The organism is Olleya sp. 1-3 (assembly GCF_002836085.1).
Taxonomy (GTDB): Bacteria; Bacteroidota; Bacteroidia; order Flavobacteriales; family Flavobacteriaceae; genus Olleya; species Olleya namhaensis.
Window position 1 is genome coordinate 115,343 of the sequence record NZ_PJBW01000001.1, and the last position, 57,671, is coordinate 173,013.

Below are 57,671 nucleotides of genomic sequence, written 5' to 3' on the forward strand. Positions count from 1 at the left end.
CCCGTTTAATTTATATGAAAGACTAATTTAATATAAATTCATTTTTAGTTCTTCACTTTAAAATTAATTGTGAAGAAGCGCTCTGTAACCCACTGTAATAAAGTAGTGTTACATTTTAAATATACATAATTTACGGATATTTACATGTAAATTGTCGTAAACAAATACAACTCCTTACAAATCATTATAAAAAAAATAATTATTAAACTGAATTTAAACAGGTTGCATAATAAAACGGGCAAATAGTAAAACCAAAACTATTATAACACAGAAAAAGCTGCAGTGTAAACCGCAACTCCTTCCCGTTTAATTTATATGTAAAGACTAATTTAATATAAATTCATTTTTATTTCTTCAGTTTAGAATCAAACATGAAGAAGATTACCTGGATAACTAACAGTAACACCATTGCTATAATTTGCATGTGTACTACTTGCTCTAAACTTTCATGAAAAAAGATAACTAAGCCCATTTGTAACATTCCGAAAACTCCAGAGATCACAACAGGAATATATCTATCTAAAGACAAGTAGTAATAAGCAAATATGTTTGAGATAGCAAACAAACCAGTTGCTAAAGCGTACTTCCATAAAAGTGGAGCCATTGCTAAATAACTATCTCCAAACAATAAGGTAATTGCGGTTTCTGGAAACAAAGCGCAACCTATAACTATTGCTGTGGCAATTGCTGCGATGTAACCAACGTATTTAAATAAAATAGGCGCTGTTGCTTTACCTTCTTTTTTAAGCTGAACCACGGTTGGCAATAATAACATGACAAACATCCAAGCTACAAAGTACACAATACGACCTATTAAGGCTAATGATGCATATAATCCCGCATCGTAAGCATCAAAGTAATGTTTTACTAATAAGATATCACTATTGTTAATTATAATCTGTGTCAGCTCATAAAACGCTGTAATTATAAAAAAGCTTTTAACCTGTTTAGATTGGCTAGCTTCAATAGCAATTGATTTTTTAAAGTTTAAGTTTTTAAATTTGAAAGGCACTAAACCAAATCCAAAAGAGATTAAAATTCCGATAGCAATCACAACCGATGACTGTACATCAAGTAAAAAAATCAAGGCTAACGTAATTACTAATCGGCTTAGCATTTCAGCTTGATAAGTAATTGATAATGATTTAAATTCCTTTTTACCCTGAAATACCCCTCTGTTAACACTCATTAAAAAATAAAGTGGCACTCCTATTCCAAAAATGGTAAACATGCTAGACGATGACGTATTAAAAACCGCTTGTAATTGTCCTGCAAACACAATAATTAAAGCCCCTAATCCTAATCCAACAAACGTTGCGTTTTTATAAATTTTAGAGACAAAATTAGTAAACGTCTCGTTTTCAAAAATTACAGAAAACTTAGCAGTCACTAACTGAAACGTCATGGCTACAAAAGACAATACTAATAAAAAGGTAATCAGTACAGCAGCATCTGCAAACTCAGCAGGCCCTAATACACGTCCTAAAATAAGATTGTACAAGTAGTTCCCTCCGTTTACTGCCAATACACTTAGCATAAACAATTGCTCTGGAGATATTTTTTTCGATTTTAAAAGAGATAAAACTTGCATCTGATTAGTGGTTTAGAGGATAATAATAATTAGGCTACTTGTGGGTATTGGAAAGCTTCATAAATTTCTTCGCTTCTATTACCTTCCACAAAAAACATCTGTTGGTTTACAACACCATTAACATACATTGCTTTTAATATTTGCATCGCACATGGTTCAATTGTTGTCACTTTATCAATGTTTAAAGTCACATTTTTAAAAGCATTTAAAATAAATCCAAAATGTATTTTAAAGTTATTTACTGTTTTAGTATTTAATGTTCCTTCTAAAGTAACTGTGTTGTCTTGTTGTGTAATTTTAAATGCCATAATAGTAGATTTTATAATAGTTATAGGTTTGATTTGGGATTTGTTTTGTACTTGGGTTATGCGATATTCATGGTTAATAATTCCTCATATATATCTTTACAACCGCTTCCAACAATAGAAAACGTTTTGTTTTCAGTTTTTGCTTTTTTATAAATAACCTTTAAAGCAGCAACACCTTTTGTATCAATTTCAGTAACTTTACTAATATCAATCGTTAAGTTTTTTATAGTCTTAAAAGTGGTATTAACATGCTTTTCAAAACGTCTTGCTGTCATTGCATTTATTTTACCATCTAATATAAATGTGTTATCGTTTCTAAATATTGTAAGTGCCATAAATGTAATTTTTAAATTGTTTTGCTTTATTTCTGATACAAAGATGCAACTCAAACCTCTCAGATTCAGTTGAATTTCGACGAGTGGACCATTGGTGTAGGTGAATGAATCAAAATGAATGCTTAACTTGCAACTGATTAAAACCCAGAACATGAAAATCAAATCAATACACCTACTTATTATACTTTTAACCTCTGTTTTTAGCTATGCACAAGACATGCAAGAAGGCTTTACTTATCTAGAAACTGGACAATACGCTAAAGCGGAAACGTTTTTTAGCACCATCTTAAAAGATCATGCCGACAATAAAACAGCAAGACTATGTTATGGTCGTGCTATTGGTTTAAACGGAAAACCAGAAGAAGCCAACACCCTTTTTACAAATCTATTAGCAGATTACCCAACAGATTTTGAGGTGAAATTAAATTATGGCGAATCATTATTATGGAATAGTAATTTTCCGAAAGCAAAAACCTATTTTAAAAGCCTAATAGACGAAGACCCGAAAAGTTTTCCGGCCTTATTAAGTTATGCTAACACACTTTCTAATTTAAAAGAATACGAAGACGCGTTAACCTATGTCGATAAAGCGTTAACCGTTTTACCAGGAAACCCAAATGCATTAACCTCTAAAAAGTACATGTATTTAGGTTACGCATACCAGAAGCAACAAGCGCGACAATATGATGAAGCCGAAGCTTTATTAAAGAAAAACCTAATCTTGTTTAATAATGACAAAGACACGTTATTAAACTTAGCCAACCTCTATTTAATTGCCAACAGATTAGACGATGCCAAAGCAACCTATGACATTTTAGCCAAAAATCCTGAAAACAAAATAACAGCATTAAACGGTTCTGCTTTAGTCGCTCACTTAAACGGAAAAGAAAAAGACGCCTTACAATTAAGTCAACAAGCATATGATAGTTTAGACGATACAACAGATGCAACCCTAACACAACAAACTACAGAGCGTTATGCACAAGCTTTAATTTGGAATAAAAAATTTAAAACTGCAGATACGCTTATCGCGAAAATAGTTGAGACTAAACCTAATGAAAATTGGGTACTAGCATTGCGTGCTACCCTTAATATTTATAAAAGTGATTTTAAAAAGAGTGTTAAAGATTACGACCAAATTTTGGTTAACGATAGCACATCATTTGATGGTAACCTTGGAAATGCTAATGCATTAAAAGCTTTAGGTAAATATGAAGCAGCTTACACCTCTGCCGAAAACACATTAAAATTTTACGACAACCAAAAGGATGCTTCTAACTTTATTAAAAACCTAAACACAACATTTACCCCTTTTTACGAAGGAAAAGCATCTTACACCTTTGATAATGGAGATAACGAAGCTTTTGCTTTTAATAATAATTTAGAGTTTCCGTTTTCAACAAAATTTAAACTTTTAGGAAGCTACAACTATAGAAGTACAAATAACCCAGTGACTAACAACGAAGCAACATCGCATGACGCAAGCTTTGGTCTTTCTTACCAATTACTACCAAACGTAACTTTCAAAGGTACAGCAGGAATCACTTCTGCTAAAGCAACAACTAACGACTATACACAGTTATTAACGGATGTCTCTTTTAATATTAAGCCTTTTAAATTACAAGATTTAACTATTGGTTATAAACGCGAATTACAGAGTTTTAATGCTGAATTATTAGATCGTGAAATTGTACAAAACAACTTTTATGCTAACTACAGTTTAAACACTAATTTTAACTTGGGTTGGTTTACGCAGTACTTTTACACAAGCCAAAGTGATAGTAATGCCAGAAACTTATTGTTTACCTCATTATACTACAATATCTTACCAAAACCATCGCTTAAGGCGGGTTTAAACTACCAATATATTACGTTTAAAAACCAAGTACCTACAGTCTATTTCTCTCCAGAAACGTTTAATGCGGTAGAGGTTTTTGCAAACCTGATTAAAGATGAAAACATCGCAAAACCTAAAGAATGGTTTTACGAGTTAACTGCAGCTACAGGATTACAATATATAGAAGATGACAGTAGTCAAAGTACTTACAGAATACAAGGTAAATTAGGTTATAAATTCTCAGAGCGTTGTATGGCAAACTTATTTGGTACACGAAGTAACATTGCGTCTGCAACTGCTGCTGGATTTACTTTTAATGAAATTGGTTTAAGATTTAAATGGTTACTATTTGAAAAGCCTGTATTTAGGGATTAAAATAAATAATATTTAAAATAAGACATAAAAAAAACACAAGCCTCACGCTTGTGTTTTTTAGTAAAGGATAGTGCTATTAATTTATCCTCTATTCGCTTTTACTGGACAACCTATTGCTTTTGTTAGAGTAACCGTTGGTTTTTTACCAGCTTCTAATGCTTTAATCGCATCTTCTACATATTTAACTTTTACATCCTCTGGCGATTTAGAATTATCATCAATTGCACCAATATATTGGACTTTACGATCTTTATCCAATACAAATACGTGCGGTGTTCTTACGGCTCCGTATTGTGGATAGATCTTCTGTCCTTCGTCTACTAAATAGACAAACGGAAATCCTTTTTCTTTAGCTCTTGCTTGCATTGCTGCATAACCTTCTTTTTCATTTTCAGGACTATTTGGGTTAATTGCTATTACAGCATAGCCTTGTGGTGCATAGGTGTTATGTAATGCTATTAAACGGTCTTCGTATAATTTTGCAAAAGGACACTCGTTACAAGTAAAGGTCACAATATATCCTTTAGCATTTTTAATACTTGCTAAAGACACCATTGTTCCATCTACATTTTTAAGACTAAAATCAGTTGCAACGTCTCCAATATTATACCCTCCAATTTCTTCTAAAGTTTTAGTTTGCTCTGGGCTACCTCCTTTTGGCGGTCCTTTTCTGTCACCTCCATGTGGAGGACCTTTACGATCTCCATCAGGATGCTTACCATCCGGTCCATGTTTATGATCACCTTGCTCTAAAGCGGTGTCATTTTTATGATTCTCTTTGTCCTTACAAGACACTAGTACAATTGCACATATAGCAATCATAGATAATACTGCAGTTATTCTTCTCATCTTAAATTAGTTATTAATTGTATTATTTATTTCAGTTTCTAAATCAGATTCACTTTCAAATGAGCGCTCAAAAAATCCGCGCTTTGTATTATTAAAAATAATAGTATACGGTATGGCACCCGACCAATTTGGATCTATTTTATTTATCCAAGTATTAGCATCGGCATCGTCTAAAATCACCACTTTGTTAGTGATATTTTTTTGCTTTAAAAATGGTTTTAGTTTGGTTTCAATATCCTTAGGAAAATCCATACTGACTAATAACACCTCAACATCAGGATGTTTATCCGCATAGGCTTGGATATATGGTAACTCTTTAACGCAAGGTGCGCACCACATGGCCCAGAAATTAACAATGTAGGTTTTGCTACTATCTGTATATAATAAAGGTTCTAACTGGTCAAAGTTGTAAACAGGAATATTTGTATTGTTTGCAACCACAACATCACTTTTAGTATTGTTACAGCTTACTAATAAACAGAACATAACTAACAACACTAGTGGTTGTTGTAATTTTAGTTTTAAAACGTGTCTTTTTTCCAAAATCAAGAAAGGGTTAAAAACATAAGACTTTCTAAATCCAAGAAGGTTTAATTTGGGGTAGTTTTAATTCTGTTAAATTTTCAAAAAGAAAAAATATTAAGTCGTCATCTTTCAAAATGACAAGTTGTGTCAAAATACAATTAAAAAAAGAGCTATTAAAATTACAACTCTAAATGCAATGCGTCTAATCCTATCGAATAGATATTACCTGTGCCATTTTGAGCCCTATTAGCCATCACTTTAAATTCTTTTATAGAATTTATTTTAGATGAATCTACTACAACTCTTTCGCTTGTAAAATAGAAAGTGTTGCGGTTAACATCTACAAATGGGCAAAAATCTAACTTATCAGAATTAATGTCTTTTCCCATGTTTTTTGATGGACTCCAACGACCAGATTTATCTTTTAAACTATAATATAAATCGCCACCACCAAAGCCATCTGCCCGTCCATAAGAACTAAAAATCAACAAATTTTCTTCTGGATTAACATAAGCATTAAACTCGTAATGTTTTGTATTTATGGTACTGTCTAAGACCGACGGTTTTTGATAAACTCCATTTACTTTTTTCGACACAAAAAGATCTTCTTTACCTATCCCTTCCGGTTTTGTTGCCGTAAAATAAAGATTCCCGTTGTTGCTTAGTGAAGGGTAAAATTCGTCTTCTGTTGTATTTATAGTATTGTTCAATGGTTTTGGCTCGCCCCATTTACCTTCAGTCTTATGACTATACCAAATATTATAATCTTTACGTGTATTATCGTTATTAATTGGTCTATTGGATGCAAAAAACAAGGTATTCCCTTGATTTGTATAAAAAGGTTCGATATCTTGATAAACTCCAGAAAAAGAAACTAATTCAGGTTTACTCCAAACCCCAGCAACTTTATTGAGTTGTACTAAACTTCTTCTTTGTTGTTTATAATCTCCCAAAGTATACATTAATTGATTCCCGTCGGGAGAAACAGCTAAATCACGTTGATACAATCCTGTTGAGATAATACCGTCTCCAAATAACGTCGGTCTATTTTTAGTTTCTGCTAAATTTAGAGTCGTTTCTTGATTAGCATCTACCTCTTTACATCCTAAACAAATTAAGCTAATAGTTAACGCTAACACTGGTATGTATTTTAATCTCACGTGGTTTTAAATATATAAAAGGTTACTTTTTGTTGCCTAAATATACAACTTCAGGATGTTTTACGTCACTATAAAAAGAAGAAGACTTACTTACTTTTTAAAGCCAACCGTTTTATAAACCCACTCCATTACAAAGCAAAACACAATAATACCTAAGGCGACTAGCACTCCAGTAACATTAGTTTCAAATTGTTGGACAATAAGCGTACAAAAAGCTAACAGACACAATACACTAGCTATTAAATGTATGCTTTTTTTAGACTCTAATTCTTGATACTTTTTAAATCCTATATAGTTAACTAGACAAAAAATCAATAAAAAACCCGCACTTCCAGCTGTAGAAATACTTTCTAGATTAAAGACATTAACCAATATAATGGATAAAATTGCAGTTACTAAATACCCAATAGGTTTGCCCCAAAAAATATGGCAAAAATAACGTGGTAACTCTTGATCTTCAGCAATGTCATAGTTTACGCGTCCACTTCCTAAAATGGTTGCATTAATAGCAGAAAAAGTAGAAATCAAAGCTGTAATGGTAATAATAGTAAATCCTATCTGCCCTAAAGTAGGCGCTGCTGCTTGTGCCAAAACATAATCTTTAGCACTTGCTATTTTTTCAAAAGGTAAAGACCCAACGGTAACTATTGCAATTAATATGTATAAAACCACTACAAAACCGACTGCTCCAAAATAGGCTTTTTCTGTGTTTTTCTCACGGTCTTTTAAGTCTGAAATAGAATTGGCTATTAGCTCAAAACCTTCATAGGCTACAAAAATCACCATTCCTCCTGAGAGTAATAAAAAAGGACTTTCCCAATTACTTGGCTGTAATTGATGTAAATTTTCTGGGTGTAAGGAAAATCCATAAAATCCAAGGCCTATAAAAGCAACTAATATTAACAACTTTACTATAACCGCGACAGACTCAATACGCCCAACCAAACTTACACTTAGGTAATTAATGGCTAAGGCTAATATAATTATAAAGGTTTGACAGATACGCACATCCATTGCCTTCTCTCCTGTAATGGAAAATAACTCGGCTGCATAAGACCCAAATGCCGATGCGTATAAAGCTAGCATCACGATATAACTTATCCAAAGCAGGTTATTAATTCCTCCTGCAAAAACTCCGTTTCCAAATTGTTGATGCACAAACCTAACCGTCCCCCCATTTTCAGGAAACTTCCTGGATAATTTAGCATAAGAATAGGCTGTTAATAATGCAATAATACCTGCAAATAAAAAGGCAACAGGTGTTCCTCCTTTTGCTAATGACACCGCTAATCCTAGAACAGCAAAGATACCACCACCAACCATGCCTCCAATCCCAATAGAAATAGCGTCTTTTAATGTTATTTGTTTACCCATTAGTATTACGTTTTAAGTATTAAAGGTACAACTATTAAAAAAAAGAAAAATTAAATCAAATTTCACAAAAACCGAATGCTTTTCGCACTACAAAATAACTTAAAATACATTTTGTAAAATACTAATAACATAATGTTTTATCTATACAATTACATATTTCATAAAAAAAAAGCCACAAAAGAGATGTTTTTTAACGGATTATTTCACATTTAAACTACACTTAATATTATATTTGTAATCAACCAATTACGTTTTCGCTAAAAACAATCAATCCAACACTACAAAGCCCTAACTTTTTAGTAACAAACAACTTAACCATGAAAGAGCTCTATAATCAGTTATTTCAAAAACACAAGACTGAAGATAAGACTTCATTAACCTACATGGACTCCTTGCAAAAAGATATTGCAATTGGCTCTTGGGAAGTAAACCTACAAACGGATACCGTTATTTGGAGTGCAATGACCAAAACCATACATGAGGTAGAACAAGACTATCAACCTAACATAAAAGAGGGCGTCAACTTTTTTTTAGAAGGGTATAATCGTGACTTAATTAGTCTATTATTTGCTAGGGCTGTTAATGACCAACAATCTTACGACAGAGAATTTCAATTAAAAACAGCAAAAAACAACATAAAGTGGGTCCGTATTGTTGCTTATCCTGTAATAGAAGATAATAAAACAAAGAAAGTAATTGGTGTATTACAAGATATTACTGAAAAGAACAATACGCTAAATGAGCTTAAACTAAAAGAAGAACTTATACGCACAACTTTTGAACATGCTCCAAATGGCATGGCTTTGGTAAGTTTATCGGGCGAAATAATAACCTCAAACAAAACCTTTTGTGACTACTTAGGCTATACTGCAGAAGAACTTACCGGGTTTAAAATAAATAAACTTTCTCATCCTGGAGACATAGATATTATCCCTGCCAATATTAAAAATTTAATAGATGGGGTTTCTGACAAGTTTGAATGTGAAAAGCGGTATATCAAAAAAGATGGTTCGTATATAAATTGCATTTTATCGATATCTATATTAAGAGACGAAAGCAATAAACCTGTACACTTTATTTCTCACTTAATAGATATAACAGAACGTAAAGTCGCCCATAAAGAAGTAGAAACATTACTAACTACTACTAAAAGTCAAAATGAAAAACTTTTAAATTTTGCACATATCGTCTCTCATAATTTAAGATCACATTCTGGTAATCTAGAAATGTTATTAGATATAATGAAAACTGATTTACCAGAATGTACAGAAAACGAGTTTTTCCCCTTAATAGAAGAGGCTGTAAATAATTTAAGCGAAACGATTAGTAATCTAAATGAGGTATCCATAATAAACTCCAAAGAAAGTAAAGATTTAAAAGCGGTAAACTTATTAAAAACAACACATACTGCTTTAGCTAATTTTAAAGCTAGTATAATAGCTACGGATGCTAAAATAAACATAAGTATAGACAGCAATATATATGTACTAGTTATACCAGCTTATTTAGATAGTATTTTATTTAATTTAATATCTAACAGTATTAAATACAAAAGACCTGATGCAACACCTGTAATTAATATTAGCGCCCAACAAACCACCGATTTTATAAAAATAACAGTATCGGATAATGGGCTTGGGATTGACTTGAATTTACACAAAAAGAAAATTTTTGGACTTTATAAAACATTCCACAAACATCAAGAAGCAAGAGGCTTAGGGCTTTATATTACAAAAAATCAAGTAGAAGCTATGAACGGAAAAATTAACGTAAGTAGCAAACCAAATGAAGGAACAACGTTTACAATACATTTAAAACATGAAGCACATTGACACCACCTGCTTAATTGATGACGATCGCATTTTTATATTTGCAGCCAAAAGAATATTAAAAGCAACAAATTTTTGCAACAATTTTACCATCTATAATAACGGTGCTGAAGCTATAATTGGATTAAAAGCCATTATAAAGTCTGGAAAAAATATACCAGATTTAATTTTACTTGATTTAAACATGCCTATTATGGACGGATGGCAATTTTTAGATGAATTTATTAAGGTTGAAAACTCTAAAAAAATAACTTTATACATTGTCAGCTCATCTATAGATCCAGCGGATACTCAAAAAGCAAAAGAATATGAGCAAATTACGGACTTTATAGTAAAACCAATAACTAAAGATGCTCTTACAGATATAGTTAACACTATAAATACTAAATAATTATCTTAACAAAAAAAAGGCAAAAGATTTCTCTTTTGCCCCTAGCAGAAACCAATCGTAAAATGCTATTATTAGTTCTTAGGTTTCCACATCTATCAATCAAAACTATAATGAAAGCGCTATTTAACCAATAGCTTTAAGGGATTATAGTGTGCATTTGTGCTTGATAATTTACAGATATACAACCCTGAACTAAATTGTTCTCCATTTATTGCAATCTGATTTTTACCTACTTGTGTTTTTACTGTTCTATTAAGTACTACTTTACCTAATTGGTCATATATAACCAACTGTACCGTTTCCGATTGATTAGACACAAACTGAATACTTGAAGTGTCCACCATTGGGTTTGGGTATGCTGCAAGCGTATTAATTGTTTGCGATTCAAAATCGTTTACCGATAAACTATTACCTCTTGAAAAACGAACATCTTGTAAATTCATTTCTTTAGTCGTAGTTACCCCATCAGTACTTACCATTGTAAACACAATAGTTACAATATCATTAGCCTCTAACTCAGTATTTAAAGTCGATGTAAACTCTGAAAACATGATTGCATAACTTTCTAAATCCTCCGTTAAAGCAATTGTTGTTTTATATTGCTCTTCCCAAACTGTAATACTTTCCTTTACTAAAGTAATTTCTAAATTACCAGTACCACTTGCTCTTAGCTTAAAACTATTATAATCTTCAGACACATCTACTGCTTTAAAACGCGGTGTTAATGCACGGTATGCAGCAACATAAGTGCTAGTTGTAGCATTTAGTGCTACGTTTCTTTCTATTGGAAAATCTTGATCATCAAAAGTCATTGTGTTTTCTGAGATTTGATAATTGTTTACTGTTGTACTAGCTTCAGAATCATCAACTCCCCAAGGTCCATCAGACATAAATAAATCATCAGGTGTATTAACACCATCACCTATTCTAAAACCAATATCAAACAAGTGTCCTGTTGGCACTGTTATGTTTGTAATATAGTTTTCGTTTAAATCTAGGTTAGACGTTGTGTAATTAAAATCGTTAGTTTCTGTTGTTCTAAAACCAGAATCAAAGTTTACCATTGTTGTTGCATTGGTATTTATAATTTGAAGATCTAAAGCCCCATTATTATAATGTCCTTTTCTAACAAAAACTGTAGGAGGTGCTGACAATTGGTAATCTAAAATTGGTTTCTCAGTATCTAATAAGTTTAGAACCTCTTGTGCTAAACTGTATAAATCGTCTATCGAATCTGACCAAATTTGAAAGTTATAAAATGTAACATCCGTTTCATATAAATCTAAATTCCAGTGCGACTCTACTGCAAAATTAGCATCACTATTTTCAACTTTAGCGGATAAGCTTAATACATACTCAAAACTACCATCTTCGTTTTTTATAATAGACTTGATAAAAGCGAGATCGTTAATATCCATCGTTGACACAGTAATTAATTCAGCTCCCAATAACCTGTCGCAAATATACTTAGTGTGTTCATAAACCCCATTTTCTGTTTTTAAGGCTAAAACCGAAGCGATAGAAGCCCCATTTTGCATGTAGTCTACTGAATATACTTCTGTTGCATTAGTAATATTTAATAGATCTGTAGGTGTTGATTCTACTGCAAAGTCTTCATTAATTGTATTTAATGGCACAAAATCTTGTAATTCAAAACTGTTGTTTGCTGTTCTGTAAGCACTACCTGTTTGACGACTAGTATCTTTAGTAACACGCTTTGCTGTTTTTTGATCAAACTTATAACTGGTTTTAGCACGGTTAAAATTTCTTTTGTTAATGGCTTCAGACAATCTTCCGTTACTTTCTAAACCACCATCGTTAGCTGTTGTTGGAGGTGCAATCACTTCGCAATTTCCAAATCCAGAACAAGAAGGGTCTTCGCAATCAATTAACCCATCACCATCATCATCAATTCCATTGTCACAAATTTCTTGTAATACAGGAGCAGATGGGCAACGTGCACCATCATTACTAGCGCTTGAAGGTCCAAAAGCAAATAAATTAGAATCCATTGTAGCGCTTGGTGTTACATCTTGAACACTTTGTATTACGTAAACCGTTCCCGTTTGATTTGCAGAAACATAAAAACGACCGTCTGCATCAAAATAAACGGCACCGTAAGTATAGTCTAATCCTGATAATATTGGCACTTCACCTAAAGCCTCAACAACACTAGTTGTTGGATTAATACGATATAAAATATTTGAATTTTTTTCTACTGCATATAAGTTACCATCAACTGCATTAAATGCCCAATCATGTACACTTATGTTTTGTGATAACGTTTCTGTAGATAAATATTGTGTGTAAGTAGGAGAGTTTGGATTTAAATCCACTTTATAATAACTAGTTCCTCCGGCTTTAAAATAGTAAATGCCATCTGGGCTGATATCTCCAACATATTTATTACCCGTAGGTAATTCTGGAATTGTAAATGATGTTGTTAAAAAATCATTCCCAATTCTAACTATTGTGCTTGAAGGCGAACTTAAATACCCCCAAATAAAACCATCTGCAAGATTATAAGCTGTTGCATTAATATTACCTGGTGTAATATCTCTTGCAGCAAGATATGAATTACCTGATGCTAAATCAATTGCATAAACATCGTTATACTGAAACAAATACGCACTAAAATCGCAATCAAAAGGCGTGTCTTGCGCCTGACTTGTTACACCTAAAAGTAGTACAGCAAGTACTAATATTTGTTTTTTAAAAGTGTGTAGTTTTGTTATCATGGGGTGTATGTTTCTTGTTTACAATACAAATTTACTTTTTAAACCTGCTTGAAATGTTGTTTTTCGATTGATGTGTTCTAAGTATAGACCAATGGTAATTAACTGTAGACAAGCGCTTTTAAGATTATAGCTTAACAAAAATATTAGTGAAGTAATTTTTACCTTCGGCGTCTTGTTTTGTTGAAATCCCAAAATCTGTAAAGTCCGGATTTTCTATATTTTCTCTATGCCCCTCACTATTTAACCAAGCATTTACTATAGACGCAGCAGAACTAAAACCATAGCCTACATTTTCTGAAACTGTTTTTGCATTAACAGCATCTTTTAAGTTTTGAGAACGCACATAAAAATAATCGTGACTTGGAGCACCTTGACCAACCATATACTGGTTATGGGAAATAGCTTCTTTTGAAGCTGCATTTAAAATATTTAAAGGTGTTAAACCTTCCGATATTCTGTAAGCATTAATTAACTCAGCAATTTGATAATCTAATTCTGAATATTCTACATTTTCAACGGTTGCATTATATTCTTCTGGAATATCTAAATCATCTCCTTGAACTGAACATGACATTAAAAATGTACTTAATAATACTGCTGTGATAATTGCTAATTTTTTCATCGTGATTGGTTTATTTGATGACAAAACTAATTTGAAAGGCAGCCAGAATTATTGTTTTTCGATTAGCACAATTTTAAGTGTCGACGAATGGATTAAACACTAAGTTAAACCGCTTTAGATGCATTTAATCGGATATTTATTATAGTTTAAACGCAAAAAAAGCACTTCCTCGATTAAAAAACCTCAGGAAATACTATTTTAAAAATATTTAAAATGATAAAAATCAGCGCATTAAAGCAAGTTTAAACGCTTCATCAGCTCTGGTCTGTTAGAACGACTTACAGGAATAACGTCCTTTTTAATTAACACACTGTTGTCCTCAATATCAATAATTTTTTTAATATTAATAATATAAGAACGGTGTACTTTTAAGAATAAACTATCAGGTAATTTTTCTTCAATTTTCTTTAAAGTAGAATGCACTGTATAATTTTTATCTTCAGTTTTAACTTGGATATAATCGCCTTTAGCTTCTACTAAATAAATACTTGGAATATCTATTTTAATTAAACGTCTGTCAATATTAACATACAAGTCATTACCAGAGGACGTTTCTACTTTTTCAGACTCTGACACCGTTTTAACAGGTGCATCTTGTATAGCTTCAGCCTTATCAATTGCTTTTTGAAAACGCTCTTGCGTAACTGGTTTTACCAAATAATCTACAATACAATCATATTCAAAAGCTTGTATAGCAAAATTAGGATCTGATGTTGTTAGTACAATTTTTGGTGGGTTTTTAAGTGTTTCGATAAAATCAAAGCCTGTAAAATCAGGCATATGTATATCTAAAAAAATCAAATCCACCTCATTTTGATTTAAGTATTTTATGGCTTGCATTGCATTAGGAAAATCTTCTAAAACATTAAGACTTGGCACATTGGAGCACAATTGAGAAATAATCATTCTAGCTGTTGCTTCGTCATCAATAACAATACAATTCATAGTTTGGATTTAAAGGTCTACCAGATATTTTGTAATCGTTGTTAAAATAGCTTCAAACTGTTCTTTCTCATCAGATTTACCATCTTCAAGACTTAACTCGTATGCTACAGCAACTTCATATCCTTTTTCGAGCCCTAAAATACTAATTTTATGCTTAAGTTTATGCACATTGTCCGCTGCTAATTTATAATTTTTAGCATTATAGTTATCAAAATAAATTTGTTTCTCTTCTGGAAACTCTCTTTTTATAATGTCTATTAATTTTTGTTTGAAGGCTTTATCGTCTCCAGATAAGCTGTCAATGTAGGATTGGTTAGGCTGTTCCATTTGGGGCTTTTTTTAAAGTGAAATAAAACGTGGTTCCAATACTGACCTGAGATTCAAGCCATATTTTACCACCGTATAATTCGACAATTTTTTTAACAATAGATAATCCAATTCCAGAAGAATCTGGATTATTCTCTAACTTCTCAAAGGTTTTAAAGATTTTATTAAAGTAGGTCTCTTCAATACCTTTTCCGTTATCTGCTATGTGAAATTGCCAAGAATCTTCTTGATCTTCAACACCAATTTTAATAACTCCTTGGTCTTTATCGTTGTATTTTATAGCGTTACCTATAAGGTTTTGAAACAGTTGTTGCAATCTGTATTTATCCCCTTTAATTATAGGTAATTTAGTTTTTGTAATGCTAATATGCTCTGGTATCTGTGTGCTTTTTAGTATTTCTTGAACTAGATTATCAGCATCCACATCATATACTTCTATCTGGTTTTTTCCAATAGTAGAGTATTCTAAAATACCACTAATTAAGGTGTCCATTTTTTCGACATTAGTCCTAATAAGATGTAGTGACTGTTTTCCGTTATCGTCAAAAATCTCACTATAATCTTGTGCCAACCAGGTGGTCAAGGTATCTATACTACGTAACGGTGATTTTAAATCATGAGATACCATGTGCGCATAGTCACTTAGCTCTTGGTTTTGATGCGCAAGCTCGTTTAACATGGACTGTTTTTGTTTATTCATCTTAACAATTTCTTTGGTTTGGTTATCAATAAAATCCACCAAATTAGAACCTGTTAACTCCACATCATCCGCTTGTTCGTCTTCTTTTAAATTATAAAATTTTAAAGTATCAATTACACTTTTAAGTTTATCAATAACTTCTTTTTGCTCTTCTGCTTCGTTTTGTAATTTTCTATTTGCCGCATACAACTCGTCAGAACTAATAGCCATAGCTCTCTGAATCATGCTAGATTGCTCATCAAAATTACGGTACGAGCTATCAATAGCATCAAAAAACTCAGTTAAATCACTGTTGTTTTTTAATTCGTCATTTAAGTATTTTCGAATTTGTCTTTTTAATAATGAATTCATTATTCGCTTATTAGCGTTATCGTCATTGTTTGATTATGTAATTGACAACTAGTCTCTCCATGAAAAGGGGCAATTTCTCCGTAAGAATAAAACCCTGTAGTTACGGCGTCATTACCTATAACCTCAATAACCTCTTCTATTTCTTCTTCAACACGTTGGTCTAATACTAACTTTCTACCAATACAACTTACTAATATTGCTAGTTCCGGTTTGTTTTTTCTGTACTGTAAAGCTTGTGTTGCAGCACGCTCTGATGCATTTGCAATATTATCTACATTAGTCATCATTAGCTGTACTTTAGAGTTTTCCTTAATATCTCCAGCTAAAATCACTGCATTTTCTTCTTCGTTTATATTTAAAATAGACCTAACTATAGATTGACTTTCGTCCGTAGAAGTCACATTTAAAGGGTACAATAGCGCTGCGCCAGGTAAATCTTTAGCCTTGTCTCCAAGATACTTTTTGTATAAATCTAGAGCGGGTTGCCCATCTAATTCAAATAAAATATTGTCTTTAGACTTGGTAACAATACGTTCTGGACCGAAAGGCGTCCATCCGCCATGGATTGAAAAAGAAATCTCTAAGCTATCACCATAAAAACCTATGGCTACCAACTCTCCTTCTTTAGGGTTTTCATTATAGGCTGCTAAAGTTTTTTCAAAACGTGCATCATCCCCACATAAACCTCCTGTAATTACTAAATTGTCCTCAGTAGCAGAGCTCATTCCTTTGGTAAGCTGACTTCCATTAATAAAACTACCCTCAGAGACTACAAAGACATATTTTAAACCCTCTTGAGGTAATTGCTTGATTAGATCGCTTCCAGTTTTGTAACTGTCTAAATCCGCATTTAAAACATTGCTGGTTTTAATTATAAATTTACTTTTTTCAAATTCAACAGCAGTAATAGTAATACTATCTTGATTTACGGTATTTGAAGAAATCTCTGCGCAAGAAGATGCAAAAACAATATGTCCATCAGGAAACAATTGTCTAATATCTTCATAAACTGCTTTATCCTCTAACATGTATCTATTACCAAAGACTAAAACCAACGGTTCTTTTAAGTCTTGTTTTTCGATAACATACTCCCAATCTTTATTTTTATGTTTTACTAACTGTACTGTTTTCATTGTTCTTTTTTTAATGTGAAATAAAAAGTGGTTCCGACGTTTGGCTCACTTTCTAGCCATATATCGCCTTCGTGTAGGGCGATGATTTTTTTAACGATAGATAATCCAATTCCTGAAGAATCCTTACTTTTCTTTAACGAGTGGAATATCTTAAATATTTTATCGTGATATTTCTTCTCAATACCAATTCCATTATCTTTAATTGAAAATTTATAATGACTTTTTAAATCCTCTACATCAATAATAATGCTACCACACTCTTTATCTATAAACTTAACGGAATTACTTATTAGGTTTTGAAACACCTGTTGTAGTTTGGTTTTATCTCCTTTTACAATTGGTAAGTCACTTTTTGTTTCAATTTTTATATGATCTGGTATGTACAACATGCTAACCAACTCATTAACCATGTTATTTAAATCTACATCTGACTTTATACTGTTATCAGCTCCAACACTAGAGTAATTTAAAACATCTGTTATTAGCTGTTCCATCTTTTCTAATGTAGACTCAATAAGTCCAAAATTCTGGAGACTTGCGTCGTCTAAAATCCCTTTATTATCCTCTTTTAACCAACTAACCAAAGCATTAATACTGCGTAAAGGCGATTTTAAATCATGAGATACTATGTGTGCATACTCTTGAAGCTCGTCATTACTTTTTTCTAATTTCGCTAATAAATTTTCTTTTTGAAGTTCTAAATTTTTAATTTCAGTAATATCCAAATGTATCCCGATAGATCCAATAACCTCTCCATCTATATTATAATTAGGAGCGCCACTTATTAATAAATATTTGACTTCTCCAGCTCTGTTTTTAACTTTAAGTTCATAAGAACTTGATTGACCTTTTAATCGTTTCTTGTTTTCTTCTAAAACAATATCAGACCCACCATCTATAGCAAATAGCTCTCTAGCATTTTTACCTTTAACTTCTTCCTGAGAATAACCAGACATTCTTTCAAAACTCTGATTAACCATTAATATTTCTTCATTTTTATTAACTTCCACCATACCCAGGTTCATGTTGGCGATAATATTATAATACTTTTGTTTTTGCGCCTCTAGACTTTTTCTATACGTTCGGTTTAAAGTTACATCTTTAAAAGTCCATAAATATCCTTTAGATTTTTCTCCTATTACAATTGGCGTATAGTTCCGTTCTAAAATTTTACCATCCAACATCTCCAACTCATCACCAAGCACTACTTTTTTATCCGCATCAATAGCACGCATGCGCTCTATAAAAGCCTCTGGATTTTTAAACAATACTTTATTTTGCTCTGATGCAGCTTTACAGTCTATTCCAACTAAATCTTTTGGACTTGCATTTATTCCGAAAAGCTCACAAAATTTATTATTGGTAAGTACAATATTTCTGTTTTCATCTTCTAAAACAATTCCGCTGTCAAGATTAACAACAAGAGATGCTAATCTGTTTTCGGACTCTATTAATTTTTCTTCAGATTTTTTTTGATCTGTAATATCTCTAACCACTCCCTGAGCTGCTACTGGTTTTTTAGCTTTATCAAAAATAACACTAGCATTGATGTGCACCCATTTAACCTCTTTAGATTTAGTGTAAACCCTTGCTTCATAATCTTTAAAAAAACCCTTATCAGCTAACTCCATGAAGGATTCCATAGCGTATTGGTAGTCTTTTTTGTAAATTAGGTTTTGAACGTTTATATCCTCTACACTAATATCATATCCAAATAATTTTGTGGCAGCTTCATTAAACTTAATTACATTACCCTTCAAATCCATAACCACGTATGCATCTATAATGTTTTCGAAAACACCTTCAAGCTGCGAGGACTTCTCGTCTACTAGCTGCTCTAATCTTTGGGAGGTAAAATAAAGTTCTCTTGATTTTTCTTCAAGAATTTTCTCTGCAGCTTTTCTCGCTGCCTTTTCCCTTTTTAAAGCACGTTCTAATATTTCTGATTGATTTTGACTCATTAATTTTTATGAATAACAAATCTAACTTCCGTTCCGTCTTCTTTAATTTTTTGTAAATCTATTGTTGCTGTCGAATTAAAATGAGCAAACGTCTTATTCATTAACCCTAAACCAAAATGATGCATGGCTCTGCTTGAGGTATAAATCATTATTAAAGAGTTTTCTGTTTTCTCAACAACTTCAAACGTTGGTAATTCTGCATCTGGATAAATTTTCCTAACCTCGACATGTATATGATTTTCTATAGAAGATATCATCTCGATAGGATCCTTATAAGTCGCCAAAAGTCCTGGGTAACTGTTCTCAATCACACTAAAAAAGTGCTCTGCATAAACTAATAATAAGTTATCTATGGAAATCCCAGTGTTTTCGCTTAAATGGGTTAATAATTGAAGCATTTCAGAAAAACTATATGTCCCAACTGCGGTATATATACCTTCAGACTCTAATGTAGAGCTAGTGATAATATTATCTACCATTTCTAGACCAAACTTCTCTTCTACTAATTCTAAAAATTCTGTAAAAACTATTCCTTTCATTATCTAAACTACTATTAATTCATTAACACTCCAATACGCTAACACCCTTTCAATCTTACTTACGTAATCTTCATATTTTAAAGGTTTGATAACATATCCTGCAACACCTGTTTTATAACATTCTAATAAATCTTTTTGATTATTAGATGTTGTTAAAATAATGGTAGGAATATATCTTAAGACATCATCCTTTTTTAAAATTTTCAAAAATTCTATACCATTAATTTTGGGCATGTTTAAATCTAATAAAATTATATCAGGTAAGTTGTCTTTTTGCTCTAATAATTCCAATGCATCTTCTCCATTATTGGCTTCAATAATTGTATGATCTAGCTTTAAAGTTGAAATTGTTCTATTTAACTTCATTACTTCTATCATGTCATCTTCAATAAGAAGAATTTTAAGTTTTTTAATCATTACGAGGGTATTTGTTATGAATTACCCGCAAGGTACTTTAATAGGAAAGTCGTTTATTTATAATTCGCTTAGAACGATTGTAGTGTCGGTGGATAGCGTTTAAGTGTCGACGAATGGAAAATGAGTTGTTTTAAACTGCTTTACAATATTGAATAGATTCTATTGTATTAACCTCTGCACTGTACTTAATACGCGCTAATTCTTGAAGAAAACTTAACTTATAACTATCTTCTTTTTTATTGTCTAAGTGCATTTCAAAACAAGAAATAAATTCTAATTGTTTTAAGCTAGTGTGTAAATTTTGAAAATGTTTAGTTTTTAAATCTGAGGTCTGATTAATGCCACTATTTTGATTTAGAGGAGCTGTATTTATAGAAAATACTTTTGAGAGGATAGTATTTAAAAATTGAGTCATGGTAATGAATTTAAGTAATTAATTATATCAAAATTACTTTTATAACCACCTCCATTTTTTAATTTTCTTTAGAACCAAATTATATGTCGTTAAACCGCATTTAAGTATCGATAAGCAAGCTTATTTCTTTAACTCTAACTGCATTTTTTTAGTCATACCTTTAACTACCATATCATAAGAATGGTCTATTAACTGTAAGATAAATTGAGGTTTCAATTCTGATTTATAGATATAAACAGTATTCCAATGTTTTTTATTAGAATGCCAACCAGGCACAATACTCTCATACTCTGCACGCAGTTGTAACGCATACTCTGGATCACACTTTAAGTTTATAGATGCTAATCCGTTATCCCATTTTTCTAAAGGGAATAATGCAAACATTTTATCCAATACTTTAAAGACTAAAGTATGTGCATCAAAAGGAAACGTCTCTGTTACTTTTGGTTTACTTAAACAGTAATTTCTAAGTTGTTCTATATCCATAGCACAACAATATAAGATTTATTTTTGCTGTGTCGCTTTAGATTTTCGCGAAGTTTTTTTAAACACCTTATGATTTGACTTATCATCTAGGTTAATTAAAGCAGGAATATCTAGACTTATTAAAGTCTCATTGATGTATTGTAGGAATTTATTCATAACTTGAGGTGTAATTTTCTGATAACTAATGTATTAAAAACAAGCCTTAGCCCAAATAAATATAATCAAAATAATCGATACTTCAGATTAAAAGTAAATAATATCGATATAATAACGTTATTTTAACTTTAATTTTTCTCCAGACTTAAGTTTAAGCGCTGTATAATCCAACTTCCAACCTATAGTTTCCACAATGTTCTCTACAAGTAATAAAGACTCTAACGCCTCTTTTCTTGCTACGCTATACAATCCACTTTCCGGCACCTTATCTCTAATATGTTGTTTTGCCTCCTCACTTAAATTAGTTAGATCTGTGGCTTCAAACTTATTAAAATAACCATCTTTTTTATCGTAGTAATTAATATTAGTCTCGATAGACAAGATTTCTGGTTGCGGAAAATGACTGATAGTTACTGTCTTTTTTTTATGATTTGAAGTTAATTCAATCTTATTAAAATCATAGCCAACATAAGCTTTCGCATTAATAACTACTAACGCTTTTTTCTTACTAGATACTAGTTTTAAAAAACGCTCTTTAACATCTTCATAGTGGTAGATTTCGGCAAAATCGCCTTCTACAGTAATAAACTTACAGACCTTTTTAATTTTGTCTAATAAGATTACAGATTGCGCTGATACCTTTTTTTTAGATTGTAAGTGGTTGTATAAAGTATAAATACCTAATCCAACAATACCGCCTATAATTAATGTAAAAAATGTTTCCATCTATTGTTCTATTTTATATAAAATGGGTTTACTTGGGGTTGCATCGTTTTCAATTGGTGCAATTTGAAGGTTTAAAACATACTTACCATCCTGAACTTTGTTTGGCACATAAATAAACTCCGTTATTGTAGCGTCTTTTCTAATCTTACCATTAAAATCCCAAAAGGCTTTGTGTGCTAATAATTTACCATCATCCTTTTCCTTGTCTACACTTGGTAAATCTATAAGTAAATGTTTAACGCCTATTTTTCTGATAAACAAGGCTGCTTCCTCTGTTAAATAAGGCCAGTTGGTATTGGAATACTGTCTAGATTTTTTCTCTTTAGTATTAGGCATTGTCCTAATAACTAAAGCCTGTGGTTTGCGTTGTTTTAATAAATATTGAAGCTGCGCCTTAGAAATAACCTGATCTTCACCTATTAATTCTGGTGCAACAGTAATGACTTCAGCTAAAAAGAAAAACTGTTTTAAACATTTGTTTACACTATAAAACTGCTCCGTAATATGACCAACACACTCTGTATGCGTCCCGTGTGCATGCGGATTAAATTGAATATTATTAAAGTTAATGGACGCACCTTTTTTAACACTTGCAGTCCAATCATTAACCACAACCGGCTCAATCTTTGGTTCGTCTAAATACCAAGCATTCGCATTGGTTTTTGACGCCCGAAGTGGCATTGATATATCTAAAGGTTGTGCTAAATTTACGGTGTACTTTTTGGTGTTTATGGTTATTGTAGAAATCATGTTAACTGTACTTGTTTCTGTGAGTTTTTAGGTTTTTTAAGTATGAGAATAGAAAATACAAATTAATACCAAAACGCGAAAATTAATTCAGCATAAATAAGTCCGAAGCAATCCCATCACTAAGAAACTTACCAGTTTTTGTTGTTTTTAAGTTGTTATCCTCAATATACAACATTTGTTTATTCACATACTGATTAGCTTGTTGCAACAAGTATTCCAAAAAGGGTTTTCCAAATTGTTTTTCGACCGCTGTTAATGAGACCCCCCAAATAGTGCGCAGTCCTGTCATCACAAATTCGTTATACTTATCATTTAAACTCAAAACCTCAACCTCTAATGGTAATTGCTCTTGGTTAATTTTAGTAATGTAAATCGTATTATTTTTTACATTCCAAGCACGTTCATTTCCATTAAAACTATGTGCCGAAGGTCCGATGCCTAAATAAGGCTTACCTAACCAATAGGCGCTATTATTTTTACTATAAAATCCTTTTTTTCCAAAATTAGACAACTCATAATGGTCAAAACCTGCCTGAGCTAGAGCTTCTATTAAAATATGAAACTGCTCATGCGCCAAGTCGTCATCCACATTATCAATTACTCCTTTTGCTATAAAACTAGCCAATGCTGTTTTAGGCTCCACCGTTAAGGCGTAACTAGAAATATGTGGCACTCCAAAGCTTAGTGCTGTTTGTATATTTTCTAACCACTCTGCATTGGTACTGTTTGGTATACCGTAAATTAAATCTAAACTTATGTTATCAAAATATTGGGTTGCTAGTTGTAAACAGAGTTTAGCCTCCTCTGCATTGTGAGCCCGATTCATTAAAATTAAATCTTTTTCAAAAAACGATTGAATACCAATACTTAAACGATTAATAGGGCTTTTTGCCAATGCCATTATAACGTCTTCATTTAAATCGTCAGGATTGGCTTCTAAAGTAATTTCCGAGTCATCGATAACTTTATAATTTAAATATACAGCATCAATAAGATATTGCAACTCAGCAGTAGATAGTACACTTGGAGTACCTCCTCCAAAATAGATAGTTTCTACTGTTGTATTTTTAAACTCGTCTTTACGCAGTTCTAATTCTTTGGCTAAAGCCGAAATTAACTGATCTTTCTTTTTCATTGACGTCGAAAAATGAAAATCACAGTAATGACAGGCCTGCTTGCAAAACGGTATGTGTATGTATATTCCTGACATTTAGTTTTTAATAAGTATTGGTGAGGGTCTTCTCGTTTTAAAGTAGATTTCTGCTTAAGCAGAAATAACAAACTACTTTTTTACACGCTTTTCATTCTGTTTAACAAAAGCACTCCAACCGGTATAACTTTTACCAATCTCTACACGTCCTTGATTATAAAAATGACACACAGCTGCTCCAAGTCCATCCATTGAATCTAGATTTTTTGGTAAGGTTTTAATCCCTAACATACTTTGCAACATTTTTGCAACTTGCTCCTTACTTGCATTTCCGCTTCCAGTAATAGCCATTTTAATCTTTTTAGGCGCATACTCTGTTATAGGCACTTCACGACTCAAACCAGCTGCCATAGCAACACCCTGAGCACGTCCTAACTTAAGCATACTTTGTACGTTTTTACCAAAGAAAGGCGCTTCGATAGCAATTTCATCTGGATGATGTGTTTCAATCAGCTCTATGGTACGTTCAAAAATAAGTTTCAGTTTTAGGTAATGATCATCGTATTTTTTTAAATCTAATTCGTTTAACTGAATCAGACTCATTTTTTTATTTACCACTTTAATCAAACCAAAACCCATGATGGTTGTTCCTGGATCAATCCCTAATATAATTTGTTCTTTGCTCATTTAATTACAAGTATAACAACCACTTAATGACACAGCCACACCAACGGTTACGGTTAACATATTACCATTAAAAGACCCAAACCCTTCTGTGATTGGATCAAAAGCATCTGCGAATCCTATAATATAAGATCCATCAACAAATGCGGATACTGTTCTACTGATCCCATAATGAAATTCCATTCCAGCCATTCCGTTTAAAAATGACGATTTATTATCGCCATAATCTCCTAAAGGTTTTATCATAGAATATCCGGGCCCAATATGAAAGACAACTCCAGTCTCCATTGGCAAAAACACAAAATCTGTGCTCGCGTCATACACAAACTGTAAATTAACACGCGTGTAATTGGTTTTAAATTCTGGCGTATTATCTGCATTTACAAAACGATGATATCCAAAATCTAATTTAGCTCCTAGTTTAGGTGTAAACATATTCTGAACGCCTAAATTTATAGTCGGAAAATTAATACTATTTGCTTCAAAAGGAGCAACTAACCCTTCTTGAGATGGACTGTTAATACCAACCGCAATAAGCGCTTTCCATTTACTAGTTTCTATTTGAGCAGTTACTGTACTTACAGTAAAAACAGTTATTAGGATAATACAATAGTGTTTGATTGTAGATAACATTGTGTAATATTTAGTTTAATTTGCAAGCGTCAACATTGGCGCAACTATTATGCACAGCAGCTTGCCTTACAAAACTAAACAATTCTTTTTTGTACTTATTAAATTAAGCATAGTTGTTGGTGCTTTTTATTTTATATATCACAAACTAACTAGAACTGACAGTCTAGATGTTAATGGTTTTTTTCAATTTTTAAAAGACAACAAAGTGTTTTCGATTAAAAATAGTGTGCTTTTAGTCTTTTTAAGTAGTTTAAACTGGTTTATTGAAATCATAAAATGGCGTTTTTTAGTGTCTAAATTAAAAGCGCTCACTTTTTTTGAAGCTCTAGAACAAAGTTTAGGATCACTAACTGCATCCCTATTTACACCAAACCGTATTGGAGAATATGGCGCCAAAGCCATCTATTACTCAAAACCCTATCGTAAACACATTTTACTAACCAATCTGATTGGTAATCTAATGCAAATGACAATTACCGTTGTTTTAGGAGGTATAGGTTTTGCCTTTTACTATAAGACTTATCCCATTAGTATCGATTTTTTAAAAATATCAAGAGGGATTTTAATCATCCTTAGTATTGCAATACTTTCCATTATCGGGATAAAAAAAACGAAGTACAAAATAAAAGGATTTTCTATTAAAAAAATCAAAGACTACCTAGCAACATTAGGTACTAATTACATTACAATAGGCTTATGTTTATCCTTTTTGCGCTATGCTGTATTCTCTTTTCAGTTTTATTATATTTTAATCCTTTTCGGAATAACACTAAGCTACCCAGAAAGCATGGTTATAATCACAAGTCTTTATTTGTTAGCTTCTATAATTCCGACCATTTCAATATTTGATGTTGTTATAAAAGGAAGCCTAGCCATTTATCTTTTTGGAGCTGCTAATGTTACCGAATTACCTGTTTTAAGTTGTATTCTTTTAATGTGGTTATTAAACTTTGCGCTGCCAAGTATATTTGGAAGCTATTATGTCTTAAATTTTAATCTCTCAAAACTCAATTCCTAATGGAAATTACGATTATTATCATTATTTTACTGTATCTATTTTTAATAGGTGTTTTTGTCATAGGCTTTGATAAAGTTAAAGAGTATAGACTTAGAGAACTCGCTCCAAAAACGACCTTTACGGTTGTTATTCCGTTTAGAAATGAAGCCGAAAATCTCCCTAAATTAATAGCTTCACTTTTAAACTTAAATTACCCAAAAGACTTATTTGAAGTCCTTTTAGTAAATGATGACTCCGAAGATCAATCGGTTGACATCATTCAAAAACACCTCTCTCAAAATAAAAGCAATCGTCTTTTTATTAAAACAATAGACAATCAAAGACTAACACAATCACCTAAAAAAGATGCGATAACAACTGCAGTTACACAAGCTAAACACGAGTGGATACTAACGACAGATGCAGATTGTACCGTACCTAATTATTGGTTAGACAGTTTTGATAATTATATTCAAGACCATAGTTTAAAAATGCTTGCTGGACCAGTCACTTACAACAGTAACAACAGATTATTTAACGCCTTTCAAACTTTAGATTTTTTAAGTCTAATTGGAGCAACAATAGGTGCTTTTGGAATCCGTAAACCCTTTTTATGTAATGGCGCTAATTTAGCTTACAAAAAAGATTTTTTTACAAGCCTAAATGGATTTGAAGGCAATAGTAATATTGCTAGTGGTGATGATATTTTTTTAATGGAAAAGGCCTTAAAAGAAGATAAAAATGCTGTTCATTTTCTAAAATCCGAGCAAGCCATTGTCAACACTGCACCACAAAAAAATATTAAAGATCTACTCTCTCAACGCATCCGATGGGCCAGTAAAACAAGACACTACAACAACACCTTTGCCAAAATTGTTGGTTTACTAGTTTTAATAGCCAATGCAAGCATTGTTATAAGTATTGTGTTAACAGCCTTAGGCTTATTTAAAACAAAAACTTTTGCTTATTTGTTTTTTATTAAAATTGCTATTGACTATTTACTACTTTATAAAACCAGTCAGTTTTTTAATAAACAAGAGACGCTAAAACATTATGTTTGGAGTTGTTTTATATATCCTTTTTTTAGCGTGTATGTTGCTTTTATAGCCTTATTTACAAACTACAAATGGAAAGGAAGATCCTTTAAAAAATAAGGACACTCTCCTAAAAAATCATACTTTAGTATCAAACTAACCTATGCGCTATTTAAACAAAACGTCTAACCCTGCCTTTTCAAATTATTTTTGGAAAGCACAGCCACGTGCTACAAAAAAAATGACCGTGACCGGTATTCTTATTAAAACACTGTATTGTTTATTAATAATTAGCAGCATTGTTTTAGCAAGTTGGAAACTACACACTAACGGTACAAGTATTAAATGGTTTACGTCAGGCGGAATGCTTGCTGCTGTTGTTATTAGTATTGTACTATCTGTTAGACAGCAATGGGCACATATATTAGTGCCATTATATGCTGTGGCTAAAGGTTTTTTTCTAGGCGGAATTACTGTATACGCACAAACACAATTTCCTGATTTACCTTATCAAGCTATTGGCGTGACACTAATTACCTTTTTTGTGGTGTTGTTTTTATATCAAACCAAACTAATTGCAGTAACCAATCGTGTAAAAAGTACTATTATAACAGTCTGTAGTAGCATTTTTGTAACCTATGTAATCTCATACATCTTAAGCTTTTTTGGAATACAATCTTTTATTTGGGGAACCTCATGGCTTGCTATTGGATTTAATGTCTTTGCTGCGTTATTTGCTGCCCTCTCCTTACTACTGGATTTTGATTATATAGAAAGACAAAAAAATAAAGCACCAAAATATAAAGAATGGCTAGCCACCTGGGGACTTTTAGTAACCATTGTATGGTTATATGTAGAAATATTAAGACTTATGAAAAAGTATGCGATCAGGTTTTAAACCCTACTCGTCAACCTTTAAAATTATAGGCAACTTAAACTGTGTTTTAACTTGCTGACCACGTTTTACCGCTGGAAATATTTTAGGCAAGGTGTTTAAACTTTCTGTTATTGAAGCTTCTAAATTGGGGATTTCATGGGTTGTTAAACTGTCAATTTCGATAGAATTTATTTGTAACTCTCCTTTTTCAGAAATCAAAAAAGACAACATAATTGTATCATTAACATCTTGATTAACAATAATGGTTTCATTTTGAAGACTTTCAGAAATATGCTTGGCTAACGTGGTTTCAAAACAATGTTTAATTTCTTGTTTTATCTGCAAACTTTCACAAGCCAAAAAACTAGGATAATTATCTACTTCGTTCCAATTAAAGGTCTTTAACTCTTCTTGATAAATAGCATCAGAGGTTGTTTTTTTTACGTCAAAATACTGGCAAGACACCACTACAAAAAAGAGTAAAAAAACAGCTATTTGTTTCATAATTAACTAATATAGCGGAAAAATACAACTTTTTTAGATGACTAAAACTTACTTACTAGTTTCTCTTAACTACAAATAGATTAGAATACGTTGTATCGTCTTTTGAGATTTTTAAAACGTAGATACCATCTTCAAGTTTGTCGACGTTTATTTCTTCGTTTAAATCTCCTTTTACAAAACGTTTTTTATACTCTTTTACAAGTACACCGTTTGTCATGTAAACAGCAAAACTATATTCACCTTGAATTACTTCTTTAAAAGACACGTTTAATTTACTTACTGCTGGATTTGGAAATAAGCTTATGTTTTCTTTAGATAATGATGATACTGCCTCATCACAACATACTATTTCCTGAACCACTTTGCTAGTCTTAGCACCTAAGGTAATGGTTTTAATTAACGTCCTACCATCTCTTAAAATTGTAAATCTTACCGCATCAAAAGGCTGGTATGCTTTAACAGCATTCATGGCATCACCACGTCTGTTAACAGCTTCACCATCCATAGCTAAAACCAAATCATATGGTTGTAATTTATTGTCAGCTGCTGCTGTACCTTCAATTACTTTTAAAATAATAACCCCTTTATCGGTCTTACTTTCTTTATCACAAGGACTTCCAAATTGCACTCCTAAAAAAGCTGTTTCGTAAACAATTTTATCAATTGTACACGTGTTTTTGCAATCTTGATTTATTTGCGCATTTGCTACAGTTGTAAAACATAATAACACAAAAACTAAAGGTAAAAATCTTTTCATACTAAACTATTTTTTTAAGAAATATGAAGATATAGTATTTTTCATACAATTATATAAATCAAATAAAAAAACTTTACTTTATAGATAAAATTCGTTGTTTTTCAGACCAAAAGCATGATTTACAAAACAAAGTTTGATTATTCGGATTTATTTTGAAAGTCTTGACTTTTTAATTCAGCAAGCTTTACGTTTAAAATTGGTATGTATTTACTACCAGGAAATCGTTTATTAAACGACTCTACCTCCTCTATTTTCGTGTCCATATTTTTATAAAACACCAACTTAGTATAAACCCTATAAAAATAAGCTGCTTCAGACCCAGGATTTTCTTTTAACGCTTTAGTAAATGCCTGAATAGCATCTGCATGTTTTTCTTGTAAATTATAAACAACACCCAGTTTTATATAAACCTCATCTAAAGGGTCTTCTTGCAATTTAATAGATTGTGATATATGCTTTTCAGCTAACAAATACTGAGTATTGCGCTGATAGTTTAATCCCAATTGATAGTGATTATAAGCGTCTTTAGGATCCTTTTCTAACGCCTTTTCTAAATAGGTAATAGCCTTGCTATAATTATAAACTTTACCATAAGCATACCCTAGTTTTTCGTTAACAAACTTTGTAGTTTCTCCTAATTCTAATAGTTTTAAAAACTGAGCTATCGCTTTGTGATAGTCCTCTTGCAGATAGTAACTTTGCCCACCAAGTGCGATTAGTTTTTTATTATTAGGATATGCTTTTAATCCTGTTTTAACATAATATTCAACTTTATCAAAGGACCTGTTTTTTAAATTATATTTAGCTAACTCATATATCGCTTTTTGGTTTGAGTCATCTAACTCAAAAACATTAAAAAAATAATCTTGAGCACTTATGTACTGCCCTAAAGCGTTAGACACTACACCTAAATAATATTGATAATTAGGATTATCAGCATCTGTAATAGCCAACTCTAATAGCAGCACTTCAGCCTCTTGCAACTTACCGGTTTGTATTAGTAATTTACACAGTTCAAATTTTAATAGCGCATTGCTCCGATTACTGTTTAATGCTTTATTATAATATGTTATTGCTTGATCATAATTTCCTAAAAACACATATGATTTTGCGATTTGTTGTGAATATGGTAACGCGTCTTCAAGCTGGTTATAATAACTAATAGCCTTAGCATAACTACCATAATTATACAAGCTATCTGCCACAGCCAAAACATTGGTTTGAGCCTTAGCATTAAAAAAAAATAACAGTAAACCTATAACAATAAGCAGTCGCTTCATTTAATTAATTTTAAAAATAATTGGCAAAGCATAAGTAACGTTTACCGTTTTACCTTCGTGCATAGCTGGAGTAATTTTCGGCAAACTATTAATTACACGTATAGCTTCTGTTTCTAAATCAGGATGAGGCGCACGCGCTTCAACATCATAAACCAAACCATCCTTATCAATTCTAAACATGACATTAATACGTTTTACGCCTTTTACTAAGCTTAAATCTTTCCCTAATTTTGTATTAAAATTAGTTGCAATATGTCGTGTCACTTGGTCTGAAAAGCATTTTTTCTGTTCAGATTTACCTGTTATTGACTGGCAAGCCTCAAACATAGGAGACTGATCTAATTTTGAAAATGGCACCTCTATTTCCAAATTTCTAGCATCATCTACATCCACATCTTCTACGATGGTCATTACTCCAACATCTTCACCAGTAGTCGTTACTGCAACATCTTCTACAACGGTTATTACTTTTGGTGTTATTTGATTACTATCTGAATCTTTTGATACGGGCTCCCCATTGGAACAAGAAGAATACACTAACATCCCTAAAACCATAGGGATTATTAATAAATACTTAATTAACTGCGTCTGATTTGATTTTGATTTTTGTAACATAATGATTCGTTTTTTGATTAATGATTGTTTGAAAAATGGATTGATAAAAGCACAGTTTTTAACACTAAAAACCTGCTGTAATAACTGTTGGTAATATTCTGTTTTACCAACTTTTACCGCATTGTGATCGGCAATATATTCATGTAGATTACTTATTCTATTTTGATAGAGATATACTAATGGATTACACCAAAAACCTATTTTTAAGGCTTCAAACCAAAGTAAATCCAAGGTGTGTTTATCGTTGGCATGACTACGCTCATGTGCTAAAACATGATGTATTTGGTCTGCTGAAAGCATATCTCCTAAACACACGTAATTAAAAAAAGTAAAAGCAGAATCGGAGCCTTTTAAAGTTACAATGGTAAGACCATCTTCTTTAGCCTTGGGATTAACTGCTATTATCCTTATTATTTTAATTAACTTGATTAGAAAGAAGACTAGCATTACAACCGAAACCAAAACATATAGATTAGCTATAGCGCCTAATGAAGCTGACCAATCCCCATTAAAACGACTTGCTTCTGAAGCTACTTGTCCAGTATTACCAATTAAAACTTCTGGTAAAGCAACCATATAACTGGTTGGAATAATCTTATTAAACCCCTCAATTTTCACAAAAGGAATAACTAAAGACAATACAGACGTGACTAATAAATAAACTCTGTTATAATTAAAAAACGTACCCTTTTTTAAAAACAGATCATAAGCCACTAAAAACAGTAGCTGAAACAGTATCGTTTGAAAAACGTAGTACATCATAACTATTCTTTTTTATTGATTTCATTTAAAACAGACTCCAACTCATTTAAGCTAATGTCATTTTTTTTAACAAAAAAGGACACCATACTTTTAAACGAACCCTGAAAATAATTATCCACAAGCTTATTAATAGACTGGTTACTGTAATCTTGCTTTTTTAATAATGGAAAATACATATGGCCTTTCCCTTGCTTTTCATAATCTACAAAGCCCTTAGACTCTAAAATTCTAACAATAGTAGAGACTGTATTATAAGCAGGTTTTGGCTCAGGAAACTCTTCTATTATTTGCTTGACGTTAGCTTTTTCTAACTGCCATAAAACTTGCATTATGTCTTCTTCTGCTTTGGTAAGTGCTTTCATTTTTTGTAACTAAATTATTAGTTGAATAAAACAAATATAACTAAATATTTAGTTTAAACTAATAAATTAGTTATAAATATTAGATGTAAAATGTTTTTAACAGCTTTAATAACATAAACTTACATTGAAATTTAAACTTGTATTGTTTATTATTAAAATAAAAAAATCACACAAATACTATTGAAAGTTGAAAGACAAAAAGGTCTAAAATACACAAAGCAACATCGAGAGATGTTGCTTTGCATTGTGTAAATGTAAATAGTGCTATTATATTCAAACGGAAGTTTGAAAATGGGAATAATATTAACTTATATTAAGTTACATCAAATATACTTAATCTTATATTTAGCTATTGTGGTAAAAACCACAGCCTTACTGTGGTAAAAACCGCACGTCTTATATTTTATAAGTCTTTTCAGACTTTTATAAAATCAAAAAAATACTAAATTTTAACATTTAACGCTATATATACCCCTTTTCTTTAGCTATTTTTATTAGAGAATCGTCTTTACCATCGTCTATTACAAATAAATCTTTTAGGTTTTTTTTACGCTTTTCAATAGCACTTAGCGTGATACCCAAATGCGCTACCAAATCTTTTGTTCTTACCCCTAACGATAAAAAATGAAGCATTTTATGGTTTATCTCATCCACTTCTATAGGATTAAATATACTACGCTTAATAATATTATTTATAGTTCCTGTATAAAACGGAGGGTTAGTCTGAATAACTTCAAATGCACTTGCTAGCTCACTTGACGTTAAATCACTTTTAATTAAAAATCCGTCTGGGTTTATGGTCTTTATTATACTATGTATACGATACACCTCATTAAACATAGTTAAAATCACAACTTTAGCCTCTGGCTGTGTTAATCTAACATGCTTTGCTAAATCTTCTCCTGACTTATATATACCATCACTTGACTCTGGAATACTAATATCAAAAAAATACATATCATAGGGTTGCCCCATATTTTTTGACTTTAGTATTGCGGACATCGCAGAATCACAATCCGTTGCCACATCAATATCTAATATTTGATCTTCTTTTTTTGTTGCTAATAAAATATGTTGGTAACCTTCAATAATCATTGGATGATCATCTACCATTAATATTTTTAAAGTACTACTCTTCATAAATTGGTTGATTAACTAGTAAATATCGGGACAATAATTGTAATATCAGTGCCTTTTTGCTTTTGACTTGTAATTAAAAGCTTCCCTTTTATTTCTTGCACTCTATCCTCTATATTTTTAAGACCTATCCCTTTTTTGGACTTATACATATCAAACCCTTCACCATCATCAGTTATATTAAAGACTAAATTAGTGTCTTCTTTTTTATATGAAATAACAACTTTAGTTGCTTGGGCATGTTTATACGCATTCTGCATAGTTTCTTGTAAAATACGATACAGATGGATTTTTACCGTATTATCTAAAGCATCCCAATTAATACTATCATCTCCAATAAATGAATACGCAATTTTATAAGCTCCCATTTGCGTCTCAACCAAGGTTTTTACAATATCTAAAAATCCCGCTTTTTTGATAAAATCAGTGTTTAAATCATGCGATACTTTTCTAATATCGTCTTCTATATTTTTAAGTTCGTTTATGTAATGACTCCTTTTATCAATAGCCTCAGTATTGACACTTAAATTAAGACTATCTAAGCTTAATCGCACACCAAATAGCTTTCCTAAAATTCCGTCATGTATATCTTTGGATATTCTGTTTTTTTCTAATTTTCTAGCCTCGTCAATATTGTCTTGCTGTGATAACATCAAACCATAAATTTCTTGATTTGCTTCTTGTTGTTGACGCTCTAATTGCAATTCTTTATTTTTTTCTCTTTGTGTTATTAATATATACAGAAACAATAAGACCATCAAAAGACCAATAGAGGTAATGATTAAATACAACCGCTGTCTTGACATTTCCTGATTTTCTTCTACGATTTCTGCAGTTTCTAATTCTATCCTAGCAAACTTATTACGAATGGAGCGCTCAGCTAAGACCAAACTATCGCTCAGCTTTATATGTTCCATTAAATAAGATCTAGCGGAGTCTTTATTTATACTTGCTTTTGTAATAAGTGTTTGGAGAATATACTCATTAGCATTAATCTTTTTTGCCATTTTATATGACAAATCATTGTAGTATTTAGCTGAATCCTGTTTACCAACTGCATGTAAATACTCTGCATAATAAGCACCTATAGACATCGTAGTTAAATCATCATTCGCTTTTTTTACATTGCTAAGGGCTTCTGTAAATAATGGATTTATGGTAGCATCCATCGGATCGATTAAATATGTTGTATACGCTAAATTAGTCTTAATAACAGCATATAGTGCTAAGTCGTACGCTTTCAATCCGTCATCCTCAAGAATTTCAAGATACTTTTCTTTAGCTTCTGGATATAATCCTTTTCGTCTATAAACGGACGCTATATTAGTATTTGAATACAATAAATCATAATACCGATTTTCATTACTAATTGTATTAGCATAACTAACCGCCAGATCATTATATTCTAAAGCTTTATCATATAGTTGTAATTGAGCTGAGATAGTTGCAATTAAATTATGAATAGACCAAAGCGTATCTAAGTTATTATCTGTTTTTGGTAGCTTTTCAACGACCAACTTAGCTTTTATCGCGTTAATTTCAGCTCCAATAAAATCTCTTTCAGAAAGTTGAATACTAGCCATATTGTATAACAATTCGGCTTCTTTTTCATAATTTTTTAAATCACGATACATTTTATATCCTTTATAAAAATACTCGTAAGCACTATCTAATTCCGCTTCAAGATTATCGATGTAACCTAAAATATAGTAAGCATCGGCAATAGCGAATGAATCCCTAATTTTTTTGGCCAATTCTAAATTTTCAATATTTATAGATTTAAGAGGCTTAAAATCATCTTTAATAAGATATAATTTAGATAAACTTTTATTACTATTAAGTATCGTTGAATCCGCTTCTTTGTTCTTAGATAGTATAACTGCCTGTTTCGCATACTCTATCCTAGAGAGCATATCTAAGCTTTGACTTTTAGATAAATTTCTAAGCCTAAAAATAGAATCTAAATTTGAACCTGCTGGTGCCTTTTGAGCCAAACAGTAAATTGAGAATAGTAAAATGAATAAAAATCTAAACAAAGAGGTCATTATTGTTAACTTCTCAAAGTTAAAACAATTAATTTATTAGACGATACGTAAAAAAAAGCTTTTTAATTAAAATCAGAAACTATCTAGAATTAGCCCCTTAGCCATTTGCAGGTTTTTTAATTTTTGTTTTATCTATTAACACTAATAGCTTAAGATCTGGCGTTTTTACTTCTTTATTAGTGTTTTCCTTAATTGGCTCTGTAGTGTCTAATGCGCTTACACCTGTTAATAATCCGATTGAAAAAAGTGCTACTAATGTAATTTTTAGGGTTTTCATAATATTGATTATTTATAGTTAACTATTGATTTATTAAAAACGTAAATACAACAAAATTTAAGCTAAACAGATTAGCTTACTATAAATCACACACTTACAAAAAGGCATGTTCAATAAATTAATTAATTAATTAGCTTTAGAATGAATATAAAAGTAGAGGGAAATTTTAAAGCTGAACGAAAATAGACTTAAGAAAAAGAAATATACTAAATAACTCGATGTAAAGCAAATAACACCGACAAAACGTTATAAAATAAAAAAGCATCCCAATTTTCTAGAAGAAAAAAGGAAAGCTTTCCATCGGTTCAAGCTATTAACTAGCTTTCTACCAGTTTGATGGACTACTACATCCATCAAAACAACACAACTAAATTTTATTGCCAAAAAAAGCTCCGATAAATCGGAGCTTTTAGCAATTTTTCGCGGTCTGGACGGGATTCGAACCCGCGACCTTCGCCGTGACAGGGCGACATTCTAACCAGCTGAACTACCAGACCGTTGCGTTATTGCGAGTGCAAAGATAGGCTTCTTTATGGATGTACCAAACTTTTTTACACTTTTTTTTATTTTTTTTTAAATAAACTTTTCTCGTTCCACCATATAGCTGGTTAAAACAGCATCAAACGCTTGGTTTATATCCGCAGCAACATACTTAATCTTGTACTGTAAACACTTCATTTTCAATTCTTCAAAATAATCAAGCACCGCTTTTTCATAATTTTCCTTGACCTGATCCGCATATAAGTTAACAAAATCACCAGTTTCAATATCAATAAATCTTTTTGGCTTATTATTAAAATTAAAGTTCATTTCTTTAGCTTTATCATAAACATGAAACAAAACAACCTCATGTTTATTATGTTTTAAATGTCGTAATGCTTCAAATAATTTAATCTCATCTGCGGTTGTTTGAAACATATCGGTAAAAACAAAGATTAAAGAGCGTCTGTGAATTTTTTCTGCAATCTCATGCAAATAGGCATAAGTTTCTGTTTGCTTGTTTACAGGCTTTGATTTGACCGCCTGCTCCAATTGATGGATCAACATCTGATGGTGACGTTCACTCCCCTTTTCAGGAGCGTAAAAATCATACTTATCACTATATATACTTAATCCTACTGCATCGCGCTGCTTTTTTAATATATGCATTAAGGATGCAGACGCTAAAGCTGAAAAAGCAATCTTATTTAAATTATCAATGGAAAAACTATCCTGTTCTGGATAATGCATGGAACTACTGTTATCTAAAATAATATGACAACGCAGATTAGTCTCGTCATCATAACGCTTAGTATACAGTTTATCTGTTTTAGCAAACAGCTTCCAATCTATATGACGTGTACTTTCGCCTTGATTATAGATTTTATGCTCTGCAAACTCTGCAGAGAAGCCATGAAACGGACTTTTGTGCATTCCGGATATAAAACCCTCAACCACTTGCTTAGCTAAGTGTTCGAGGTTTTTAAATCCGCCTGCTTTATTAAGTTCGTCTTGTAATTTCATTATTCTGCTATACCGTCAACAATACCGTAAGCAACACTCTCATCTGCACCCATCCAATGGTCACGATTAAAATCTTTCAATACTTTCTCGTATGTCTGACCACAGTTATCTGCTAAAATATGCGCGCTTAACTCTTTAGTTTTTACAATTTCTTGAGCTGTAATCTCAATATCACTAGCTTGTCCACGTGCACCTCCACTTGGTTGGTGTATCATTACTCTTGCATGCGGTTGGATAAAACGTTTCCCTTTAGCACCAACAGATAACAAAATAGACCCCATAGACGCAGCTAAACCAGTACAAACTGTAGACACATCACTTTTTAGACCTTTAATACAGTCATACATTGCAAATCCAGAAGTTACATAACCACCTGGGCTGTTAATATACAGTGTAATATCCTTAGTCTCTAAGCTATCTAAATACATTAAGCGATCTATAACATGCTTTGCCGATTTATCATCTACCATTCCCCAAAGAAAAACTTTACGTTCTTCTAACAATTTTGCATCAATAGCATCTTGGACTTTTATTGTTTTACTCATTTTCTATTTTTTTGTTCGTTTAAACATTATCTATTTTCAAAATCACTTCTAAAATAAAGAACCACCTTAATATTAAAGGTACTCTTATTATTATAAAAGCCATTTTGTAAATGTACTTTTAAAATAATTATTTCTAGTTTCATCTAAAAATAAAAAAGGTTTGCCATTACAGCAAACCTTTTATCAATACTTTAATAAAATTGACCTATAATAAAGCGTCTAATGCTTCAGAATAAGCTGTTTTTGGTGCTACACCTACTTGACGCCCTACTACTTCACCATTTTGAAATACTAATACCGTTGGGATGTTACGTACACCATATTTTGCTGCAAATTCTTGATTTGCGTCTACATCTACTTTACCTACAACAGCTTTACCTTCATATTCAGTACTTAACTCATCAATGATTGGTCCAACCATACGACAAGGTCCACACCAAGCTGCCCAAAAGTCAACTACTACTGGCTTATCGCTTTTTAATACTGTTTCTTCGAAGTTTGCATCTGTGATTTCTAATGCCATAATATTATGTTTTAATTGTGTTTTACTACGTGTTAATATGCAATATTAGTCAAAAATAATGCGAAAGCTTACAACCTAACAATTTGTTTTACCTATTGTAGCATTGGTTTGCTTTATCCCTTTTACAGGGAATGAACGCCAGAGCCCTACTATTTTCAACATCTTACAGAATAAAGGAAGATGCTAACAACCTCTTTTATTGATTAATCAAATAATGAATCTGTTGCTCTTGCAACTCATTCAGTAACTCATTAGTCACTTGTATTTTTTGCTTTCGACTAATCATTGTTAATTTAATTTTATCTCTATTATCATATACTAAAAAGTTAAGCGCATGATTACCTGGATGCATCGAAATTAATTCTTTTAAATATTTGATTTTTTCAGCTTCAAGCTCCTTAATATTTAACTGTATAGATATTTTTCTAACATTTTTCTCCATGACATCATGTAATAACTGAAAGCTATTAAACTGTAATCTTGGATCACTCTTTTTACCAGTATCACGATTAACCCAACCTTCTCTAACAAAAGCCTTAACGTGTACAAATGTGTTTTGCAATAAAAACGGACGGTGTTTTAGATACTCTTCTCCAAAGACTCTAAACTCAAACGTATCGGTATAATCTTCAATGGTAAACATTGCCCAACCTTTACCTTGTTTACTTACACGATGTTGTACATCTGTAACAACACCTCCAAAAGTAATTTCTTTATTAACGTGTGCACTTAAGTCATTAAAATCTGAAATTGTTCCATTACAAAACGATTTCATTTCTGTTCTAAAGTCATCTAAAGGGTGTCCTGAAATATAAACCCCAACCACCTCACGTTCTCGAGATAGTTTTTCCATGGTTCCCCACGTTTCACATTCAGGAATCACTGGCTCTTCAATCTGTACATCACTATCTGCACCAAACATGCTTACTTGCGCAGAGTTTTCATTTTCTTGATGCTTAGCTCCGTATTTTATCGCCTTTTCTAAAAAGGTTAATTCGCTACCATCTTTAAAAAAGTATTGCGCACGATGTGTATCTCCTAGCTCATCAAACCCACCAGCTAGTGCCAAGTTTTCAAATGCTTTTTTATTAGCCGCACGCAAATCAATACGTTTTGCTAAATCAAATATGGACACAAAAGGCCCATCTTCTTTTCTATTATTAACAATAGTCATTACAGCACCATGTCCAACCCCTTTTATGGCACCCATACCAAAACGCACCGCATTGTCCTTGTTTACAGAAAACTTGTAGTAAGATTCATTAACATCAGGACCAAGTACTGGTAGCTTCATACGCTTACACTCGTCCATAAAAAACGTCACCTGTTTGATGTCATTCATATTATTGGACAGTACCGCAGCCATATATTCGGCTGGATAATGCGCTTTTAGATACGCCGTTTGATAGGCAATCCACGCATAACACGTCGAGTGCGATTTGTTAAAGGCATAACTAGCAAAGGCTTCCCAATCCTTCCAAATTTTCTCAAGCTTTTTAGCATCATGCCCCTTAGCACTGGCTTGCTCAATAAATTTTGGTTTCATTTTATCCAAAACTGCAATTTGCTTCTTACCCATGGCCTTACGCAGTACATCGGCTTCACCCTTTGTAAAATCTGCTAAAGACTGCGACAGTAGCATTACCTGCTCTTGGTATACTGTAATTCCGTAAGTTTCTTTTAAGTACTCTTCCATTGCTGGTAAATCATACTCAATATCCTCATCACCATGCTTTCTACGTACAAAACTTGGTATGTATTCCATTGGACCGGGTCTATACAGTGCATTCATGGCAATTAAATCGTCAAAAACGGTAGGTTTAAGATCTTTTAAATGCTTCTGCATTCCAGGAGATTCATATTGGAATACACCAACCGTTTCTCCACGTTGAAACAGCTCGTAAGTCTTTTCATCATCCAGAGGAAAACTATCTGGATCTAATAATATATCATGTTTAGCTTTAACTAATTTTACGGTGTCTTTAATAAGCGTTAACGTTTTAAGACCCAAGAAATCCATCTTTAACAGCCCAGCATCCTCTACTACAGAGTTATCAAACTGTGTGACATATAAGTCTGAATCTTTTGCCAAAGCCACTGGCACGAACTTAGTAATATCGTCCGGCGTAATAATTACACCACAGGCATGTATCCCTGTGTTACGGACGGACCCTTCTAAAGATCGTGCAATATTTACGGTTTCGGCAGGTAAATCATTTCCTTCCGAAATATTTAAAAGCTCGTTAATTTTCTCTAAATCTTCAGCTCTAAACTTTTGTCCTAACTCTTTTTCGGATAAACCGAAAATTTTGCCCAGTTTAGACATTGTAGGAATCAGTTTTGCAATCCTATCTGCATCAAATAAAGGTAAATCTAATACACGTGCTGTATCTCTAATCGAAGACTTTGCAGCCATCGTACCGTAGGTAATAATCTGGGCTACCTGACTACTTCCATACTTTTCGATAACGTAATCCATAACACGAGATCGTCCTTCGTCATCAAAATCAATATCAATATCGGGCATACTTACACGATCCGGATTCAGGAAACGCTCAAAAAGTAAGTTATACAATAACGGATCAATATTGGTAATCCACAAACAGTAAGCAACTACAGATCCTGCTGCAGACCCACGTCCTGGACCTACAGAAACGTCCATTTTTCTGGCTTCGCGTATAAAATCCTCTACAATCAAGAAATACCCAGGATATCCTGTTTTCTCAATAACGCTTAGCTCAAAATCAAGTCTTTCAATAACCACATCGGACAACTCTTCTCCATATCGCTTTCTAGCACCAACATAGGTTAAGTGTCTTAAAAGCGCATTCTCACCGCGTTTTCCACCATCAATTTTATCCTCCTCACTGGCAAACTGTTCCGGAATATCAAACGCAGGTAATAATACATCCCTAGCTAATTGATACCCTTCAATTTTATCCACCACTTCTTGAATATTAGAAATGGCTTCCGGCACATCCTTAAACAAACTCTTCATCTGGTCTCCAGACTTAAAGTAGTATTCTTGGTTAGGCAATCCATAACGGTATCCTCTACCACGACCAATTGGTGTGGCTTGTTTTTCACCATCTTTTACACACAATAAAATATCATGCGCATTAGCATCACTCTGCTTGGCGTAATAGGTATTGTTAGAAGCTATTAACTTAACATCATGTTGTCTTGCTAATTTTATTAAAACAGGATTAACACGGTTTTCATCTTCTTGACCGTGACGCATCAGCTCCACATACAAATCATCACCAAAGGTTTCTTTCCACCAAATTAAGGCTTCTTCTGCTTGATTTTCTCCAACATTTAAAATCTTACTCGGTACCTCTCCATATAAGTTACCCGTTAAACAGATCAGGTCTTCTTTATATTCTTCAATAAGTTTCTTATCAATCCTTGGTATGTAATAAAATCCATTAACGTAGGCATGAGATGATAACTTTGCAAGGTTGTGGTATCCATTTTTGTTTTTTGCCATTAAGACAATTTGATACCCATTATCTTTTCTGCTTTTGTCTGTATGATCTTCACAAACAAAAAACTCACAACCAATAATTGGTTTTATTTCTTTAACTGTTGTTGTGGTTCCGCTAGCTGCTGCTTCTTCTATTTTAGCTTTTGCGGCTTTATTATGTTTATTAGCTGCATTTACAAAGTGAAATGCCCCCATCATGTTGGCATGATCCGTTAATGCTACTGCCGGCATACCATGCTCTGCAGCAACTGTAATAAGATCAGCGACACTCATTGTTGACTGTAATACAGAAAACTGAGAGTGGTTATGTAAATGCACAAAGTCTACAGTTTGTAGATCCTTGATATTTTCTTTAATCTCCGCCGTACTAATCTCGTTAGTGTCCTGCTTTTGTAATTTTTCTTGAATTTTAGCACTTTCCCTTTTCAGGTTAATATGCTTTAATCCTATTAACTGTATGGTTTGCGGATTTGCTTTATTAAATTGCTCGAAGTATTCTGGAGCAACATCTAACTGTTCTTTAGTATATTTTTTTAGACGTATTAATTCTAAAAAACAACGTGTTGTTGCCTCTACATCGGCAGTAGCATTGTGCGCTTCTCCAAAAGGTTTATCAAATAAAAACTGGTGTAACTCAGTTAACGTTGGTAATTTAAAACGCCCATAACGTCCACCAGGTAATTGGCACAAGGCAGCTGTTTGCTCTGTACACGTATCTAAAACCGGTAATTCTTGTAGTGGATTCTCTACGTTTCCACGCACAAACTCGGCACCCATAATATTCAAGTCAAACTTAACATTCTGACCGACCACAAATTTGGCTTTACCCAATGCGATATTAAACTTTTCTAATACGTCTGATAAAGGGATTCCTTGTTGTTGTGCTAATTCTGTAGAAATACCATGAATCTTTTCCGCATCATACGGAATATTAAATCCATCAGGTTGCACTAGATAGTCCTCATGCTCCACACAATTACCCATCTCGTCATGCAATTGCCAAGCAATTTGGATACATCTAGGCCAATTATCTGTATCAGTAATTGGTGCATCCCAACGTTTAGGTAATCCGGTGGTTTCGGTATCAAATATTAAATACATGTGCGAGTTCTTAGAAGTTTTTGCTCAAAAATACGAGCCTATAAAAGTACGTAGAATTAATTTTTATTTAAAGTGAAATCACAAACAGTTGTAAACAAAAAAAACCAGCGCGTTAACACTGGCTTTTTATAGTCTCTAAAACACGGTTTTAGGATACTAACTCTTCATGTACTTTTTCTGTATTGATGGCGGCTTGAATAGCATGTCTGTGTTTTGCAATTAAGTTATCAATAGTTGGTGGCAGATTATTTTCTTTCAATAACGTATCATATTCTTCCAAGCTAGCCTCTTCCCCTTTGATGGCTTCTTCTATAATAGCCTCTTCGTTATTTGAAGAAAATACGGCTTTTAAACTCATCCAATTTCTGTGCATAGCACCTTTAAAACTTCCCGAATCTTCTGGGATTTGTCCATACTGCAAGATTTCTGTTCTTAATTCTTTAGCAAACTGGCTACGTTCTGACGCGCGTCTTTTAAAAAATAATTTTAACTCGCTACTTTCTACATTATCAATTGCATTAAGATACCCTTTTTCAGCATCATAATTTTTAACTAATAATTCGTTTAATTTTTTTGAAATTTTTTCTCTGTAATTCATTTTATCTCTATCATTTTAAATTCCAATAACCTTCTTTATAGATGTGTATTGTTTCTCATCTTCCTATTCAAGATACAACAAACAACAGCTGCTGCCAAGGGTTTTAACAGGGTTTATGATAGCCTTAAGAGTATTTAACAAAAAAAAGCCAACACAAATGTGTTGGCTTTTTTATATCTATTTTAGTGGTACTTAATTACTACAATCTCCTAATCCGTTAATTAATGCTTGTATTGCACCATCGTCATCTCCACAAGCTGCTTTTTTAACTTGAAGTGCTGTTTTATAAGCATTACAAAAATCTGTATACTGTACCCCAGCTGGATCTACATTATTTAAATTAGTCTCAGTTGTTAACGCTACTGCTGTTGCATTAGCACAAGCTACATCCGCACCAGTATTATCAACTACTGCAATATTTAAAATTGGGACATTATAAAAATACCCTCTATTAAAATTTTCTGACGCAAATCCTGTACTATCAAACCCATTAAAAGTGAATGTTCCAGAAACTGTTCTTTCAATTAAATTAAACTCTGTTAATACAATAGTACCCTCTGATGGATAAATCTGCACCTCTGGATTTGGAATATTATTAGTTGTATACACCACACCAAAATCATCTTGATATACTGCAGAAGACACCGTATTACCAAGTTCATAGGTCCCTTCAATAGTATTATCTATTTTCAGATTAATAATACTTTCGTTTCTAATTCCGGTAATTATTAAATTCCCTGAAGTATCCACATTTGCTCTAAAACTATTGGCTTCCCACAATTCTGAATTGTTATAACCGATAAAGGCAGGCGTATTAAACACCAAATCATCTGTACAGGAGGATAAACCCAATACAAAGACCAGTAGGTATATTATTTTTTTCATTCGTTAGTTAGTTATTTACAACATCAAAAATATAATAATTTATTTTATAACGTAGATTTCCTTTAAAAACTTGAAAATTAAAAAATTATACTATCTTTGCAGACTTATTAATAATAGAGGTCGCGAACCTCACAAATTAATTACATATGCCAGTAAAAATTAGATTACAAAGACACGGTAAAAAAGGAAAACCTTATTACTGGATCGTAGCAGCTGATGCTAGAGCGAAAAGAGATGGTAAATACCTAGAAAAATTAGGTGCTTACAATCCAAACACAAACCCTGCAACTATCGAATTAGATGTTGATGGAGCAGTACAATGGTTACAGAATGGTGCACAACCAACTGATACAGCAAAAGCTATTTTGTCTTACAAAGGAGCAATGCTTAAAAACCATTTAGCAGGAGGAGTAAGAAAAGGCGCTTTAACAGAAGAGCAAGCTGAAGCAAAGTTTACTGCTTGGCTTGAAGAAAAAGCAACTAAAGTAGATGCTAAAAAAGATGGTTTATCTAAAGCGGAAGCTGAAGCTAAAACTAAAGCTTTTGAAGCAGAAAAAGCAGCTAATGAAGCTAGAATTGCAGCTAACGCTCCAGTTGTAGAAGAGGCTCCTGCTGAAGAAGCAAAAGCTTCTAACGAAGAAGAAGAATAAAAATTATTTTTTATACTTTTAAACTCCGATAATTTTTATCGGAGTTTTTTATGCAAAAAACTTTTCTTATGGATATTAAAGACTGTTTCTTTTTAGGTAAAATTGTTAAAAAATATAGCTTTAAAGGCGAGCTACTTATTAAGCTAGATACCGACGAGCCCGACTTATACGAAAACTTAGATTCTATTCTTGTAGATCTAAGAGGTACACTAGTCCCATTTTTTATTGAGAGTTCTCAATTACACAAATCAGAATTACTACGTGTTAAGTTTGAGGACGTCGATACAGAAGGTGATGCTGATGCGTTAATAAAAAGCGCGACGTATTTACCACTAACAGTATTACCAAAACTTGCAGATGATAAGTTTTACTTCCATGAAATTATTGGATTTAAAATCGAAGACAAAACCTTTGGTCATGTTGGTATCATTACTGGAGTTAATGATATGACTTCTCAATCTTTATTTGAAATTGATCGTGATGGTATTCAGATTTTAATCCCAATGAACGATCAGTTTATTTCTAAAGTAGATAAGCCAAACAAAACTATTTTTGTTGATACGCCTGAAGGATTAATTGACTTATATTTAGAAGAGTAACTTCTTTTATGCTCAATTTATTTCAGTATCGCACCCAAAAATAATGAGACCCTGAAACTAGTTCAGGGTGACGTAGTGGTAGTAAAACTATATTTATTGATGCTTTTGAAGCAATAATTGACCTACGACTAAAACAATAACCCACGTCATGCTGAATTTAGTTCAGGGTGACGTAGTGGTAGTAAACTATATTTATTGGTGCTTTTGAAGCAATAATTGACCTAAGACTAAAACAATAACCCACGTCATGCTGAATTTAGTTCAGTATCACATCAAAAAATAATGAGATCCTGAAACTAGTTCAGGATGACGTAGTGGTAGTAAACTATATTCATTGGTGTTTTGAAGCAATAATTAACCTACAACTTACAAAATAACCCACGTCATGCTGAATTTATTTCAGTATCGCAACCCGAAAGAATAAGATACTACAACACATTCAGGATAACACAATATGAGTAAGCCTTTTCAATTTAAACAATTTAACGTCCAACAAGACCAATGTGCCATGAAAATTGGTACCGATAGCGTATTGCTTGGCGCTTGGACACCATTAGATACTAATCCATTTTCTGTATTAGATATTGGTGCCGGAACCGGTGTATTATCTTTAATGTTAGCACAACGTAGTCACGCACAAGTGATAGATGCTTTAGAAATTGACGAACAAGCTTATGAGCAATGTGTAGATAATTTTGAAACCTCACCGTGGGCAGATCGTTTGTTTTGTTACCATGCAGATTTAGCTGAGTTTGCCGAAGAAATTGAAGACAAATACGATCTTATTATCTCTAATCCGCCATTTTATTCTGAGGATTATAAAACAGACAACACCCAACGTGATTTAGCTCGTTTTACAGACGCCCTTCCCTTTGATCATTTACTAGAAAGCGTATCACAATTATTATCAAAAGATGGGGTTTTTACGGTAATCATTCCGTTTAAGGAAGAAGCTAACTTTATAACATTAGCTTCTGGCGTTAACTTATTCCCTAATAACATCTTGCGCGTTAAAGGGTCCGATACTTCGGAAATCAAAAGGAGTTTGCTAGCGTTTTCTTTCCGCGAAAGCGACATAAAAACAGAGACTTTAGTTATCGAAATTGAAAGACATCAATACACTCAAGATTATATAAATTTGACTCAGGATTTTTATCTTAAAATGTAATTGGGTTTGGTGGTTTCTTTGAGACCCTTCGACTGCGCTCAGGGTGACATTGGTTGTGCTACGGGTTATAGTTTTGTTGTGATTTGGAGTTATTGGATTTTGTTCTAAAATGCTAAATATGTTATTATTTGCAGGTAAATAAAAGGATTCGTAAAAAAATGCCTTAATTTTTAATATAATATTGCGTTCTGCAAACGATTTCGTTATTTTTGTTAGGAACAATAAGCTACATTAACAGTTTATTTCTAACACAGACTAAAATGAAACCAGATTTATTTGAAGCTCCAGATTACTATAATCTTGACGAACTTTTAACTGAAGAACATAAATTAGTACGTGATGCTGCTCGTGAATGGGTTAAGCGTGACGTCTCTCCAATTATAGAAGAATATGCTCAAAAAGCAGAATTCCCGAAACAAATTGTAAAAGGATTAGCAGATATTGGTGCTTTTGGACCTTATATTCCTGTAGAATATGGTGGTGCTGGTTTAGACCAAATTGGTTACGGTTTAATCATGCAAGAAATAGAGCGTGGCGATTCTGGTGTCCGTAGTACAGCTTCTGTGCAATCGTCTTTAGTAATGTATCCTATCTGGAAATATGGTAACGAGGCACAACGTCAAAAATATTTACCAAAATTAGCTAGTGGAGAATGGATTGGTAGTTTTGGTTTGACTGAGCCTGACCATGGAAGTAATCCAAGCGGAATGACAACAAACTTTAAAGATATGGGTGATCATTATCTTTTAAATGGTGCAAAAATGTGGATCTCGAATTCGCCATTTTGTAATATTGCTGTCGTTTGGGCAAAAAATGAAGAAGGTCGTATTCACGGTTTAATTGTAGAGCGTGGCATGGAAGGGTTTACAACACCAGAAACACATAACAAATGGTCGCTTCGTGCATCTGCTACAGGCGAGCTTATTTTTGATAATGTTAAAGTACCTAAAGAAAACTTATTACCTAACAAATCTGGATTAGGCGCACCATTAGGCTGCTTAGATTCGGCACGTTTTGGTATTGCTTGGGGTGCAATAGGCGCTGCAATGGATTGCTACGATACTGCTTTAAGATATAGTAAAGAACGTATGCAATTTGGTAAGCCAATTGGACAGTTTCAATTACAACAAAAGAAACTAGCTGAAATGATTACCGAAATTACTAAAGCACAATTATTAGCTTGGAGACTTGGTGTTATGCGTGAAAACGGTACAGCAACCTCAGCGCAAATTTCTATGGCGAAACGTAATAATGTAGATATGGCATTAACTATTGCCAGAGATGCTAGACAAATGCTAGGTGGAATGGGAATTAGTGGCGAATACAGTATTATGAGACACATGATGAATCTTGAAAGTGTTGTTACTTACGAAGGGACACATGATATCCACTTACTAATTACAGGATTAGATGTTACAGGATTAAATGCTTTTAAATAGTTTTTATAATTAGATATTATTAAAATGCACATCTATTTGATGTGCATTTTTTTTATATTATTTTTACTTATATGTTTTCAGGAAAAAAGAAATTAGATCGCGCTTACAAACAAGCTAAAGTGATTGCGTTTGACGATACGTCTAAGTTTATATTATTTAGCGATTGCCATCGGGGTGATAATAGTTTTGCGGACGATTTTTCTAATAATAGAAACATCTATTACCACGCCTTAAAACATTACTATGTTAAGGATTTTGATTATGCCGAACTAGGTGATGGTGATGAGCTTTGGGAAAATATCTCATTTAATGCCATATTAAATGCCCATAAAAACGTGTATATGCTTATGAAACAGTTTCATAAAAAAAAGCGTCTGCATATGATTTGGGGTAATCATGATATGGTGTACCGAAACCCAGAGTATGTCAAGAAAAATCTATCTACCTTTTTTGACCCTAAAGTAGGCAAGGATGTCGAGCTGTTTAAAGACTTGACTTATAACGAAGCGATTGTTTTAAAACACAAAGACACCAATCAAGAGGTGTTTTTAACGCATGGGCATCAAGCCGATTGGTGGAATTATACCTTTTGGAAATGGAGCCGATTTATGGTGCGTGTCCTTTGGAAACCCTTAAATGTTATGGGTATTGCCGATCCGACAAGTCCTGCTAAAAATTACACCGAACTTATTAAAGTAGAACGTCGTACCAAAAACTGGATTACTGCCAATAATAACCTAATTACTATTGTTGGTCATACCCACAGACCCCGTTTTCCTGAACCTGGTGATGTTGCCTTTTTTAATGATGGTAGCTGTGTCCACCCAAGAAGTATTACTGGTATTGAAATTGAAAATGGCGCTATCTCTTTAATCAAATGGCAAATCGCAACCAAAGAAGACGGAACATTGCAAATTGTACGTGTGCTTTTGGAAGGTCCGAGACGTTTGGTGGATTATAAGGGTTAGTAAAAAACAACTCGCATTACTAGAACTAAGGGCTTGGTAATCTTCTAGATTATAACTAACAATAAACAGATTGCTTCACTGCGTTCGCAATGACGGGTTACTTTGAATCACATCAGAACTATAACACTAAATACTCTTAAATAAAACGATACCCCATCTCGCAAAAATTCCTCACTTTAGTTAAAGGGAGGTGGTTTTGGTGTAACCAAAAGCGGAGGGTTTACCTTAAACGCGAAGCAGTTTTTTATAGTATTCAAAATTTGCCAGAAAACAGATTGCTTCACTGTATTCGCAATGACGGGTTGCTTTGCATTACAAACAGATTGCTTCACTGTGTTCGCAATGACATTTCAATTATGATTCTGGCGCCAATTCTACTTCCAAACCTTCCATTTCTGGTGTCATTTGGATTTGACATCCTAATCTTGAATTGTCTTTTACATCAAATGCTTCGCTAAGCATAGCTTCTTCATCGTCTTGCATTTCTGGTAATGGCGTATCACTTAACACATAACATTGGCAAGAGGCACACATAGCCATACCACCACAGATGCCGATAGTCCCTTCTGGAGCAAGCTCGTAACTACGTACGACTTCCATTAAATTCATAGCCATATCTGTTGGTGCTACTATTTGGTGTGTTACACCGTCTCTGTCTGTTATTTTGATATTTATATCTTGTTCCATTTTTTTGCTATTTACGCAGACTGGGTTTGCTTTACTTTTATTTAGTTTGTTGTTTGGTTGTACTACCTTTTTGGGGTAATGTTACTCAACTTTTTTTTTACTTGTGTGATCCTGAAACTAGTTCAGGATGACATTTGTTGTTGCTATTGTGTTTTATTGTTCACTTTGTGGGTGACTTTGCTTTTTTTACTTTGCTTGTGTGATCCTGAAACTAGTTCAGGATGACGTAGTGGGTGTTATTGTGTTTGATGTTACTTTGTTGTTATGTTTTACTACTAACGACCCTTCGACTGCGCTCAGGGTGACACTTGATGTTGCTATCGTCTTTTATTGCTAACTACCCTTCGACTGCGCTCAGGATGACATTTGATGTTGCTACACTATATTACCTACTGCATATCAAATTTAATGCCTTTTTTGATATAAAAAAAGACCTCACTGATTTTAAAATCTATGAGGTCCAAGTCTTTATATTTTAGATTTTAAAAATCTTAGCATTACTTTAATCAATTGCTTTTACAACTGCTTTTGGTGCTTCTTTACGTGTTCCGTCAAATCCATCCACACCACTTACTGTTGTATACTTTAATACGTAACGTTTTCCTGGATTAATGATTTGATAGGCTGATTGACACATTAATGTCGCCTCATGGAAGCCACAAAGGATTAATTTTAATTTTCCTGGATAAGTGTTTACATCTCCAATAGCATAAATCCCAGGTATATTAGTTTGATAGTCTAAAGCATTATTAACTTTAATGGCATTTTTTTCTATCTCTAATCCCCAGTTTGCAATTGGCCCTAATTTTGGCGATAAACCAAATAGAGGCACAAAATGATCACATGGTTTTGTAAACGTCTCGTCACCTTGCTTTACAACAATAGCTTCTACTTTTCCGTTACCTTCTACTCCAACAACCTCAGCGGGTGTGATTAGATTAATTTTACCAGCGTTTTTAAGTTCTTGTACTTTTTCTACAGAATCTAAATGCCCTCTAAACTCGCTACGTCTGTGTATTAACGTTACTTCTGATGCGATATCGCTTAGATAAATACTCCAATCTAAAGCAGAATCTCCTCCACCTGCAATAACCACTTTTTTATCTCTGTAAAACTCAGGTTCTTTTATAATATACTCGACACCATGATCTTCAAAACTTGCTAGATTATCAATTGCTGGTTTACGAGGTTCAAAACTACCTAAACCTCCTGCAATTGCTACTACTGGTGCTTGGTGTTGTGTGCCTTTATTAGTGGTTACTATAAATGAGCCGTCCTCTTGTTTTTCTATGGTTTCTGCACGCTCTCCCTGTGTAAATCCTGGTTCAAATTGCTTGCATTGCTCCATTAACTTATGCGTTAAATCGCCAGCAAGAATTTCTGGATAGGCAGGAATATCATAAATAGGTTTCTTTGGATAAATCTCTGAACATTGCCCACCTGGTTGTGGTAATGCATCTATTAAATGACATTTAAGTTTTAATAATCCTGCTTCAAACACTGCGAAAAGACCCGTTGGTCCTGCGCCTATTATTAGTATGTCTGTTTTAATCATTCTGTAACTTTTTCTTAATGGTCTTTAGCTTTTGGCTATTGACTTTTTAAACATGGCTTACTGCTTTGCGCTAACAAAGGTAAACTAAGCGTTTGTCTAATTTTATGACTTTTGTTAGCTTTTACTCCTGCGTTAGGGGTGGAATACTTCGACTACGTTGAGTACAAGTTTACTACTTGAGCACCTCGCAGAGTGCGATTAGTAAGCAGCCGATCCTTGTGGTAACGTCCAAACTATTTTTTACCCTACGTTAATGACACGCTCTATCTGTGGTGCGTACTTTTTGATGGTCATTTCTACGCCTGACTTTAACGTCATTTGGTTGACACTACATGAGGTACACGCGCCTTCTAACTGCACTTTTACTTCGTTATTTTCTATTGACAATAGGGTGATATCACCGCCATCGTTTTGTAAAAAAGGACGAATTTCTTCTAGTGCTTTTTCTACGTTTAGTCTTAGCTCTTCTGTTGTCATTTATTTTTTATTAACTGCAGAACATCCTGCCATAGTGGTTATTTTGATAGCTTCGGTAGCTGGTAAATTATCGTTTCTGTCCACAACTTGCTGCACTACATTTTGCGTAATTTTTTCAAACGCTTTTTCTAATGGTGTTCCGGTTTGCATTGCTGCTGGACGACCAACATCTCCTGCCTCACGAATACTTTGTACTAAAGGTAGCTCTCCTAACAATGGTACTTGTAAGTCTTCTGCTAAGTGTTTTGCACCTTCTTTACCAAAGATATAATATTTGTTATCTGGTAATTCTGCTGGTGTAAAGTAAGCCATGTTTTCTATAATTCCTAAAACCGGTACGTTAATACTTTCTTGTTGGAACATTGCAACTCCTTTTTTAGCATCTGCCAAAGCTACTGTTTGTGGTGTACTTACAATTACTGCTCCGGTGATTGGTAGTGATTGCATGATACTTAAATGGATGTCTCCGGTTCCTGGAGGCAAGTCCAATAATAGAAAATCTAACTCGCCCCAAGCAGCATCAAAAATCATTTGATTTAATGCTTTGGCTGCCATTGGCCCTCTCCAAACGACTGCTTGATCTGGTTTTGTAAAAAACCCGATAGATAATATTTTAACCCCGTAGTTTTCTACAGGTTTCATTTTTGATTTACCGTCTACTGTTGTTGATAATGGACGCTCTGACGCCACATCAAACATAATTGGCATTGATGGTCCGTAAATATCAGCATCTAAAACACCAACTTTAAAGCCCATTTTTGCTAATGTTACCGCAAGGTTTGCTGTTACTGTAGATTTACCTACCCCTCCTTTTCCTGAGGCTACAGCTACAATATTTTTGATACCCGGAATGTGTTTTCCCTTGATTACATTAGGTGCTGACTTTTCTGGTGCATCTACCGTAACGTTAATTTTAATCTTAGCTTTTTCGTACACGTTTTTATGGATGGCTTGTAGAATTTCTACTTCCGTCTTTTTACGTGCTTGAAGTGCTGGGTTTTTTATTGTAATGTCTACAATAACCTCGTCTGCAAAAGTGACAACGTTTGTTATTGCTCCGCTTTCTACCATGTTTTGTCCTTCTCCAGGAACGGTTATGGTTTCTAAGGCTTTAAGTATGTCTTGCTTGTTTAATTTCATTTTTTTGCTAGAAAAAAAGAGATTAGAAAGGAGAACTTGGACTGTTGTCGCATTCTCAAAACCAACTCTTGATAATAAATAACTAATTCAGAATGATTCTAAAGTGCAAAGATACTACATAAAGCTTGAAGAATGAAGCGCTAGGTTTGTTGTTTTTTATGGTGTGATAGTTACAATTTATGATGGTGGTTTGGGATTTTAATAAAGAAAATGACTCTATTTTTATACAAACAAAAAAATTACAATTACTATCAAAAAAGCCGGCAATACAGCTATTTAATCAAAATCTAGAAAGATTAGTTTTCTTTTACCATTTGGTTGTCCATTTATAGTCTCTGAAAGTCGGGCTTCCATTGCAACTACCTGTTCTACTTTATCAAATTGAGAATAATTGATCTGCCCATCAAAGGTATTAGAATAATACACACGGTCTGAAGACATTAACTTAACCCTTATTTTAGTATTATAATCTCCAGCATATCTTTTTACCGTAGACACAATACTATGATTTGGTTTTAACAAATAGTTTTCAAATCCGCTTCCACAAATAAACCCCGGAACATAATTATATTCAATAGGTTTCCAATCTCCATTTTTATCTTTTGCCTCTAATAATGTATACAATCCTCCGTTAAGAATAGAGCCTGAAACCACAGTGTTAGCCTTACTATTATTTTGGACAAAAACAAGATAGGTTGCAAAATGCTTACGCTCTCTTATAGCTTTTAACGCTTTAGTCTTGGTTCTAAAATCTGCATAGGAAAAATCCGCATAAACATAGTCATAACTTTCAGAGACGGAATTATAGGTTGAATCCGTAATTTTTGGAGGTGGCGGAGGCGTAAACTCAGAAAAAAGAATATCCGACGTATGAAAATCTGAAGCACTAGCATCTACATATACGGTTATACTATCACTTTTTAAATCTTTCCAATTACCACTATAATTTTCGGGATTATAAATTGAAGTCTTAGACAAATCCAAAGTGTCTTTTATATTTAGTCCGTAAACAACGGAACTAGACTTTAACATCTGCTTTGAGTTTAACTGAATAATAGTATCATAAGCAGCTGTAAGTACAACTGGGTAATTTGATCGTTCCTTATCGTTACATGCTGAAAGCACAATAAATAAAACAAGTAATGTTAGGGGATAATTTTTCATGAGAACTAATTATCAACAATTATTCCGAAAGTAACTCTGAAGGATTCCAAAAGTGAGTCTCTAAGTTTTGTATTTGGTTATCGATAACCTCAATGCCTTCGCTCTCTAATAATTGTTGCATTAGATTGGTTCCATCAAAATGATGTTTTCCGGTTAGCAAGCCTTTACGATTTACTACGCGATGTGCGGGAACATCTTTACTGTGTGAACCATTCATGGCATACCCTACCATTCTAGCACCACGATTAGCGCCTAAATAATTAGCAATAGCACCATAACTTGTGACACGACCATGGGGGATTTGACGTGCTACCTCATACACTCTTTCGAAAAAATTAAGTGTTTCTGGTTTCATATTACTAGTAGTCTTTTATGATATTTACTAGCGTCACAACAGCTATAATACCTGTTATGGAACCAATAATATAATTCATGTTTTTTTGCGACTTTAGTTTTTCGTTCTTGATTTTTTTCAAGAAAAACACATAGCAATATAACATTACAAATGTCCCTATTGCTGCTCCTGCCACATAAGAGGTAATATTATAGTTATCTAGTGTGATTAGTCCTAAACTGGCCAATGTAACACTCATATATGCTTGATACGGAATAGGAAACACGTTTAAAGCAGACAGAAACATACCGTAAAAAAACTGACTACGTTTACTTTTACGCTCGTCTTCTTTATGTGGTTTGGCTTCTTTTTTTGCTAATAGGAAAAAATAAACGGTGATAATTACAAATAATACAAATGCTACTTTTTGTAACATTTGCACTGTTTCTGGGTTTCTACTTAAATAACGCGCAAAAATAACAGCAATTAAGGTTTGTACGATTACAATAACGCAAACGCCTAACGAAAATACTAATCCACGACTATACCCTTCTTTTATACTAATTTTTGCAGCGGTCATGTTTAGCAGACCAGGCGGAATAACGCCGACTAATGCAATACATAAGCTAATAAAAAAGGTAATTGTTAAATTCAATAGTTAGTTAATTTTAAACCGAATATACGTAATTGGTTTGTTTTGCTCTAAATAGATACTCTCATAATGTGTTTGAATGTCCGTTACTTCTTCCGGACTTCCTTCTTGTCTGTACACATCGTTATTAGCATGTAGCACCTCGTGGCCTTCTCCATGTAATAATCCAAGGGTATACCCATGCATAAACTCTGAGTCCGTTTTTAGATTCATGATACCATCTGGTTTTAAAATGTTTTTGTAACGTTTTAAAAATGCAGAATTGGTCATTCTATGCTTTGTGCGCTTATATTTTATTTGTGGGTCTGGAAACGTAATCCAGATTTCGTCAACTTCGTTTTCTGCAAAAACAGATTCTACCAACTCTATTTGAGTACGGATAAAGGCAACGTTTGGCATCTTATCTTCTGTTGCTGTTTTGGCTCCTCTCCAAAAACGCGCCCCTTTAATGTCAATACCAATAAAGTTTTTGTTTGGGTATTTTTTACCTAAAGCAACACTATACTCTCCCTTACCACATCCTAATTCTAGGACTAAAGGATTGTTGTTTTTAAACACGTTTTTATTCCAGTTTCCTTTATGCTGGTAAACCTCGTCTACTAATTGGCTTCTAGATGGTTGAAACACATTATCAAAGGTTTCGTTCTCTCTAAATCTTTTTTGCTTGTTCTTGCTACCCACTTCTTAACTATTTGTTATTTCTGGCGTAAAATTAAGGAAATATAGTTAAGTAGGTTTATGATTACCTTTGATTTTGATATTTTATGCGTTAAGGATGGAAGTGACATCCTTTTTTTGCTGCCATAAATGGCAAAAAAAGATATAACGGACAGCCTGACCTTTTTAGGTAACGCCCAAATTACTATAATGAAAAAACGAATTCTTATTGCACCTTTAAATTGGGGAATTGGTCATGCGACGCGTTGCATACCGATAATACATGCTTTGATTGCAAATGGTTTTGAGCCCGTTATTGCTAGTGATGGTCAAGCGTTGCAATTATTGTCTAAAGAATTTGAGCAACTTACCTTTATAACGCTGCCTGCATATAACGTTAAATATTCTAAGTCTAAACAGTGGTTTAAATGGCACATGCTGTTACAATTACCGAAAATTAGAAAAGCGATTAGGAAAGAACATGCGTTAGTGGATCAAATTATTTTGGATTATGATATCCAAGGGATTATTTCTGACAATAGGATGGGTGTGAATTCTAAACGTGTGCCTTCCGTTTTTATCACGCACCAATTAAATGTAATGAGTGGCAGTACGACCGCATTAAGCACTTTTTTTCATGACCGTTATTTAAATAAATTTGACGCTTGCTGGATTCCTGACTTTGAAAACACACCTAATTTAAGCGGAAAACTTGGTCATGATTTTAAACCTAAGGGATTACAACTACATTATATTGGACCGCTAAGCAGATTAGAAAAAGAGGCTTTAAAGCCGAAATATGACTTGATGGTTTTGTTGTCTGGTCCTGAGCCACAACGTACCCTTTTAGAAGAACAACTGTTATCTGATTTGATTAATTATAAAGGAAAAGTTGTTTTTGTACGCGGTAAAATTGAAGCAGAACAGACCGTGATGCACGAAACGCCTTTTACTATTTATAATTTTATGCAGACTGAAGAATTGCAAAATGCAATTAACAGAAGTCAGCTTATTATTTCTAGATCCGGGTATACAACAATTATGGACTTGGCTAAACTTGGTAAACAAGCCTTTTTTATACCAACTCCAGGACAGTTTGAACAGGAATATCTAGCTAATTATTTAGACAAAAACGGGACTATTGCTAGCTGCAGTCAATCGGATTTTACGTTAGACCAACTAGACCGTGTGACTAATTATAGTGGCTTTAAGAGTTTTGAAAATACGATTGATTTTACACACTTGTTTTCGCTTTTTCAAGCGTAAAAGAGAACTCACTACCGATATTAATTTCGCTTTCTACGTATATTTTTTCTTCGTGTGCCTCTACAATATGTTTGACTATTGCAAGTCCTAATCCTGAACCACCTTCTTTACGTGATCCACTTTTATCGACTCTGTAAAAACGCTCGAACAATCTTGGGATATTTTTTTTCTCTATCCCTTCTCCATTATCCGTAACTCTTACAATAACCTTGTTTTTAATAAGCTTTTCTATGCTTACTTCCGTAGTTCCTTTTTCGCGCCCGTACTTAATTGAGTTAACAATTAGATTAGTAAGCACTTGCTGTATACGCTCCGCATC

58 protein-coding genes and 1 tRNA gene (1 of these 59 cut by a window edge) are annotated in these 57,671 nt (G+C 33.1%); 12 read left to right on the plus strand and 47 right to left on the minus strand.

Annotation, left to right across the window (positions count from 1 at the left end):
* Positions 1-346: 346 nt before the first annotated feature.
* Genes CXF54_RS00410 through CXF54_RS15665 form a run of 3 tightly spaced genes read right to left on the minus strand, consistent with a single transcriptional unit; the run spans position 347 to position 2,234 of the window.
* Entirely contained in the window at positions 347-1,591 is a 1,245-nt protein-coding gene (locus CXF54_RS00410) for an oligosaccharide flippase family protein (RefSeq protein WP_090836504.1), read from the minus strand.
* 29 nt (positions 1,592-1,620) lie between these two features.
* Positions 1,621-1,899: a hypothetical protein gene (locus CXF54_RS00415; RefSeq protein ID WP_101202001.1), complete on the minus strand. Its 279-nt coding sequence runs from the start codon at positions 1,897-1,899 to the stop codon at positions 1,621-1,623.
* Between the two features lie 56 nt (positions 1,900-1,955).
* Positions 1,956-2,234 (minus strand): STAS domain-containing protein, encoded by a 279-nt coding sequence (locus CXF54_RS15665; RefSeq protein WP_157823361.1) that lies wholly within the window; start codon positions 2,232-2,234, stop codon positions 1,956-1,958.
* Between the two features lie 151 nt (positions 2,235-2,385).
* On the opposite strand from CXF54_RS15665, the gene CXF54_RS00425 reads away from it, so the two are divergent.
* Entirely contained in the window at positions 2,386-4,446 is a 2,061-nt protein-coding gene (locus CXF54_RS00425; protein WP_101202002.1) for a tetratricopeptide repeat protein, read from the plus strand.
* 81 nt (positions 4,447-4,527) lie between these two features.
* On the opposite strand, the gene CXF54_RS00430 is transcribed toward CXF54_RS00425, so the two are convergent.
* The 4 genes from CXF54_RS00430 to CXF54_RS00445 form a co-directional block, all read right to left on the minus strand.
* Positions 4,528-5,295 carry a thioredoxin family protein gene (locus CXF54_RS00430; RefSeq protein ID WP_232782537.1) on the minus strand — a complete coding sequence of 256 codons (768 nt, stop codon included), beginning with the start codon at positions 5,293-5,295 and terminating at the stop codon, positions 4,528-4,530.
* 6 nt (positions 5,296-5,301) lie between these two features.
* A complete protein-coding gene (locus CXF54_RS00435) occupies positions 5,302-5,838 on the minus strand; it encodes a TlpA family protein disulfide reductase (RefSeq protein WP_232782539.1) in 537 nt (178 codons plus the stop codon).
* A 161-nt stretch (positions 5,839-5,999) separates the two neighbouring features.
* A complete protein-coding gene (locus CXF54_RS00440) occupies positions 6,000-6,980 on the minus strand; it encodes an exo-alpha-sialidase (RefSeq protein WP_232782541.1) in 981 nt (326 codons plus the stop codon).
* Between the two features lie 90 nt (positions 6,981-7,070).
* Complete coding sequence (locus CXF54_RS00445; protein ID WP_101202003.1) at positions 7,071-8,354, minus strand: APC family permease; 1,284 nt, start codon at positions 8,352-8,354, stop codon at positions 7,071-7,073.
* Between the two features lie 317 nt (positions 8,355-8,671).
* Between CXF54_RS00445 and CXF54_RS00450 the strand changes: the two genes are divergently transcribed.
* Both CXF54_RS00450 and CXF54_RS00455 read left to right on the plus strand, forming a co-directional pair.
* Positions 8,672-10,186, plus strand: coding sequence for a sensor histidine kinase (locus CXF54_RS00450; protein ID WP_101202004.1), 1,515 nt, complete (start codon positions 8,672-8,674; stop codon positions 10,184-10,186).
* A complete protein-coding gene (locus CXF54_RS00455; protein ID WP_101202005.1) occupies positions 10,173-10,574 on the plus strand; it encodes a response regulator in 402 nt (133 codons plus the stop codon). The genes CXF54_RS00450 and CXF54_RS00455 overlap by 14 nt, the downstream gene beginning before the upstream one ends.
* A 119-nt stretch (positions 10,575-10,693) precedes the next feature.
* Here the strand turns inward: CXF54_RS00455 and CXF54_RS00460 are convergent, their stop codons facing one another.
* The 16 genes from CXF54_RS00460 to CXF54_RS00535 form a co-directional block, all read right to left on the minus strand.
* Positions 10,694-13,312, minus strand: a complete 2,619-nt coding sequence (locus CXF54_RS00460; protein WP_101202006.1) for a DUF6923 family protein — start codon at positions 13,310-13,312, stop codon at positions 10,694-10,696.
* A gap of 124 nt (positions 13,313-13,436) precedes the next feature.
* On the minus strand, positions 13,437-13,934 hold the full coding sequence (locus CXF54_RS00465; protein WP_101202007.1) for a CAP domain-containing protein: 498 nt from the start codon (positions 13,932-13,934) through the stop codon (positions 13,437-13,439).
* A 231-nt stretch (positions 13,935-14,165) separates the two neighbouring features.
* Positions 14,166-14,879, minus strand: a complete 714-nt coding sequence (locus CXF54_RS00470; protein ID WP_090836522.1) for a LytR/AlgR family response regulator transcription factor — start codon at positions 14,877-14,879, stop codon at positions 14,166-14,168.
* Positions 14,880-14,888: 9 nt separating this feature from the next.
* Positions 14,889-15,206 carry a histidine kinase gene (locus CXF54_RS00475; RefSeq protein WP_090836524.1) on the minus strand — a complete coding sequence of 106 codons (318 nt, stop codon included), beginning with the start codon at positions 15,204-15,206 and terminating at the stop codon, positions 14,889-14,891.
* Positions 15,193-16,257 (minus strand): sensor histidine kinase, encoded by a 1,065-nt coding sequence (locus CXF54_RS00480; protein ID WP_101202008.1) that lies wholly within the window; start codon positions 16,255-16,257, stop codon positions 15,193-15,195. Before CXF54_RS00480 ends, CXF54_RS00475 begins: the two co-directional genes overlap by 14 nt.
* On the minus strand, positions 16,257-17,390 hold the full coding sequence (locus tag CXF54_RS00485) for an FIST signal transduction protein (RefSeq protein WP_101202009.1): 1,134 nt from the start codon (positions 17,388-17,390) through the stop codon (positions 16,257-16,259). The genes CXF54_RS00480 and CXF54_RS00485 overlap by 1 nt, the downstream gene beginning before the upstream one ends.
* Positions 17,387-19,351 carry a PAS domain S-box protein gene (locus CXF54_RS00490; RefSeq protein ID WP_101202010.1) on the minus strand — a complete coding sequence of 655 codons (1,965 nt, stop codon included), beginning with the start codon at positions 19,349-19,351 and terminating at the stop codon, positions 17,387-17,389. Before CXF54_RS00490 ends, CXF54_RS00485 begins: the two co-directional genes overlap by 4 nt.
* Positions 19,351-19,890, minus strand: a complete 540-nt coding sequence (locus CXF54_RS00495) for a heme NO-binding domain-containing protein (protein WP_090836532.1) — start codon at positions 19,888-19,890, stop codon at positions 19,351-19,353. The genes CXF54_RS00490 and CXF54_RS00495 overlap by 1 nt, the downstream gene beginning before the upstream one ends.
* 3 nt (positions 19,891-19,893) lie before the next feature.
* Entirely contained in the window at positions 19,894-20,307 is a 414-nt protein-coding gene (locus CXF54_RS00500; RefSeq protein ID WP_101202011.1) for a response regulator, read from the minus strand.
* Positions 20,308-20,437: 130 nt separating this feature from the next.
* A complete protein-coding gene (locus CXF54_RS00505) occupies positions 20,438-20,722 on the minus strand; it encodes a hypothetical protein (RefSeq protein WP_101202012.1) in 285 nt (94 codons plus the stop codon).
* 120 nt (positions 20,723-20,842) lie between these two features.
* Positions 20,843-21,208, minus strand: a complete 366-nt coding sequence (locus CXF54_RS00510) for an MmcQ/YjbR family DNA-binding protein (RefSeq protein ID WP_101202013.1) — start codon at positions 21,206-21,208, stop codon at positions 20,843-20,845.
* A gap of 273 nt (positions 21,209-21,481) precedes the next feature.
* On the minus strand, positions 21,482-22,090 hold the full coding sequence (locus CXF54_RS00515) for a DUF4230 domain-containing protein (protein ID WP_101202014.1): 609 nt from the start codon (positions 22,088-22,090) through the stop codon (positions 21,482-21,484).
* Positions 22,091-22,840, minus strand: a complete 750-nt coding sequence (locus CXF54_RS00520) for a cyclase family protein (protein WP_101202015.1) — start codon at positions 22,838-22,840, stop codon at positions 22,091-22,093.
* A gap of 82 nt (positions 22,841-22,922) precedes the next feature.
* A complete protein-coding gene (gene hemW, locus CXF54_RS00525) occupies positions 22,923-24,050 on the minus strand; it encodes a radical SAM family heme chaperone HemW (RefSeq protein WP_101202016.1) in 1,128 nt (375 codons plus the stop codon).
* Between the two features lie 72 nt (positions 24,051-24,122).
* Positions 24,123-24,677 carry a crossover junction endodeoxyribonuclease RuvC gene (ruvC, locus tag CXF54_RS00530; protein ID WP_090836545.1) on the minus strand — a complete coding sequence of 185 codons (555 nt, stop codon included), beginning with the start codon at positions 24,675-24,677 and terminating at the stop codon, positions 24,123-24,125.
* Complete coding sequence (locus CXF54_RS00535; protein ID WP_101202017.1) at positions 24,678-25,307, minus strand: cell envelope biogenesis protein OmpA; 630 nt, start codon at positions 25,305-25,307, stop codon at positions 24,678-24,680.
* 49 nt (positions 25,308-25,356) lie between these two features.
* Between CXF54_RS00535 and CXF54_RS00540 the strand changes: the two genes are divergently transcribed.
* Genes CXF54_RS00540 through CXF54_RS00550 form a run of 3 tightly spaced genes read left to right on the plus strand, consistent with a single transcriptional unit; the run spans position 25,357 to position 28,236 of the window.
* Entirely contained in the window at positions 25,357-26,325 is a 969-nt protein-coding gene (locus tag CXF54_RS00540) for a lysylphosphatidylglycerol synthase domain-containing protein (RefSeq protein ID WP_101202018.1), read from the plus strand.
* Positions 26,325-27,458, plus strand: a complete 1,134-nt coding sequence (locus CXF54_RS00545) for a glycosyltransferase family 2 protein (protein ID WP_101202019.1) — start codon at positions 26,325-26,327, stop codon at positions 27,456-27,458. The genes CXF54_RS00540 and CXF54_RS00545 overlap by 1 nt, the downstream gene beginning before the upstream one ends.
* A 43-nt stretch (positions 27,459-27,501) precedes the next feature.
* Positions 27,502-28,236 (plus strand): Bax inhibitor-1/YccA family protein, encoded by a 735-nt coding sequence (locus CXF54_RS00550; RefSeq protein ID WP_101202020.1) that lies wholly within the window; start codon positions 27,502-27,504, stop codon positions 28,234-28,236.
* Between the two features lie 3 nt (positions 28,237-28,239).
* Here CXF54_RS00550 and CXF54_RS00555 read toward each other — a convergent pair whose 3' ends face one another.
* From CXF54_RS00555 to CXF54_RS00625, 15 genes are all read right to left on the minus strand, one after another.
* The gene (locus CXF54_RS00555; protein ID WP_090836554.1) at positions 28,240-28,719 is read right to left on the minus strand and encodes a hypothetical protein; all 480 of its coding nucleotides are present in this window, start codon (positions 28,717-28,719) and stop codon (positions 28,240-28,242) included.
* 55 nt (positions 28,720-28,774) lie between these two features.
* On the minus strand, positions 28,775-29,476 hold the full coding sequence (locus tag CXF54_RS00560) for a PDZ domain-containing protein (RefSeq protein ID WP_101202021.1): 702 nt from the start codon (positions 29,474-29,476) through the stop codon (positions 28,775-28,777).
* A gap of 137 nt (positions 29,477-29,613) precedes the next feature.
* A complete protein-coding gene (locus tag CXF54_RS00565) occupies positions 29,614-30,756 on the minus strand; it encodes a tetratricopeptide repeat protein (RefSeq protein WP_101202022.1) in 1,143 nt (380 codons plus the stop codon).
* The gene (locus tag CXF54_RS00570; RefSeq protein WP_101202023.1) at positions 30,757-32,133 is read right to left on the minus strand and encodes a M56 family metallopeptidase; all 1,377 of its coding nucleotides are present in this window, start codon (positions 32,131-32,133) and stop codon (positions 30,757-30,759) included. It abuts the gene before it with no gap.
* A 2-nt stretch (positions 32,134-32,135) separates the two neighbouring features.
* The gene (locus tag CXF54_RS00575; RefSeq protein WP_090836560.1) at positions 32,136-32,495 is read right to left on the minus strand and encodes a BlaI/MecI/CopY family transcriptional regulator; all 360 of its coding nucleotides are present in this window, start codon (positions 32,493-32,495) and stop codon (positions 32,136-32,138) included.
* Positions 32,496-32,957: 462 nt separating this feature from the next.
* On the minus strand, positions 32,958-33,635 hold the full coding sequence (locus CXF54_RS00580; RefSeq protein WP_090836562.1) for a response regulator: 678 nt from the start codon (positions 33,633-33,635) through the stop codon (positions 32,958-32,960).
* A gap of 11 nt (positions 33,636-33,646) precedes the next feature.
* The gene (locus CXF54_RS00585; RefSeq protein WP_198551031.1) at positions 33,647-35,545 is read right to left on the minus strand and encodes a sensor histidine kinase; all 1,899 of its coding nucleotides are present in this window, start codon (positions 35,543-35,545) and stop codon (positions 33,647-33,649) included.
* A gap of 229 nt (positions 35,546-35,774) precedes the next feature.
* Entirely contained in the window at positions 35,775-35,954 is a 180-nt protein-coding gene (locus CXF54_RS00590; protein WP_101202025.1) for a hypothetical protein, read from the minus strand.
* Positions 35,955-36,377: 423 nt separating this feature from the next.
* A tRNA-Asp gene (locus tag CXF54_RS00595) sits at positions 36,378-36,451 on the minus strand.
* A 76-nt stretch (positions 36,452-36,527) separates the two neighbouring features.
* Complete coding sequence (locus CXF54_RS00600; protein ID WP_101202026.1) at positions 36,528-37,457, minus strand: DUF58 domain-containing protein; 930 nt, start codon at positions 37,455-37,457, stop codon at positions 36,528-36,530.
* Positions 37,457-38,002, minus strand: coding sequence for a ClpP family protease (locus CXF54_RS00605; RefSeq protein ID WP_090836568.1), 546 nt, complete (start codon positions 38,000-38,002; stop codon positions 37,457-37,459). The genes CXF54_RS00600 and CXF54_RS00605 overlap by 1 nt, the downstream gene beginning before the upstream one ends.
* Positions 38,003-38,207: 205 nt before the next feature.
* The gene (trxA, locus tag CXF54_RS00610) at positions 38,208-38,564 is read right to left on the minus strand and encodes a thioredoxin (RefSeq protein ID WP_262496850.1); all 357 of its coding nucleotides are present in this window, start codon (positions 38,562-38,564) and stop codon (positions 38,208-38,210) included.
* A gap of 157 nt (positions 38,565-38,721) precedes the next feature.
* On the minus strand, positions 38,722-43,113 hold the full coding sequence (dnaE, locus tag CXF54_RS00615) for a DNA polymerase III subunit alpha (RefSeq protein ID WP_101202027.1): 4,392 nt from the start codon (positions 43,111-43,113) through the stop codon (positions 38,722-38,724).
* 148 nt (positions 43,114-43,261) lie between these two features.
* Entirely contained in the window at positions 43,262-43,711 is a 450-nt protein-coding gene (locus tag CXF54_RS00620; protein WP_101202028.1) for a ferritin-like domain-containing protein, read from the minus strand.
* Between the two features lie 192 nt (positions 43,712-43,903).
* Positions 43,904-44,596, minus strand: coding sequence for a DUF6252 family protein (locus CXF54_RS00625; protein ID WP_101202029.1), 693 nt, complete (start codon positions 44,594-44,596; stop codon positions 43,904-43,906).
* A gap of 146 nt (positions 44,597-44,742) precedes the next feature.
* Here CXF54_RS00625 and CXF54_RS00630 point away from each other — a divergent pair, with 146 nt between their 5' ends.
* The 5 genes from CXF54_RS00630 to CXF54_RS00650 all read left to right on the plus strand — a co-directional run bounded on the left by CXF54_RS00630 (position 44,743) and on the right by CXF54_RS00650 (position 49,420).
* The gene (locus CXF54_RS00630) at positions 44,743-45,246 is read left to right on the plus strand and encodes a 30S ribosomal protein S16 (protein WP_090836579.1); all 504 of its coding nucleotides are present in this window, start codon (positions 44,743-44,745) and stop codon (positions 45,244-45,246) included.
* A gap of 68 nt (positions 45,247-45,314) precedes the next feature.
* A complete protein-coding gene (gene rimM / locus CXF54_RS00635; protein WP_090837364.1) occupies positions 45,315-45,845 on the plus strand; it encodes a ribosome maturation factor RimM in 531 nt (176 codons plus the stop codon).
* A 454-nt stretch (positions 45,846-46,299) separates the two neighbouring features.
* The gene (locus CXF54_RS00640; protein ID WP_101202030.1) at positions 46,300-47,013 is read left to right on the plus strand and encodes a tRNA1(Val) (adenine(37)-N6)-methyltransferase; all 714 of its coding nucleotides are present in this window, start codon (positions 46,300-46,302) and stop codon (positions 47,011-47,013) included.
* 260 nt (positions 47,014-47,273) lie between these two features.
* Complete coding sequence (locus tag CXF54_RS00645) at positions 47,274-48,452, plus strand: acyl-CoA dehydrogenase family protein (protein WP_090836583.1); 1,179 nt, start codon at positions 47,274-47,276, stop codon at positions 48,450-48,452.
* A 71-nt stretch (positions 48,453-48,523) separates the two neighbouring features.
* Positions 48,524-49,420 (plus strand): metallophosphoesterase, encoded by an 897-nt coding sequence (locus CXF54_RS00650; protein WP_101202031.1) that lies wholly within the window; start codon positions 48,524-48,526, stop codon positions 49,418-49,420.
* A 354-nt stretch (positions 49,421-49,774) separates the two neighbouring features.
* Here CXF54_RS00650 and CXF54_RS00655 read toward each other — a convergent pair whose 3' ends face one another.
* From CXF54_RS00655 to trmB, 8 genes are all read right to left on the minus strand, one after another.
* Positions 49,775-50,107: a 2Fe-2S iron-sulfur cluster-binding protein gene (locus tag CXF54_RS00655; RefSeq protein WP_090836587.1), complete on the minus strand. Its 333-nt coding sequence runs from the start codon at positions 50,105-50,107 to the stop codon at positions 49,775-49,777.
* Between the two features lie 502 nt (positions 50,108-50,609).
* Positions 50,610-51,662, minus strand: coding sequence for an NAD(P)/FAD-dependent oxidoreductase (locus CXF54_RS00660; RefSeq protein ID WP_101202032.1), 1,053 nt, complete (start codon positions 51,660-51,662; stop codon positions 50,610-50,612).
* Between the two features lie 240 nt (positions 51,663-51,902).
* The gene (locus CXF54_RS00665; RefSeq protein ID WP_090836593.1) at positions 51,903-52,139 is read right to left on the minus strand and encodes a NifU family protein; all 237 of its coding nucleotides are present in this window, start codon (positions 52,137-52,139) and stop codon (positions 51,903-51,905) included.
* Positions 52,140-53,279: an Mrp/NBP35 family ATP-binding protein gene (locus CXF54_RS00670; RefSeq protein WP_101202033.1), complete on the minus strand. Its 1,140-nt coding sequence runs from the start codon at positions 53,277-53,279 to the stop codon at positions 52,140-52,142.
* Between the two features lie 276 nt (positions 53,280-53,555).
* Positions 53,556-54,443, minus strand: a complete 888-nt coding sequence (locus CXF54_RS00675; RefSeq protein ID WP_101202034.1) for a hypothetical protein — start codon at positions 54,441-54,443, stop codon at positions 53,556-53,558.
* A gap of 19 nt (positions 54,444-54,462) precedes the next feature.
* Positions 54,463-54,798, minus strand: coding sequence for an MGMT family protein (locus CXF54_RS00680; protein WP_090836596.1), 336 nt, complete (start codon positions 54,796-54,798; stop codon positions 54,463-54,465).
* A gap of 4 nt (positions 54,799-54,802) precedes the next feature.
* On the minus strand, positions 54,803-55,432 hold the full coding sequence (locus tag CXF54_RS00685; RefSeq protein ID WP_101202035.1) for a LysE family translocator: 630 nt from the start codon (positions 55,430-55,432) through the stop codon (positions 54,803-54,805).
* A gap of 3 nt (positions 55,433-55,435) precedes the next feature.
* The gene (gene trmB, locus CXF54_RS00690) at positions 55,436-56,110 is read right to left on the minus strand and encodes a tRNA (guanosine(46)-N7)-methyltransferase TrmB (RefSeq protein ID WP_090836600.1); all 675 of its coding nucleotides are present in this window, start codon (positions 56,108-56,110) and stop codon (positions 55,436-55,438) included.
* Between the two features lie 126 nt (positions 56,111-56,236).
* On the opposite strand from trmB, the gene CXF54_RS00695 reads away from it, so the two are divergent.
* Entirely contained in the window at positions 56,237-57,352 is a 1,116-nt protein-coding gene (locus tag CXF54_RS00695; RefSeq protein ID WP_232782543.1) for a glycosyltransferase, read from the plus strand.
* Here CXF54_RS00695 and CXF54_RS00700 read toward each other — a convergent pair.
* Positions 57,321-57,671 carry the 3' end of a sensor histidine kinase gene (locus CXF54_RS00700; RefSeq protein ID WP_232782558.1) on the minus strand. It continues 699 nt past the right edge of the window, so only the last 351 of its 1,050 coding nucleotides appear in the window; the start codon falls outside the window, past its right edge; its stop codon occupies positions 57,321-57,323. The two genes, CXF54_RS00695 and CXF54_RS00700, sit on opposite strands and share 32 nt — an antisense overlap.

Coding starts and splice junctions, on each gene's coding strand:
- CXF54_RS00625 (WP_101202029.1), bottom strand. CDS start 44,596: ATGAAAAAAATAATATACCTACTGGTCTTTGTATTGGGTTTATCCTCC.
- CXF54_RS00630 (WP_090836579.1), top strand. CDS start 44,743: ATGCCAGTAAAAATTAGATTACAAAGACACGGTAAAAAAGGAAAACCT.
- CXF54_RS00490 (WP_101202010.1), bottom strand. CDS start 19,351: ATGAGTCAAAATCAATCAGAAATATTAGAACGTGCTTTAAAAAGGGAA.
- CXF54_RS00555 (WP_090836554.1), bottom strand. CDS start 28,719: ATGAAACAAATAGCTGTTTTTTTACTCTTTTTTGTAGTGGTGTCTTGC.
- CXF54_RS00495 (WP_090836532.1), bottom strand. CDS start 19,890: ATGAAAGGAATAGTTTTTACAGAATTTTTAGAATTAGTAGAAGAGAAG.
- CXF54_RS00415 (WP_101202001.1), bottom strand. CDS start 1,899: ATGGCATTTAAAATTACACAACAAGACAACACAGTTACTTTAGAAGGA.
- CXF54_RS00620 (WP_101202028.1), bottom strand. CDS start 43,711: ATGAATTACAGAGAAAAAATTTCAAAAAAATTAAACGAATTATTAGTT.
- CXF54_RS00655 (WP_090836587.1), bottom strand. CDS start 50,107: ATGGAACAAGATATAAATATCAAAATAACAGACAGAGACGGTGTAACA.
- CXF54_RS00475 (WP_090836524.1), bottom strand. CDS start 15,206: ATGGAACAGCCTAACCAATCCTACATTGACAGCTTATCTGGAGACGAT.
- CXF54_RS00575 (WP_090836560.1), bottom strand. CDS start 32,495: ATGAAAGCACTTACCAAAGCAGAAGAAGACATAATGCAAGTTTTATGG.
- CXF54_RS00550 (WP_101202020.1), top strand. CDS start 27,502: ATGCGCTATTTAAACAAAACGTCTAACCCTGCCTTTTCAAATTATTTT.
- CXF54_RS00505 (WP_101202012.1), bottom strand. CDS start 20,722: ATGACTCAATTTTTAAATACTATCCTCTCAAAAGTATTTTCTATAAAT.
- CXF54_RS00580 (WP_090836562.1), bottom strand. CDS start 33,635: ATGAAGAGTAGTACTTTAAAAATATTAATGGTAGATGATCATCCAATG.
- CXF54_RS00640 (WP_101202030.1), top strand. CDS start 46,300: ATGAGTAAGCCTTTTCAATTTAAACAATTTAACGTCCAACAAGACCAA.
- CXF54_RS00425 (WP_101202002.1), top strand. CDS start 2,386: ATGAAAATCAAATCAATACACCTACTTATTATACTTTTAACCTCTGTT.
- CXF54_RS00565 (WP_101202022.1), bottom strand. CDS start 30,756: ATGAAGCGACTGCTTATTGTTATAGGTTTACTGTTATTTTTTTTTAAT.
- CXF54_RS00560 (WP_101202021.1), bottom strand. CDS start 29,476: ATGAAAAGATTTTTACCTTTAGTTTTTGTGTTATTATGTTTTACAACT.
- CXF54_RS00500 (WP_101202011.1), bottom strand. CDS start 20,307: ATGATTAAAAAACTTAAAATTCTTCTTATTGAAGATGACATGATAGAA.
- rimM (WP_090837364.1), top strand. CDS start 45,315: ATGGATATTAAAGACTGTTTCTTTTTAGGTAAAATTGTTAAAAAATAT.
- CXF54_RS00590 (WP_101202025.1), bottom strand. CDS start 35,954: ATGAAAACCCTAAAAATTACATTAGTAGCACTTTTTTCAATCGGATTA.
- CXF54_RS00670 (WP_101202033.1), bottom strand. CDS start 53,279: ATGAAATTAAACAAGCAAGACATACTTAAAGCCTTAGAAACCATAACC.
- CXF54_RS00460 (WP_101202006.1), bottom strand. CDS start 13,312: ATGATAACAAAACTACACACTTTTAAAAAACAAATATTAGTACTTGCT.
- CXF54_RS00465 (WP_101202007.1), bottom strand. CDS start 13,934: ATGAAAAAATTAGCAATTATCACAGCAGTATTATTAAGTACATTTTTA.
- CXF54_RS00470 (WP_090836522.1), bottom strand. CDS start 14,879: ATGAATTGTATTGTTATTGATGACGAAGCAACAGCTAGAATGATTATT.
- CXF54_RS00665 (WP_090836593.1), bottom strand. CDS start 52,139: ATGACAACAGAAGAGCTAAGACTAAACGTAGAAAAAGCACTAGAAGAA.
- CXF54_RS00520 (WP_101202015.1), bottom strand. CDS start 22,840: ATGATTTCTACAATAACCATAAACACCAAAAAGTACACCGTAAATTTA.
- CXF54_RS00545 (WP_101202019.1), top strand. CDS start 26,325: ATGGAAATTACGATTATTATCATTATTTTACTGTATCTATTTTTAATA.
- CXF54_RS00675 (WP_101202034.1), bottom strand. CDS start 54,443: ATGAAAAATTATCCCCTAACATTACTTGTTTTATTTATTGTGCTTTCA.
- CXF54_RS00485 (WP_101202009.1), bottom strand. CDS start 17,390: ATGAAAACAGTACAGTTAGTAAAACATAAAAATAAAGATTGGGAGTAT.
- ruvC (WP_090836545.1), bottom strand. CDS start 24,677: ATGAGCAAAGAACAAATTATATTAGGGATTGATCCAGGAACAACCATC.
- CXF54_RS00660 (WP_101202032.1), bottom strand. CDS start 51,662: ATGATTAAAACAGACATACTAATAATAGGCGCAGGACCAACGGGTCTT.
- dnaE (WP_101202027.1), bottom strand. CDS start 43,113: ATGTATTTAATATTTGATACCGAAACCACCGGATTACCTAAACGTTGG.
- CXF54_RS00540 (WP_101202018.1), top strand. CDS start 25,357: ATGCACAGCAGCTTGCCTTACAAAACTAAACAATTCTTTTTTGTACTT.
- CXF54_RS00515 (WP_101202014.1), bottom strand. CDS start 22,090: ATGGAAACATTTTTTACATTAATTATAGGCGGTATTGTTGGATTAGGT.
- CXF54_RS00410 (WP_090836504.1), bottom strand. CDS start 1,591: ATGCAAGTTTTATCTCTTTTAAAATCGAAAAAAATATCTCCAGAGCAA.
- CXF54_RS00450 (WP_101202004.1), top strand. CDS start 8,672: ATGAAAGAGCTCTATAATCAGTTATTTCAAAAACACAAGACTGAAGAT.
- CXF54_RS00480 (WP_101202008.1), bottom strand. CDS start 16,257: ATGAATTCATTATTAAAAAGACAAATTCGAAAATACTTAAATGACGAA.
- CXF54_RS00535 (WP_101202017.1), bottom strand. CDS start 25,307: ATGTTATCTACAATCAAACACTATTGTATTATCCTAATAACTGTTTTT.
- CXF54_RS00445 (WP_101202003.1), bottom strand. CDS start 8,354: ATGGGTAAACAAATAACATTAAAAGACGCTATTTCTATTGGGATTGGA.
- CXF54_RS00570 (WP_101202023.1), bottom strand. CDS start 32,133: ATGATGTACTACGTTTTTCAAACGATACTGTTTCAGCTACTGTTTTTA.
- CXF54_RS00695 (WP_232782543.1), top strand. CDS start 56,237: ATGGCAAAAAAAGATATAACGGACAGCCTGACCTTTTTAGGTAACGCC.
- CXF54_RS15665 (WP_157823361.1), bottom strand. CDS start 2,234: ATGGCACTTACAATATTTAGAAACGATAACACATTTATATTAGATGGT.
- CXF54_RS00680 (WP_090836596.1), bottom strand. CDS start 54,798: ATGAAACCAGAAACACTTAATTTTTTCGAAAGAGTGTATGAGGTAGCA.
- CXF54_RS00600 (WP_101202026.1), bottom strand. CDS start 37,457: ATGAAATTACAAGACGAACTTAATAAAGCAGGCGGATTTAAAAACCTC.
- hemW (WP_101202016.1), bottom strand. CDS start 24,050: ATGTCAGGAATATACATACACATACCGTTTTGCAAGCAGGCCTGTCAT.
- CXF54_RS00645 (WP_090836583.1), top strand. CDS start 47,274: ATGAAACCAGATTTATTTGAAGCTCCAGATTACTATAATCTTGACGAA.
- CXF54_RS00430 (WP_232782537.1), bottom strand. CDS start 5,295: ATGAGAAGAATAACTGCAGTATTATCTATGATTGCTATATGTGCAATT.
- CXF54_RS00510 (WP_101202013.1), bottom strand. CDS start 21,208: ATGGATATAGAACAACTTAGAAATTACTGTTTAAGTAAACCAAAAGTA.
- CXF54_RS00650 (WP_101202031.1), top strand. CDS start 48,524: ATGTTTTCAGGAAAAAAGAAATTAGATCGCGCTTACAAACAAGCTAAA.
- CXF54_RS00455 (WP_101202005.1), top strand. CDS start 10,173: ATGAAGCACATTGACACCACCTGCTTAATTGATGACGATCGCATTTTT.
- CXF54_RS00605 (WP_090836568.1), bottom strand. CDS start 38,002: ATGAGTAAAACAATAAAAGTCCAAGATGCTATTGATGCAAAATTGTTA.
- CXF54_RS00585 (WP_198551031.1), bottom strand. CDS start 35,545: ATGCTCTCTAGGATAGAGTATGCGAAACAGGCAGTTATACTATCTAAG.